The organism is Citrobacter sp. SX206 (genome assembly GCF_024181025.1).
In the GTDB taxonomy this organism is placed as follows: Bacteria; Pseudomonadota; Gammaproteobacteria; order Enterobacterales; family Enterobacteriaceae; genus Citrobacter; species Citrobacter youngae.
Window position 1 is genome coordinate 2,818,062 of record NZ_CP049738.1, and the last position, 57,671, is coordinate 2,875,732.

Genomic DNA, 57,671 nt, shown 5'->3' on the forward strand with positions numbered 1-57,671 from the left:
TTTCCTGAAAGAAGACATAAATACAATGAGACTCATTGGCTTGTCTCTTATTTGCGTCGGAATTGTATTTATCTCTAGGAGTGCATAATGCGTCATATAATCACTGGCGGAAGCGGTTTTACAGGAAGTGTTTTAACTAAACAGTTACTTGATAAAGGACAAGAAGTTGTCAATATCGATATCCGAGAACTGATCTCCTCCCTGTAAACAGTGCCAGGCTAAACTGAAGTCTCTGGTCTTTCTTCCATCTCAAAGAGAGGCACATCGCCATGAAAAAGACCCGTTATACCGAAGAACAGATCGCGTTTGCGCTGAAACAGGCCGAAACCGGCACCCACGTCGGGGAAGTCTGCCGAAAGATGGGCATTTCTGAGGCCGCTTTTTACAACTGGAAGAAGAAATTTGCCGGTCTGGGCGTAACGTAACTGCGGCGTCTGCGGCAACTGGAGGATGAAAATCAGCGGCTGAAGAAACTGGTGGCTGACCCGAGTCTGGACAAGGAGATGCTGCAGGAGGTACTGAAGCAAAAGTTCTGAGGTCGGCTCAGAAGCGTCAGGCGGTGCATTTTCTGCAGGAGGCTTACCGTATCAGTGTCTGACGGGGATGCGGGCTGCTGATGCAGAGCAGAACCGTTTACCACTGGCTGAGCCGGCGGGATGATCGGGCGATAACCCTGCGTATCAGGGAAATAGCGGTAACCCGGGTCCGCTACGGTTGCCCGCGTATTCATATTCAGTTACGACGGGGAGGCTGCGGCTTAACCACAAGAAAACACACAGGATCTATTGTCTGGAAGGACTGAACTTGCGGAGAAAACGCCCGCGCAGGCATGTCAGTGCAGCACATCGTCAGCAACGTCCTGTCCTGACCGGTGTCGATCAGTGCTGGAGTATGGATTTCGTGTAGGATAACCTGTTTAACGGACGACGTTTCCGGGCGCTGAGCAAGCGCCTGCCGGTACGTATTCAGACAGATAACGGCAGCGAGTTTATTTCGAAATGTCTGGATAAATGGGCGTATGAGCACGGTGTCACAATGGACTTCTCCCGCCCCGGAAAACCAAAGGATAACCCGTTTATTGCATCATTTAACGGCAGTCTGCGGGATGAATGCCTGAACATTTACTGGTTCCTCTCGCTGGAAGATGCGCAGGACAAACTCGACAACTGGCGCGGGGAATATAATCATGAGAGAACGCATTCATCATTAAATGACATGACTCCGGCTGAATTCATCCGAAGTCTCCGGAAAGACGAAGATCTCTGATTTAGCACTACACTGAATTTGGGCCAGGGCCAATTTGGCCAGGATCTCAAAAAATGCATGGAACTAAAATGGTTCTATTTACATTACCTTCAACCGACTCCATTGCATGGGACTCACTATTTATAGTTAAAACAATAGGTTCACATGCATTAGGCCCAAAGGAGATAAGCTCAGCATAGAAAGTAACTAGGCCTTACACTACTTTATCCTAAACAATTTGGGATAGCTAATAAAGATATTCTACTTGATACATCGCTGACATATGAAATTCTCGGTTGGTCAAAGACAAAATCAGACATCATAGCAATGATGTGAAGTATTTGACTCATTTATTCCCACCAGTAAATAAACAACCATCTAATACGAAAATATTTTGGTCATTTCAATAAATGAAATAACCAAAATAGTACTTACTGTTTTATCAATAAATCATTCCCAATGCATTTTTATTAATCCCAGACCAATCTCCCTTGTATCATTACTCAGACCTAGTTGGGCAGGTGATGCAGGTGAAGGTACTTTAATAGTGATCTCGGGGTTTTTCACTACCTCAGGAAATTCAAATTTTGCAACGTATTGATTCTCTTTCCCTTCTTGTGGAAGCAGAGTTCTGGAAACATTATTAACTGTCATTAGCAGTGGCTTATCCATATTTGGTCCAAAAGTAGTAAGTTCTACATAGAAGGTCACACTCTTATTTAGCTCTACGTCCAGGAAGAATTTAACATCATTTCCTTCACTCCAGCGGCCCCATCCCTCATATTGACCAATACCTGCAACACCTGCAACAAAACTTGGAAAACCAGCTTTTTTAAAATCAATTGTGTTGGGTTTAGATGCAGAGTATTTCAGTCCATCATAGGGGATAAATCCGTCACAATACATTTCCCCAGTAATGTAACGCCACCCATATCTTGGAAATGAAGAAGTACTGAGATCGATAGGTTTATGTGTTTTTAAATCCTTATACTCCCCATTACATGAATCACTAAATAGCTTATTGTCTGTCTCACGGTAAATTATTTTTGTAACAACACCATTGCTATTTTTATAAGCGTGGGAGTTTCTCCCTCCACCCAACCACTGGTCTACCGGAAAAGTTCTAACAATGAATATGTCTGGTTCTGGTTCATAGAGATGAGGATAATGTTCCAACAAGTATGAAGTCCACGGCTTATGAACTAGTGTGTTTTCTTCATTAATATACCCTCTACAGAAAAAAATATATGAAATTGCAACGAGTAATAAAATAATCTTTTTATTTGTACTATTAAGCACAGTTGAAGAATAGACGCAACACCATGCTACAATTGGCGCAATTGAATACAAAGCATATCTTTGAAAGATACTTTGGCCTGAATTAAAATTATTATTAGCCATCAGCGGAATACAAATCAGAATTGAAAATGACAATGAAAAAATCAGATCGTTGAAAATTTTATGGTTATTATTTTTCTTCAAAAACAAAATAAATAAAACTAACCATGGAGCACCAACCCAAAGTCCCTGGTCCAGATCAAAATAGTAAGATATAAAATGATGAAAGTTGATATTTGAAATATTACTAGCTTGGCTTCCAATTAGACTAAACTTTCCGAATTCTGCATAATAGAATATTATAGAACTTATTGAAATAATACCATATAACCATACCTGCCAACGCTTCAATAAATAAAAAGAGGTAGCTATAATGTTATTTTTTTCTAATCTTGCTATGTATATAGGAATGAGAACAAATAAAAGAGAAAGCGATACTACTTGAATTGATGCAAAAGATATAAAGGCCACAGCACGTAATGGTCTGTCAGTAATCAAATTATAAAACGCAAGAAAAACGAAGGTATAGATCATTACCTCCGGATGGCTCCATTTCAAATAAAATAGCACACCACCGGCCAAAAATAAGAATTGTGCAATACCATCCTTCTTATCTCTTATTGCCATTAGATATAATGCAAACACTAAAAAAAGCGCATTAACTAATTGAAAAGATTTAAGAGGATTTATATTAAAAATAGATAATACTTTCTCAGCAGCCGCGCTTAAAAGCGGGTAAAACCAAAAATGATACCCATAATAAGAGCCATTAATACTTTTAAAAATACCAGTATTAGCTGCATTTTCTTCATTAGCCAAAATACCATTTCTTATGTTTTCTAAATATTGTAAATTATAGCCTGATGACTTATTTACACTAACGTCATCCATTCTATCTACTATATCACTTACAGTGATATCAGGAGAAAAATGGTTAACAAATGACTTCGTAATAAGTGAATACTCATAACCATCACCATTTCTTTGTGGTTTACTTATTACGCTTGCAGCAAGAAGTGTAAGAGATAAAATAAAGAACACTATGTAATTAAATTTTATTGTCATTTTAAACCCTGTTAAAACATAACCACTCAATGTTTCATTTATACTAAATCGAAACAATAAGCGACCTATATAGTTCTGCGTAATCATGCGACATCTTTTCAGATGTGAATATCTCGTTGAAGCGGGAATACGCTTTTAGCCCACATCTATTTGCCAGTTGTTGATCATCATATAACGTCTCCATGGCTTCTCTGAGAGAACGTGAATCATCGGGTGGAATAACTAATCCAGTCTCACCATGTATATTGATGTAAGTTGTGCCAGTGCCAATTTCACAAGAAATTAAAGGCTTTCCAAACATAGCCCCTTCAAGCAAAGTGATACCAAACGCCTCTGAACGTAAATGAGATGGAAAAACAACCGAATAGCAAAGTTGTAGCAATGCAGTTTTGTCTTCGTCGTTTATTGCGCCAACGAAGTGAACATTTGATAAGTTAAGCTCTCTAGCTTTTAACTTTAACTCTTGTTCAATACCACCGCCACCGACAATAACAACTGGTAAGGTTGTAGAATGCACAGCATCTAATAAGGTATGTAACCCTTTATAGTAGCGAAACGCGCCAATAAATAGAAAGAATTTATCTCCGATTTTCTTACGCCAATAATTGATTTTGTCATCACTGACATTAGGATAAGAATTTTCATCTAATCCATAAGGGATGATCTTTACTTTAGATTCGAATTTCTGTAATACAGTACTAGTATTTGCATAATTTGGAGAAGCAGCAACAATGCAATCAACTGAGCTCAGAAAGCGATTCATTAGTGGTGAATATAACCGAGAAATAAACTTTTGCTTTACAATATCAGAATGATAGCTAACAACTGCTGGTTTTTTTATTCGACACAAAAAATGAAGCATATCCATAAAAGGAAATGGATAATGGTAATGAATAATATCTGCTTGATTTGCTAATTCTTTAAATTTCTTAATGCAAGATAGTGAAAATGGTGTTGAGGCCACCTCAAAATTAGTTTTTGCGTAGAAAACACGCTGTACACCAATTTTTTGATTATCAATATCCCCACGTTTACTTAAAGAAAGTACTGTTGATTCAACATCATATTCAGCCCCAGACTCACTTAACTGGTAGATAACTTGCTCTATGCCACCAAAAGTATCTGGATAGTATGTCTTATAAAAATGCAATACTTTCAACATTAGCCTTACTTCACCTGTTTGTACGCAGCAACCGTTTCGGTTGCACATCGTTTCCATGAAAATTGGTTAACATGTGATAATCCACTGTTAGTGGCACTACCCTGCCATTCCGTATCCGTAAGACTCTTCATAATTAAAGACGTTAGCGTCTCAACATCCATGGCATCGCACATTAACGCACTGCCACCCGCAACTTCAGGAAGTGAAGAGCTATTTGAACAAACAACAGGAGTACCAGAAGCCATCGCCTCTAATACAGGTAGCCCAAATCCTTCATAAATTGATGGAAATAAGAAGCTAACCGCGCCGGCATACAGTGCTGGCAAATCGCTTGAAGGCGTAAATCCTAAATAACGTAACCAGCCTTCTCGTTCACCTTGCTCAAATCGACGATGCAAAGTATCACTATTCCACCCTTTGAACCCGCTAATTACGAGTGGGGTTTGCTTTCTCAGTGAGAGTGGCAGACGCTCGTAGGCATCAAGCAATGTCGCAATATTCTTTCTCGGTTCAATCGAGCCAGTAAATAGGGAATATTTTTTAAAGGTAAGTTCGTATTTTCCGAGAACAGGAGTTATATCTTCTTCACGGCGGGGCTTAAATTCACCACTACATGCTAACTTTGCAGTAAACACCCTACTTTCAGAAATATTAAAATAATTAATCAGTTCCAATCTGGTAAAATCAGAGTCTGTAATAAATACTGATGCTCGCTTTACCGTTTGTAAAAGCTCTTTACGCATATACCTAACTCTCTCAGGAGGATGGCATTGCGGTAAAGTAAAAACAGAAAGATCATGAAACGTGACAACACAGCGCTCTACCTTCGGTGGCAGATAAAAATTCGGCCCATGATAAATCGTATCATTATGATTTCTCAAGACATTAGTCTTCAACCACGGAGCTGTGAGCCTATATACTTCCGAAGCCAGTCGACTCTTTTTTATTAAACTTTTAAGCCCCTCTGTTGAAGAGCTATTTTCTTTAGCCACGGGCATTTGCTGAGTAAGTCGATGCCCATTTAAAAAAAGTAATTCGGATATTTCTGGATCATCAGATAAACATTTAGCCAACTCAAATGCATAGCGACCGATACCTGTTAATGGGTATTTTATTGCATCAGTTCCAAATATGACTTTCATTACTCGTTTTCCAACATCCAGCGCAGAGTATCTTCGAGTGGTGGGACATTCCAATCTGGAATAAATGATTGTAATTTAGATGGATCCCCACTAAGTGTCTTAACTTCATTTGCCCGGACAAATTCTGGATTAATCTGGATGGTCAGATGGTGTCCGGTTATTTTTTCACAAAGTTCAATAACTTTTCTCAGTGAATATGTGCGGCCAGAGCAGATGTTAATAACTTCGCCAACTGGTTTCGCCTGTAATAACTTGACATAAGCATGGCTTAATGCACGAACATCTGTAAAATCACGCCAAACATCAATGTTTCCTAACTCGATCGTCGGTGATTTTGATTTAAAGTGTTTAACTATCTTTGGCAGAAGGAAGTTTTCCGCCTGACCAACACCTGTATAGTTAAATGGTCTCGTAATGAATACGGGTAGTTTATCCATCCACAATCGAGACATATATTCCATGGCCAACTTGCTGACGGCATAATCGTTCGCGGGATTTGCTGTCGCAAATTCATTCAGTTGCCCTGCGGTACCATTTCCATAAATGTTTGCACTACTGGCGAGAAGCACACCATCCAGGATGGTGCTGCAGGTACTCAGAGCCTGCAATAAATTACGCGTACCAAGTAAATTAACATTGTAGAAAGCATCTGCATCACCATGCCCGACATATGCGATAGCGGCCAAATGGACAACAACGTTTGGTTGTATGCGCTCCACAATATCCTGCAACTTCGCAGTATCCATTAGATCAACCTGATAATAATCAGGCCCATCAAAAGGCATTGCACCAATACCGAATACCCGATATCCGGCAGCGGATAACTCCGCTGCCACATAACGGCCGGTAAAACCATTAATCCCTGTTACCAGGGCATGTTTGCCGGCGCCGAACATCAGAAAGAAAACCCTTGCTGGTTACGACGTAAATCAGCTTCAACCATCATTTGGCATAACTGCTCTAACGAGGTTTTTGGCTCCCATCCCAGAATTTCTTTTGCACGGGCAGGGTTACCAATCAGCAAATCCACTTCAGCAGGACGGAAGAATTTAGGATTTACGCGAACTAATGTTTTCCCTGTCGCAACATCAATACCCACTTCTTGCTCGTCTTTACCCTCGAAGCGCAGCGTAAATCCTGCTGCTTTGAAAGCCATGCTGACAAAGTCACGCACGGTCTCTGTACGATTAGTTGCGAGCACAAAGGTATCGGGTTTTTCTGCCTGCAGAATACGCCACATACCTTCGACATATTCTTTTGCATAGCCCCAATCACGCTTGGCGTCCATATTACCAAGTTCAAGGACATCAAGTTTGCCGAGTTTGATTTTAGCAACAGAATCAGTGATTTTACGCGTTACAAATTCCTGGCCACGTAATGGTGATTCGTGGTTAAACAGAATCCCGCTTGATGCAAAAATATTATAGCTTTCACGGTAGTTCACGGTCATCCAGTGAGCATACAGTTTTGCAACGCCATACGGACTGCGCGGATAAAATGGAGTATCTTCTTTTTGCGGTACCGCCTGAACGAGACCGAACATTTCAGACGTTGATGCCTGATAATAACGAATCTCAGGGTTTACAATACGAATAGCTTCGAGCAAGTTGACCGGTCCAATACCTGTAATTTCAGCAGTGGTCACCGGCTGGTCAAATGATACGCCTACAAAACTTTGCGCCGCGAGGTTATAAACTTCTGTAGCACCAGTTGTTTGCATCAATCGGATACTTGCAGACAAGTCAGTGAGATCGTATTCAACTAAGTGGAGGTTCGCATTATCTTTGATACCTAATTCTTCAATACGCCAGAAGTTGACAGAACTTGTACGGCGGTAAGTTCCGTATACGACGTAGCCCTTTCCTAGTAACAACTCAGCAAGGTAGGCACCATCTTGACCAGTAATGCCAGTAATAATTGCAGTTTTTTTAGCCATGTTATTCTTACTCACCGTTTAACTGTTGAACATTTTTAAGTACAGCATTAATCAATTGCTTAGTACTTTGTGACCATGTTAGCCAATTGAGATTTTCAATCTTTGGTATTTTATGATTTTCTTTCAGCAAAATCCATTCTTTAATAGCCACTGCAATTTGAGATGAATTCCCTGAAAAATAATAAACTGCATCACCGCCGACCTCCCTGAACACAGGAATATCCCTGGCGATGACAGGTAAATTATGTTGTGCCGCTTCTATTATTGGCAACCCAAACCCTTCACCAGTGCTAGCACAAATTAGGCAAGAGGACATTTCATAAATCTCAGCTAAAAGATTATCATCAATACCTGAGAACCAGAAAAAAAGTTTATTAAGCTGAGGATGATTTTTAATCTTGTTCACAAGACCTTCTACCATCCACCCTTCTTTGCCAACAAACACTAAATTTACATCTAAATTATCGAGCCATAATTGCTCAAATGCTTTCAGAATTTCTGCATGTTGCTTGCGTGGTTCTATAGTGCTAACAACAAGGAATGTATTTTTATTTTTAAGACTGCTAATGGCGTTATAAAGATCATCATTGTTTTTATGAGCTGAAGGCTTAACAGCAGGATTAGCACCTAAGTGAAAGTAATCAATAGACAGATGTTTTAAGTTATCTGGTTCATTTTCTGCAACCCACTCTCTAAGTTCATTTGCAACTGTATTAGAAATGCAAATTGCAGAATCAAATGTTGTAATCCTTGAAAACCATTCGTTATATGCTTCTTTAGCGCCGGGGAAAAAATGTTGCGGTTGATTCACCGGCAATAAATCATATACTACATAGCTAATATGCACTCCACCATTCTGCATTTCCTTCAGCTTTTTATATTGTGACTTCACTATTTCTGGCTGCAAATCCAGACCTAAAAAAACATCACCTTCATAATAGTCAATTGGGTTGTCTTCAGCCCAGTTAGCTGGAATATTTAAAAGTTTGCATCCATATTTTCTAGCATTAAAGAAACCTTCTGATTCATTTGTTGCATAGACTAACTCAACATTATAATCACTAGGTGATTCAGTCAGCAAACTACTTATAACTTCTCTTACAACCCGCTGAATACCACTCTTTGCATCTCTTTGAATCAGTTCTGAGATATCTACAAATAATTTTTTCTTTCTTGGCGTCGGCACAAAGTTCTTGGCTATGCTCTCACAAACACTTAAACAATCATTATCGTTACTTCCTAACAACTTAGTAACAGCATGTATTATATGATGTGGTTGTGGTGAAGGCTTACGATAGAAATCTTCAATTGCAGACACATATTTTTCAGCACATACCCTTGGATGGTAATATTTTCGCAATTCAGCAAATGCAGAGTTAGATATTTTCGAACGATAAGAAGGATCAGTGTATAATTTGCTTAATGCTTGAACAAGCTCCTCGTTATCGAAAGAATCAGGTAGCATCTCAACGCAATCACGTTTCAGCTCGGCCATTGACCCATTCGCATTTACAATCGTTGCAAGCCCATAATTCATGCAATCCAATACTGCAGCAGAAGATTCACCACGGGAGTTTGATCTTAATTGAACCCCAATATCTGCTGCTGACAGCCAGTGGCTGTACTCTTCATTGCTTAGCCAGCCAGTTACTCTTATATTGCATTTGCAATTATTAATCAGCTTATCAATAATTGTACCATATCGATCACCCGGTTTCTCACCTGCAAAAACCAAACAACATTTACTGTCTTTTGATAGAGGGGAATCAATCCAAGCCTGAATTAGTTCTTTATTTAATTTCGTAGGTCCCATGAGTCCAAAGCTACAGACGATCAATGCTTCAGAATCAAGACCTAAGACTTTACGCGAATCTGCTTTGCTAAAATTTTTAGCTGGAATACGTAAGAGGGGTATCGTCTCCCATTTTGGTAACGAGCTGGCGCCATACTCTTTGATGGCTAATTGTCTAGAGTATTCCGAGTGAGTTATTACACCTAAACTATTTTGAAGGACTGATATATTGCATGGATATTTATAAATCACATCAGCAGTATCTTCGGATTTATAGCGCATAGAAACAGCTGGCCAGCCACTTGATTTGAATAACTCCTTCTCCCACCCATTAATTGTATGATGTAGATGCAGATCCATATGAGCAACTATTCCGGATAAGAAATAATCATGTAATACTACAACGCCAGGATAGTTTCTCAAGAGTTCAAACATATGCCAGTGAAAACTCGAATTGCCAAAATGATATACTATTCGATCATACGTTTCGGCATTCGCTTTAAACCATTCAATAGTCTGAATACCACAAACTGCATGAAGAAAAGGATCATTAATTTCTTCACCAGATATGGTGATCAAATCTATATGATAAAAGGCAGTCAGTTCTCTTAACAGTTCAGCACTATAATGTGCGATGCCACTTTTCATCGGTGGAAGCGGTGAAAAATATGCAAGTTTTTTTAATGTCCTATTGCTTTCGACAAAAGCAGTCGCATTCAGTTTAGTTGAGTTGATATTATTATTAATTGCAGCCCATGCTAAATTAGCAGTTTGTTCCCATGAAAAACATTCACATTGTTTACTGGAGTGTTTTTCAAGTTCTTCCCGAAAACAATTGTCATTAATTAAATTTGACATACTTGAGCAGATATCTGCAATGTCATAAGGGTCAAACAATGCTTGTTTATTATTTATTACTTCTGGAATGCTAGAGTATTTCCCACCGATTACAGCCTTTCCACACTGCATAGCTTCCAGAATAGGTAATCCAAATCCTTCGTGCCATGAAGGAAATACAAAAAACTCACATAAATTATAAAAGATTAGCAAATCCTCTTCACTAATATAACCAGTGAAGATAACCTCATCATGATTCAAACCGACCTTTTTGCAGAGCTTCTTCAATCTTGTAAGGTCTTGTTCTGTAATTGAGCAAACAATTGCCAATTGATAGTCTTTGCGTTGAACAAAACTTAACAATGCATAAGCTTCAATTAACCTTTCAATATTTTTTCTAAAATCAATACCGCCAGTGTAAAGTATATACTTCCGTGTTATATTAAACTTAATTTTCCAATCATTGATATCACCCTCTGAATAAACATGCTTTTCAAAAAATGATGAGGCTGCAGTAGAAATATTAAATACTTTATTAGCATCAAAATGTAGGTAATCTACAGCTTCCTTACCTGACGACTGCGATATAGAAAGAACAAAGTCTGCTCTTTTAAGATTTACTATTTTCTTAAGATACCAGTCTTTAACAACTGGATTCTCTAAATAGATATTTTCATGAATTAATGGAATGAGGTCATATAGAATAACGGCAGTTTTCACCGGCTTTTCATAGGTATTGATGCTTGTTACTGCATCATCAACTAAGCCTTCAAATAGTGAAGTTAAAATTACTAAATCGGGTTCGAGTCTGGATATATAGTTTTCACGAATTCTTTCAGCGATTTCAATCTTAGATTTATTCTCTATATTAATATATGAAACGCCTGGTGTTGAATACCATACACGAAATGATATGTCATCAACGTGTTCGAAAAACTCATCTTTAATAGCGCCAACAGACTCCTGTAGCATTCCATTGCATAGCAAAATTATATTATTATCTTTATTTTGCTGAACAAATGATTTCACAAAGTTTAAGATATATCGGCCAATCCCTCTTTTTGAGTTGCTTGCCTGCAATCCCTGCATGTCGATTACAATACGCATATATCACTACTCTTTATTATTTTTTAAAATTTCGAACATCCGCTGTGTTTGCTCAGACAAGTTATATTCAATTACAACATTTTTCCTCATGGCTAATGAAGGTTGAGACTCAGGGGTTTTATGAACATAGACTGACTTACTAATTTTGGCATGAATTCTCTTCAGCGAATCATATAAATTCGATTTTAACAAAAGCCTAATGATTCGTTCCCTTAACCTTTCATTCGAGTTAATAATTCTAAATAATCGCATAATGATTCTTGACAAAATTATTTTCATTGATCCGCACCTGATTTTGAAGTATTTCTAACGCCTAATCGACCTTATTTTTGACTTAATCCTATTAAAAATACTTCTACTTATTAAATGTCTAATCTCATTAATTTCAGAGCCTTGCCTGGAAATTTCTAAATTTTGTCTTGTAATTTCTGAAACTTGTCTCACAATCTGAGATTGCAATTCAGAGTTTGTTTCTCTAAGTATACTGCATGCTTCTGAAATTAAATTAAGTTCTCGTTTGAGCGCATCAATTTCGATTGAGAGCTTATGGAATTTATTATTTAAACCTGAGTCAAATTTATTGGCAAGAGCATTAAATGACAACCCATATTCTAAATTAAATGCCTCATCAAAATAAGCCATTACAGAATCATCAGATTTCTTTTGTGCAACGACACTATAATCGGGACTTACACCTGCAATGACATCGATTAGCTCAATATTTTCTTTGCTGTACAGTATTTTATTTTCCTGAAGTCTTAATACTTTTGTTCTTGCAAAACCTATATATTCAGTTAAAAATGACAATAGCTGGTTTGGAATTGGCTGTATATGAGTTGGGTCTAAATAAAAACTACTTGATGCAACTACAATATTCTCAGGGTTTGGTGTTTCCAGAATAAGAATCCCACCAGGCTTAAGTACGCGTAGTGACTCGTGGATAAGTAATTTAACATTATCAAACCCGATATGTTCTACAACATGGAACGAGGAGACAACATCGACAGAATTATCCTGAAATTGCTTTAGAAAGCTAATTGCATCATCTTGAACAACATCAAGGCCAAGGTCAGTACAGTATGACAGCATGCCCTCATCTAAATCAGCCCCTTTGGCAGTAAACCCCACGGCAGTGACAAGTTCCAACCATTCGCCTCTACCGCATCCAAGATCCAACAGCACAGGATCTCTTGATGTTACTGAGAAGGGCTTAATAAAGGGAAGATAAACGCGCAAGCGATTTTTAATATCTTCCCTATCACCTCGATGCATCCCTTCGAACGAACTATAGAAGCTATCTTTCATCTACCTGTACCTCGGGTGGTAACCACGCAACCCCAACAAATGGACTTTGACTAAAGTTAATTACATTAAATACTAATGCCAGATCCCTCCATTCGTAGTTATTACCTATATGTGTGTCTTTATCATGTAATGCTATCGCAACAGAATAACTGCCTTCCCCTATATTTAGATCAAAGTCAAAACGGTATTTAAATTTTTGTCCCGCCTGAAGATTTTTCAACTGCTTATTATTGTGATAAGTGTTAGTTCCATACACAGGTTGCCCTAATCTATCTTTAATCATATAACCCAGAACTAACTCTTTAATATCCTTATGTATGGTTACAGATATATCTAATGTTACTTTTTCACCCACACCTAAAATCTCAGCCTCTTTGCCTTCTTTATTCAACAAAGAAACACTTTCAATCTTAGCTTCGCCGGTTCCAGATATGGTTTTTGTTATTCCATTTTCGACTTCTTGTTTGATATTTTTTGCCGATGTTGACTTCTCCGATAACATGGCATTGTAGTAATCCATTACCGTTTCTGGATCTCCTTGAATTTCAATCTCACCAGCATTTAAGAGAATGGCTTTATCGCATATAGACTGTATTGCCAGTTTATCATGCGAAACAATTAACAACGTCGTCCCCTCAGTCCTGAACTGACGGATTCTATCGAAGCTCTTATGCTGAAAATAAGAATCCCCCACTGACAACGCTTCATCAATAATCAAAATATCTGGTCTAACAGCAGTTGCTACGCTAAATGCCAGCCTCATTTGCATACCACTAGAGTACACCCTTACTGGTTGATCGATATAATCACCAATCTCTGCAAATTCTTCGATTTCAGGCATCAAACGCTCGATATCTTCATTACTGAGTCCTAATAGTTGCCCTGACATGTAAACATTTTGTCGGCCGGTGAAATCAGGATGGAATCCCATCCCTAACTCAAGTAATGCAGCAACCCTACCAGTAAGTTCGATCTTACCAGTCGTCGGTTTTATCGTACCAGTAATGAGCTTGAGAAGTGTGCTTTTGCCTGCGCCATTGATGCCAATAATACCAACAGCCTCACCAGGCTGCACGACGAAGTTAATGCCTTTTAATATCCATTTTTTATCATGTCGAATAGCATTTGTTGGTGAAAACCATTCAAGCAAGCGACTAAATCTGGTGCGGTAAACCTTATAGGCTTTACTCACATTTTGCACTACAATCTTTGCCATTATAATTCATCCACCATATCAGATGCGTGTTTTCTAAACAATGAAAGTCCCAATACGCATAATACTCCACCTGATATCAAAACAGGTATAATACTCATCCAATCTATTGGCTGCTGGTGAATATAAATGCGTTGATAATTTTCAACAAGAATTGCTAATGGATTATAGCTTAATATTTCCCGTGCTTTTTCCGGTAGTGCATCAAGCACATATACTATCGGTGTGAACCAAAACCAAAATTGTAATAAGATGCCAACAAACTGACCGATATCCCTGAAGAATACATTAAGAATACCAAGAACCATACCAAGCCCTACTGAAAATATAATTTGAACCACTAAAAGAGGTATTATTTGAATTATATTCAGAGGATGAAGATTTCCTGTAAATAGTAAAAACAAAACAAATAATGTGTAAATAATAACAAAATTAATTATTGCTGAGAATGTTACTATTATTGGCAAGCAAATCCTTGGAAAATTAAGTTTCTTTAAAAGAGCTGCGCTTTCAATAAATATATTCGTACAACGAGTTACGATCTCAGCGAACAATCCCCATGTAATTATACCAATACATAAATATATACTATACATATATACTCCCCCAGTACCAGGCAACCTGGTTTTCATAACCTGGGAAAATACCAGTGTATATACCAATATCATAGCTAGTGGCTGCAATATCAGCCACATAGCACCTAGCATACTTGTTCTATACTTTACCTGGAATTCTCGCTTAACGCTTCCAAGTATAAACCAACGATATTTATATATAATCAGCAGCAAATCTTTCATTTATTTTTCTGCCATTAACGCTAAAATTTCATCTGTTTTCATTTGCATTAATGCAATATTATTTTTTGACTCTACATTTAATCTTACAACAGGCTCAGTATTTGACGAACGAAGGTTGAAACGCCAATCATCATATTCAATGCTAATGCCATCAGTATGGTCAATATTTAGTGCTTCTGACTTATATATATCGGAAATACGTTGAATCGCAGTATTAGCATTTTCAAGTTTACGGTTAATTTCACCGGAAGCAGGAAAAGCCTGCATGCGTTGTCTAACTAAATCGGTAAGAGATAGTTTCTTCACACACAGCATCTCAGAAACAAGTAACCACGGAATCATCCCACTATCGCAATATGCAAAATCACGGAAGTAGTGATGAGCACTCATCTCTCCGCCGTAGATCGCATCTTCCTTACGCATACGCTCTTTGATGAAGGCGTGGCCCGTTTTAGACATCACAGGAATGCCGCCAGCTTTAGTCACAATATCGATGGTATTCCAGGTCAGTCGCGGGTCATGGATGATCTTCGCGCCTGGTTCTTTTTGTAAGAATGCTTCGGCTAACAGACCTACAATGTAATAGCCTTCGATAAACTGCCCTTCCCCATCAAACAGGAAGCAACGGTCAAAATCGCCGTCAAATGCGATCCCCAAATCTGCGCCATGTTCTTTAACAGCGTCAGCAGTGTCTTTGCGGCATTCTGGTAACAGAGGATTAGGGATCCCGTTAGGGAAAGTGCCATCCGGCTGGTGATGAACTTTAATAAATGTAACAGGAACATTAGCAGCAACGAAACGTTCTTCAATTGCGTCAATGACATGGCCTGCAGCACCATTGCCAGAGTTAACCACAAGCTTCATTGGACGAGTGAAGTTCGCGAAATCAATGTAGCCCATTAAGTGATCGACATAAGCATCAAGGATAGAAATCTTCTTGTAGCTTCCGCGCAGTTGGGCATCAACAGGCGCGAAATTATTTTCTTCGGCTAAACGCTGCACATCGCGTAGTCCTGTGTCACCACTGATAGGTTTCGCATTTTCGCGAACCAGTTTCATTCCGTTATAATCCATCGGATTATGACTGGCGGTAACTTCGATGCCGCCATCTACACCAAGATGGAAGGTTGCAAAATAGATCTCTTCTGTCCCGCTTAAACCAATATCTAGGATATCGGTACCCGCATCCATTAGGCCATTCGCTAATGCCAGTTTCAGGCTCTCGCTGGTTAAGCGTACGTCACCACCCACCACGATTGTTTTAGGCTTGAGGAATTCACCGTATGCGCGACCAATGCGATACGCAATATCTTCATTTAATTCTTCGCCTAATTTTCCACGAATATCATAGGCTTTAAAACAAGTCAGCTTAGACATAGATCTTTATACCTTCAAAATTAGCAACGACCATACTGGTCTTTAATACGAATAATGTCATCATCCCCTAAATAGGAGCCGGATTGGATCTCAAGCAGTTCCAATGGAATCTTGCCTGGGTTTTCCAGTCGATGTTGTGCTCCGATGGGAATAAAGGTTGATTGGTTTTCAGTCAGCAGGAATTTTTGATCTTTAATCGTTACTTCACCCGTGCCTGAAAGCACAACCCAGTGTTCGGTCCGGTGATGATGCATCTGCATCGAAAATGCTGCCCCCGGTTTAACGGTGATCCGATTTACATTAAAACGCTCGGTCTGTACCACCACATCGCATCGCCCCCACGGACGGTATATTTCCCGGTGACGCTTATATTCACTGCGATGATTAGCTTTAAGATACTCAACAACTTTCTTAACATCCTGCACCTGATCTTTATCAACGACCAGTACGGCATCTTTTGTATTAATGATCACCAGATTATCGACACCGATAGCGGCAACCAATTTTTCATCAGTGTTGATATAGCAGTTATTTGCGTTGTGCATGAAGGTATCACCCGTCAGGACATTACCTTTTTTATCTTTAGGGCTCACTTCCCATAGTGCCGACCAGGAACCCACGTCACTCCAGTCTGCATCAAGCCCAACGACGACAGCATCTGTCGTTTTCTCCATGACCGCGTAGTCAACAGACTCATCCGGACAAGCGATAAACAGATCGCGATCAATCTTGATAAACTCATCGCTATCTTTACAACCGCGGATTGCCGCCTTGCAGGACTCAAGAATATCGGGTCTGAATTTTTCCAGTTCTTCAAGATATTTCTTGGCCCGGAACATAAACATTCCGCTGTTCCAGTAATATTCACCAGACGCTAAATAACTTTCCGCGGTTTCTTTGTTCGGTTTCTCCACGAAACGGCTAACCTGGTAAGCGATATTCTCACCAAGAACTTCTTCCTTACCGCGGTGAATATAGCCATAACCTGTTTCTGCACCGGTTGGTACAATCCCAAATGTGACAAGGCGCCCCTGCATGGCAAATTTAAATGCTGACTTTACCGCCTGGTGAAATGCCGGTTTATTGTTAATGATGTGATCTGCGGCTAATACCAGAAGAATTGGGTCATCGCCATTCTCTATTGCACTTAATGCTGCCAGCGCTATTGCTGGCGCAGTATTGCGGCCAACGGGTTCAAGAATGATATTATGCGAGAGCTTGTTAATTTGTCTTAGTTGCTCAGCAACAAGAAATCTGTGTTCCTGATTGCAAATGACTACCGGTTCCCGTGCATCGACATCATCCAGACGGAGCACTGTTTCTTGCAGCATTGAACGCTGTCCATACAAACGAAGAAACTGTTTTGGGTAGAGCTCGCGCGACATCGGCCATAAACGACTACCGGTACCACCGGCCATTATCACAGGAAGTAACATCTTGGGTCCTTAAATATCAATGCGTTATACTAAACCAACGAAAAAGTTTCATCGTCGCTCAATGACAAATGGGCACGCTACCGCACTGGCTCTACAGCTACCAGGGCACTGCTCATTTTATGTTGGGCAAACAAATTGCTGATAACCCTCAACGAATAAGGGATATCTCAACCGAATATTCTCTTATTTATTCACTGTGTAGACAAGAAAAATGTCCTACGGCGGACCGGTAATTTCTTACCGATCTACCTTTTTTAGTATTTGAAATTTATAAAAAAACATTTATAGCAGCATTCTGCGGGTATCAGACAAATCATGACTCTTTACATATACTGCTACGATACTCGGTTCAAATCGCAGGCAACGAGGGTAGCAATGGCACTAGCTCAGCAGTTTTAAAATTTGATCCCTGAACTTCGGCCCTTCTTTCAGGTTGCGCAGTCCGTACTTCACAAATGCCTGCATATAGCCCATTTTCTTACCACAATCGTAGCTATCGCCGGTCATCAACATGGCATCAACAGACTGTTTTTTCGCCAGTTCAGCGATAGCATCCGTAAGCTGAATACGCCCCCACGCACCAGGCTGCGTACGCTCAATTTCCGCCCAAACATCAGCAGAAAGCACATAGCGCCCTACGGCCATCAGGTCCGAATCAAGGGTTTGCGGCTGGTCGGGTTTTTCAATGAATTCAACGATGCGGCTGACCTTACCTTCGTTGTCCAAAGGCTCTTTGGTCTGAATAACGGAATACTCGGAAAGATCGCCAGCCATACGTTTTGCCAGCACCTGACTACGCCCGGTCGCATTAAAGCGGGCCACCATTGCGGCCAGGTTGTAGCGCAGCGGATCCGCACTCGCCGTATCCAGAACGACGTCAGGTAACACCACCACAAAAGGGTTGTCCCCTATTATCGGGCGTGCACAAAGAATAGAGTGGCCCAGGCCGAGTAATTGTGCCTGACGGACGTTCATGATAGTCACACCGGGAGGGCAGATGGACTGCACTTCGGCCAGTAACTGGCGTTTAACACGCTGTTCAAGCAGCGATTCAAGTTCATAAGAGGTGTCGAAGTGGTTCTCAACCGCGTTCTTAGACGCATGTGTTACCAGAACGATTTCTTTGATACCTGCAGCTACAATCTCGTCGACAATGTATTGAATCATCGGCTTATCAACGATCGGTAGCATTTCTTTTGGGATGGCCTTTGTGGCAGGCAACATGTGCATCCCGAGGCCCGCTACCGGAATAACTGCTTTCAAATTAATCATTAAGTCATTCACCTATTCAATAGTTGCTGAATTATAGCTTTTTAGCTTGTTTTAGCCAGTATGAATTACATTGCTCAGTCAGGACGCATGTTACGCCGCTTATCGGCAGAATGCAGTAATCATAATCTTAGCCGGGTAGGTTTTTAGCCAGGAATGGTCGTAAAATTACCGGCCCGGTAGTCGAAAATTCACTGCCGTGACATTCACAACCTGGTGGTTTACGTTGTCAATATCAACCGAGCTTTGCCCAGCTTCATTAACTGCATGAATGTTGTTCAGCGAGAGCAAGGTCTCCTGTTTGGCCATAAACTTACCGCGTACATCTTTGCGCAGATCAAAGTGCATTTTCAGCGCTGGCCCGATGGTAGATTGCTGCATCACCTTGATATTTCGCAAGAAAAGATGCTGAGGTTTGTTGTGCAGCTCCAGCGTCGCGCGCTTCATCTCCACGTTGGTAATGGCCACAAATGAAGTTGCATTACCTGAGGAAATCTGAATACCACGTAATTTATAATCGAGATGTGTGTTATCCAGTTGAATATTATTTAACTTAAAGTTTTGTGGGATGGACAAATATCGTCCTTTGATCACACCGTAACCAATCAACATCCCTGCGCTATTTTTCATATTGATATTATCGATAACGAAATTATCACATCCGTAAATAGCGACTGTAGCATTGTCGATACCCGCTTTCTTGCTGAAATTCGGGGTGATATTTCGCGCGGTAATATTACGAATGATAAAATGTTTGCCGTTCTCGACATGGACTAACTGCCGACAATCCGAGCCCGTTATATTGGCTACCACAAATCTTTTCACCGCCAGTTCGTCTGGATAGGTGTTGTCGTATGTACTACCTGCCAGCCCAATACCGATACCCCAGTTAACATTTCCGTTCGTACAATTGATGCGTTCTATAACATGGTCTGAAATCACGATGTCACTGTCGTTTATCGCGACATTCCACTCGATGGCGTCACCCTGTAAATCACTAAAGCGGCTGTTGGTTATCCGTACCCCATCCATCTGGTTATGAAACCCCTGTCGCAGGATCCCGTAATTCGCATCAGTGACGGTAATGTCGTCAATGGTGAGGTTACGCATCGCTCGCGGCGTTTTCCCCCCGATATAAATTTGTGCCACAGGGGCGAAACCGCTCATGGCTATGCCTTTTATCACACAGTCGGATCCCCGAACATCAAGGGTAATATTTCGCAAGCGCCCCCCCTGCTCCCCTGTCACGCGACAGCCATCCTGCAGAATAAAGCGCCCACGACTGCTGCTACTGACCCCGCCTTGCAGATGCAACGTTTTACCAGGCGGGATCCCGATCGCGGTATTGATATTCCTGCACTCCAGACCAGCAGGCACGACAACGGTTTGCGCCTCTGAAAACGCCTGCCTGAAGGAAGCCACCCAATCCTGTGGATTGTAATCCTGAATGTTGACGCTGCCCGGTGATTCAAGCGCCCGGGCAACGGGAGAATGCAGTACGACAAGCGCAGAGCCTGCCGTCAGAAAAGTACGTCGGGAGAGTTTTTTCTCTGGCATACAACCTCGATTTACATCGTTTGCAGCAGACTGGCTAGCTGTTTGTTGATCGCAAGCTGGTTAAATTCAGCGGCTATTTTTTCGCGGGCGCACGCCACCACCGGCTTCACTTGCTCACTGTCTAGCACGCTGACCGTCGCTAATCGCTCCGCCAGGGCCTGAGCATCATTCTCTGGTGCCAGCCAACCGGACCTTCCAGACTCCACCAGCTCAGGGATCCCACTGTGTACAGTAGAGACGACCGGTATCCCTACGGCCATGGCCTCCATCAACGCCACCGGGATCCCTTCCATGTCACCATCAATTCCCGTGACGGAGGGCAACAGGAAGACATCCGCCTGCTCAAGCATCTCTTTGACCTGATGGCTGGGTTTAAATCCTGACATTTCAATCACGTCATCCAGTTGGTATTGCTCGATAAGCGTACGTAATCGACGCTCCCAAGGGCCAATTCCCAGAATGCGATAACGAAATGAGATACCCCGCTCTTTCAACTGGCGACACGCTTCGATAGCGACATGCAGCCCTTTTTTCTCGGTTAACCGTGCAACGGAGAGAATTTCTAGCGGCGTGCCCGGCGCTTTCACCTCACGGGGTGTAAAACGCGTCATATCAATCCCCATACGCGATACCGCTATTTTATGCGGTGGGCATCCCATATTCCGCAAACGTCCGGCCCAGAGATTGCTGATGGGCAACATCAAATCACCGCGCTGAAACAGCTTCTGATATTCGGGGGTATAGCGGGAAAGGATGTCCCGATGTGAAACATCAATACCATGGAAGACAGTGGCTATTTTGCCGCGGAGCACGCCGAGTTCACGTAGTTTGGCCGCCGTTACGCCAGCGGGTCCAAAGTGCGCAATAAAGACATCGGCCTGGAATGCTCGTGGGGTTAGCGCACAGATGGACGCTAAAATCAGATTACGCGCCTCATCACCATAGCGTGGAACATTGAGCGCTTTCCAGGTCGCTGTCCGGGTGATGCCTTGTAAAATCGTCGTAGTGCGATATTTCAGCTTTGCCAACCTGCCAGCCGGTTCTTTCAATAACCATCGTGTTTTTTCGCCCAGGCGGTAGTCCATATAGGATGCATGGGTGTTATCAAGATCGCCCTGATATAACGCGATAATTTCAACATCATGCCCCATATCGATAAACGCGGTGATCTGATTCAGCACAAAGGTTTCAGAGGACAGCGGAAATTTAAGCAGGAAAAAGCTGACTTTCATTTCCCCTCCTGAATACGCGTTAATACCGATTGCACCATACGCCTACCGTGTTCACGTTCACGCTTAACCGCCTCCGCCACCCTGACGTTAAGTTCAGCGAGCCGTCCCAGGTTATCGGCAACCTTGCCTTCAAGACTACCATCCAGCAGATGGCGGATATCAACCGCCATTTCCGCTAACCCCAGTTGCTGCATAATTCCCGCCGATTTGTGCTCATAATTAATGGCTATCGCCGGCGTCATAAAGTTCATCGAGATAATGGCAGAGTGCAGGCGTGTGCCCACCGTCAGGTCACATGCGCCTAATATTTTTCCCATTTCGAGATCGTTTAGTTCATCCATGACCACGTGATAACGGGCCGGATCGTTAACGTACTGACGCAGGTTCAGTGCAACCATGCGATCATCTTTGTTGTAACTATCAATACCTGTACAGGTTGAGAGCGCCATCACCTGGTAACCTTCATCAAGGATCCGATTAACCACGCCGGCAAAGGCTTGCTCATAGGCCTGTTGTGTGGTTCCAAGACGCTTATCAAACGGCGCCAGTTCACGTAATGTAATGGCGACAGTCTTCTGCTTTGCAGCCGTTTGTAGCCAGTGCTGTACGGCATAACCCGGGTCAAAGTCATCGTGATGGTTATCTACCAGCCAGGCGGTATCCACACCCGACTCGACTTTCTCTGTCGTTATTTCACTGCGTTTCATCAGTTCCAGACTGACCGATTCGCGTAAAATTAACGCATTGCAGTGCCCAAAAACGTAGTTCGCCAACTGATTGAACTGTGCATCCTGAAATGGCCCTACGCTGTGACCAATCATGTACAGCGGTTTTTTAGCCATAAACGAACACAAGGCATGTTCAAACTGCGTCACGCCATACAGATCGACAAAAAACGATCCGCCGACCTGGATAATGGCGTCATAACGCGACAACAAGCGGACAAAGTCAGTAAACCCCTGAGCAATAGCGATATTGCGCAGATTCCCGGAATCGATGACGCGCGAGAGCAGCACCTGATGCTGATAGCGACGACGCAGCACTTTCTTTACGCGGCCCATAACGCCTGCAGCATTGTTATGCTGCTTCATCTGTGAATACAGTGGATCGCCCATCACCGGTCGGTTTAGTAACCAGGAGGAACTCACCGGGTAGCGGCTCATCACATCCACTTCAGTCTCTGGCTGGAGCGTATGAATGGCATCCAGCAAACCGCGCAAAATGGCGCTGTCCCCGCGATTACCGCAGGTGTGGTTGCCCAGAATCAGTAATTTCATCATGACCTCTTAAAATCAGTGCGGATGACGGTTTTCCCGTCTCCGGACGACAACAAACGCAATTCACCCTGCGCGGAACAAGGCTTTCATTTTTTCACCACGGCAGAACTGGCGTTTGATTTCCACCACCAGCGGATGACGCGACAGCACAATCATCACGACAAACACCAGCGCGCCAGCGGTTATCTGTAGGCTCAGCAACGCACTTAACGGCAATTTATTTTGCAATGTCATTCCCAGCGCATAGCTCACCACCAGCGTGGGTAAAGAGAGATAGAACGGTAGCCACAGGCTGAGCATGTACTGCCGATAGCTCGGTCCCAGTACCGGTTTGATCATCACGAAATAGCTCAGGATGGTGTTTATGACCTGTACCAGTAAAAAACCCAGCGTGACGCCAATCACACCCGCCATATTTCCGCCAACCAGGATGGCGGGGATAAACAAAAAGGTTTTGAAAATATTGAATTTGAAGCTGATATCAACCCGGGCTTTGGCCATCAGCAGTGAGCCTATCGGATTACCGACTGAGCGCAGCAGACCCACAATGCACAGCAGTTGCAGCACCGGAACAATACTGTTCCACTTTTCGCCAAACACCAGCGGTACGACGTTATTTGATACCACCATCAGTCCCAGTAGGGCCGGAAAATTGATAATGCCAACAACAGATAGCAGCTTGTAAAAATTGACCCGTAGTTTTTCGGTATCGTCCTGAATTTTGGCAAACGCAGGAAACAGTACTCGGGTAATTATCGGATTCAGTTTGATTGGCGGTACAACTGCCACGTTCCAGGCAAGATTGAAGCCTCCTGCCACGCCAGCACCCAGGGTTCTGGCCAGCACCAGCGTCGAAAGGTTGGTATTCACATAATTGATAATGCTGTCCGCCGTCAGCCACGCCCCAAAGCGCAGATTTTGCGACACGGATGAAAGTGAAAAACATAGCCCTGGTCGATATATTTTGCGACCAAAATAGCCAAACAGCAGTGTACGTAGCGTACTATTCACCAGATACCCAACAATGGCAGTCATAGCGATCGGCCAAAAATGCGCGCTAACCACGGTAAAAGTAAAACCGGCCAGTACTGAACTGGTTTCAATCATGCCAATTTTGTTGAAGGCCAGTTCTTTTTGCATCAGCGCACGGAACTGCTGCCCATGCGGGATCACCACAAACGCCAGCGCTAAGGTTTTAATCAGTGGCACCAGCTCAGGGTTATTAAGCGCATCGGCAATGGTTGCGCTGAGCGCAAACATAGCAATACATACGACTATCCCCAGCCCAACGTTTAACCAGTACAAGGTGGTTAGTTCAAGATAACCTATTTCTTTGCGCTGAATAATCGAGTTGGCGATGCCAAAATCAGACAGCGTATCGGCCAGCGCTATAATCACCAGCGACACGGTTAATAACCCGAACTGATGATTATCAATAATCCGTGCCATCACCGTCATCTGAATGAGCCCCAGACCGATGATGATTACCGTAGCAATGGCTGACCATTTGGCACCGTTGAGAGTTTTTTCTCGTAAACTCATATTAATATGCCGCTTTATTGACGAAGCCTTTAAACACCGTCAGAAAAACGATTTTAATATCGAACCACACGCTCCATTCGCGAATGTATTCGAGGTCAAACTCTACGCGTTTTTCCATTTTTTCCAGCGTATCGGTTTCACCACGCCAGCCGTTGATTTGCGCCCAGCCGGTAATGCCTGGCTTCACCTTATGGCGCAACATGTACCCTTCTATCAGCTGACGATACTGTTCGTTATGCGCCACCGCATGTGGACGCGGCCCGACAATAGACATCCCGCCTGTCAGCACATTTATAAACTGTGGTAATTCATCCAGAGACGTCCGCCGCAGGAAGTTACCCACGCGGGTCACTCGCGGATCGTTCTGCGTGGCCTGGGTAACCACCGTATCGTTTTCCATTACCTTCATGGAACGAAACTTCCAGACTTTGATCGGTTTCCCGTCCATCCCATAACGGGTCTGACGAAAAATTACCGGCCCCTTTGAGGTCAGCTTCACCACCAGCGCAATGGCGCATAGCACAGGAGAAATAAGCAGCAGGATTAGCGATGCCAGCACAATATCCTCCGTGCGCTTCAGCAGACGATTAATGCCTGAAAGCGGTGTGTCATACAGCGGTACCACAGGAACACCGTTCATTTCTTCAATCCGCGAGTGCAGAATATTGAAGGTAAAGACATCAGGAATCAGGAGCACTGAACAGGTAGTATCAGCCAGTTCGCGTACCAGTTTTTTTACCCGCGCCCCATCGCTCATCGACATAGCGATATAGACGTTATGAATGCGTGAAGCTTTGGCATCATCCACAAGTTGCTGCAGATTTCCCGCCCAATCCCGGGCGTTTTTCCCCGGTATGGGGTCGTGATAAACACCCGCGACCTCAAACCCCAACCACGGCTCATGGCGAAAGCTGTCCAGCAGCACCTGTCCGGCAGGAAGGTCCCCTGCTACCGCTACCCGACGCGTGTTATAACCACGATTTCGCAACCATCCCGCCCCGTAGCGAATAAACGCACGGCATAGCACCAGGCCAATACTTGAAAGCAGATACCATGCCAGCCATAGAGCAAACCGGTTATCAAAATCGTTATTAAAGGTAATCAGACCCGCGCAAAAAATCAGACTCAGCGTCCAGTTTTGCAGCAGCAGCACCAACTCAGTTGAAATTTTTACCCCGCGCCAGGAGCGGTAAAAATCCGTTATCCCGCCCAGCATCTGAAAAACGACCAGCGTGATTAACGCGACCAGCAGGTGCATATACAGGAAAGGCAAACCGCTCAGTTCGCAGACTATCCATAATCCACCAAACATGATGGTGATATCTGAAAAGCGTTGCACCATCGATATTAACGACGCATTGGTTTTGGCTCGTTCGCGCTTTTTTAGATGTGTCATCGTGGTTCCTGTTAGTCACCACTTGCCCTTATCGGGCAAGGGAAATACCAGCATTACTGATTTAGCAATGCCAGGAGAGTGCGCGTTCGCACGTTCAGGCGTACATCACCAACTGACCCGTAACAAATATCACAAGTAGTAACGCGGATTATTTGGCTCATGTTATCTCCTTCTTCAGGCAACAGTTAGCCCGGGCCTGATTGCCTAAATAAATAAGTAACAAAGTCCAGACTCTGTTATTTTTATTTCATAAAAGTTCGCAGAGAGTCAGTTAACAGAAATGAATAATAGATTTCTATATATGCTCATGATGTGTGCCAAATCTTACAATATCATCTTCTTCAAGGTAGACTCCGGAACGAACTTCAATCATCTCCAGCGGAACCTTTCCTGGGTTTTCAAGACAATGAATAGTACCCTGAGGAATATACACTGATTGATTTTCACTTAATAATTGGACCTCATCACAGATCGTGACCTTTGCCGTTCCCGCAACAATAATCCAGTGTTCAGCGCGATGATGGTGCATACGTAATGCAAAGCCCTGCCCGGGTTTCACGGTTATCCTTTTAACCTGATAACGATCACCTTCATCAATAGAATCATATTTTCCCCAGGGTCTAAAAACCTCACGGTGAATATGATGTTCCGAGCGACCATCCGCCTGAATTTGCGCAACGATTTTTTTTACATCTTGTACATCCGTTTTATTTGCGATTAATACTGCATCTTTAGTTTGGACGACAATCAGATCTTTTACGCCGACGGTTGCTACCAATCCCGACTCGGCGTAGACATAACTGTTCTCTGTATTATGGTCAATGACATCGCCATGATAAACATTGCCCTCGTCGTTACGATCGCTGATTTCCCAAAGTGATGACCATGACCCTACATCGCTCCAGCCAACGTTCATCGGCAGGACTACGGCATCCGTGGTTTTCTCCATCACGGCATAGTCGATCGATTCCTCTGGGCAAGCCTGGAAATCGTCCCGACTGACACGGATAAAATCATTGTCCAGTTCAGCGTTATCCATCGCTAACAAGCAGGCCTGTAGAATATCCGGGCGATATTTTTCAAGCTCTTCAAGATAGCGTCGGGCCTGGAATAAAAACATACCGCTATTCCAGTAATATTCACCAGCAGAAATATATTTTTCGGCTGTTTCAAGGTCAGGTTTTTCCACAAAAGCATCAACATTGAAAGCAACAGAATCAACTTGAATCTGGGTACTACTGACTTCACCGCGTCGAATATAACCGTACCCTGTTTCCGGTGCATCCGGGACGATACCAAATGTTACCAGCTTGCCATTTTCGGCTAACGGAATGGCTGAGGTCACTGCATCGTGGAAGAATTTATTTTCTTCGATAATATGATCAGCTGCCAGGACCAGCAACAACGGGTTATGATCGGAATTATTGTTACATGCTGCGATTGCTGCCAGCGCGATTGCTGGTGCGGTATTCCTGGCTTGTGGCTCAAGAATAATATTCCCCGTTAGCTTATCGATTTCTTGCAATTGTTCAGCAACAATAAATCGATGCTTTTCATTACATATTACCAGCGGTGGTGAACAATCCAATCCATCAAGGCGACAAATTGTCGATTGCAACATTGTATTTTTCCCATCCAGACACAAGAACTGCTTTGGATATAATGTTCTGGATAATGGCCACAAACGGCTACCGGACCCACCTGCAATAATTACCGGATGAATGTTATTCTGACTCATAAGTCAACCCTTCAAATGATTAATAAATTGATTTAAGACATTATCTTTTTCAAGTGCAGACTCTGCATAGGAACGTGCAATCATATTGTATTCAGGCATAGTGATTGCATCTGTAATTCCGGCCACAAGCATCTCAACTGATTCTGGCTCAATACAGATAGCAATACCGGGATGTTTCTGGCAAAGCTGCCCCAGTTCGGTGTGGATCTCTGCTGTAATCACGGAATTTCCCCCGACCGCCAATATGTTCGTTAACTTAGAAGGAAGAACCGCATCTGCAGCGCCACGTCTTTGGATGACTAAATGGCAATCTGCCAACCTTAATAACGCTGGCAACATTTCGTATGGTTGCAAGGGATAGAACTTAACATTCGTTAGGGCTCGTTCCTTGACCATTTGTTCCATCCTGGATTTCCCCCCTCCCTGACCCACAATAACGTATATCCATGGTTTATCCTGAGTCTGGCTTGCAGCCTCAACGATATTTTCAACGCCTTGTTTCTCACCAATATTGCCGGAATACAGAATAATTTTTTTATCGGTTGGCAAATCAAACTGCTGACGAATTTGCTCTATATCAGCACTATCCACCTTGCTAAATCTTTCCACTTCGGACCAGTTCGGGAAAAAGATAAGTTTTTCTGCAGCAACGCCTTTCTCCTGCGCTTTTTGCATCATAGAGCGGGAGATCGTGGAAACATTATCCACATTCAACAAACTGCTACGCTCAAATGCTTTGGCTATTCGCGCAATCATTGTGGAATTTCCGGTTGCCGCCAATCCCAGCCCCAACATCGCATCAACTTCATAATCCTGAATATGCAGCACGGTGCGAGAGCCAGACAGTTTTGCCAGCAAACGCATCCCTGGTGTACAGAATAGCGTGGGTACCACGCCGATAATGTATTCAGGCTTCCACCGATACTGAGCCAATAGGGGAAAAAGACTGCTCAGGGCAAAACTGCCCAAATGTAACAACCGCTTTAACGTTGAAGGTTGAGTTGGTACATATAATGGACAGCGCCAGACAGTGGTGATACCAACTTCCCGACGATAGCGCCAGGAAGAATAAGGTTCGCCGACTTGCCACTGCGGATAATAAGGGGGTGCCGTGACCACCCGAACCTCATGCCCCTGGCTCGCCATCCACTCCACCATCTCTCCCGTGTATTTACCAATTCCGGTCAATTCGGGAGAGTAATTGATGCCATAAACCAGAATTCTCATATCCCGGGCACCCGATCTTTCATCGCCGGGTAGAAATATGCCTGCGTATTCTTATGCACATTCCCATCGGCAATCAGCTCATCTGTTTTAGCCCAACGCCAGGTATCATGCTGTTTTGACGGCAACATTGATGTACTGGTATTAATCTTCAGTCGAAAACCCAGCACCACATAATGCGTTGAAAATGAAGAACCAGAAAAATTGTCCTCATAAAAGTGCTGCCAGACACCAAAAAACTGACCGTGTGTTATGGGAAACTGCTGACCTAATTCTTCTTCCGTTAAACGCATAAATGCTTGTTCCAGCGTTTCATCTTTTAATACTCTGCCGCCGGGCACAAACCAATATCCTTGAGCAGGCCTGTTAGTTCTTTTCCCAACTAAAAACTCCCCAAACTCATTCTCAATGATAAAATCCAGAGAGATCAGCGGCGTCGTGCGCACCGCATTAGCGAAGTCTTCATTATTGAGAAACATTACTCACCCCGATACCGCTGCTGATTATCAAGGAACCAGCGATAAGTATTAACCAACCCCTGTTCAAGTCCTATTTCATGATGCCAACCGAGTCTTCTCAGGCAACTGACATCGAGCAGTTTTCGTGGTGTCCCATCAGGTTTAGAAGCATCAAAAATAATATCACCGCGAAAACCAACAACTTTTGCAATGGCGTCGGATAGTTCACGAATAGTGCAATCTTCACCCGTGCCTACATTGACATGAGAAAGCATTGGCTCTGTATTTTCCTGCCAAACCTCATTGTCTAACTCCATCACATGGATGCTTGCTGCCGCCATATCATCGACATGCAAAAATTCACGCATGGGTTTTCCACTACCCCAAACCTCAACATACTTGTCATCCCGTTGGGTGGCTTCATGAAAACGACGCAATAGCGCAGGGATCACATGGGAATTATCTTTATGGAAATTGTCGTTAGGTCCATACAGGTTCGTCGGCATCACTGAACGGTAATCCCGGCGATGCTGCCGGTTATAGGACTCACACAGTTTTATTCCTGCAATTTTAGCGATGGCATAGGGCTCATTTGTCGGCTCCAGTGATCCCTGCAACAACTCGCTCTCTTTGATTGGTTGCTGCGCAAACTTAGGATAAATACATGATGAGCCTAAAAATAATAACTTCCCGACATTTGAATTATGAGCCGCATGAAGGATATTACTTTCCATCATCATGTTTTCATAAATGAAATCAGATGGATAATTATTATTAGCCATAATCCCGCCAACTTTTGCCGCGGCAAGATAAACCTGGTCAATATTTTCACTGGTAAAAAAATCATTAACCGCCGTTGTGTCTAATAAATTGAGCTGTTCACGGTTACGGATGATTAACTCGACATCTTCACGTTGTGCAAGTTGTCGGTAAATAGCAGAGCCCACCATTCCCCGATGTCCCGCAATATAAACACGTTTCTTCTTCATCATCATTAGCTCTCCAGTGCAATAACAACATCGTAACCATGGGACTTCAGCAGTGAATGTTTCTTCGCTGCTTCCAGATCGTGAGCAACCATTTCAGAAACCATCTGGCGCAATGTGATCTCCGGTTTCCAGCCCAGTTTTTCGTGTGCCTTTGTCGGATCGCCCAACAGCGTTTCAACCTCTGCAGGACGGAAATAGCGCGGGTCGACGGCGATCATCACATCCCCCGGTTTCACCCCTGGCGCATCATGCCCAGTCACCGAAACCACAATGCCTTTTTCATTCACGCCCTCACCTTCAAAGCGCAGCTTAATACCGAGTTGGGCAGCAGCCATTTCCACAAACTGACGGACGGAATACTGCACGCCAGTGGCGATCACGAAATCTTCCGGCTGTTCCTGCTGCAGCATCATCCACTGCATCCTGACGTAGTCTTTGGCATGTCCCCAGTCACGCAACGAATCCATATTGCCGAGGTACAGACAGGACTCCAGCCCCTGGGCGATGTTGGCAATTGCACGGGTAATTTTGCGTGTGACGAAGGTTTCGCCACGACGCGGAGATTCATGGTTAAACAGAATGCCGTTACAGGCATATATGCCATAAGATTCACGGTAATTGACGGTGATCCAGTAGGCATACAGTTTGGCGACAGCATAGGGCGATCGCGGATAGAACGGCGTCGTTTCTTTCTGTGGGATCTCCTGAACCAGACCGTACAGTTCAGAGGTGGAGGCCTGATAGAAACGGGTTTTCTTTTCCAGACCCAGGAAGCGAATCGCTTCCAGCAAACGCAGCGTGCCGATCCCATCAACATCAGCAGTATATTCTGGCGAATCAAACGACACCGCCACGTGGCTCATTGCGCCCAGGTTATAGACTTCATCCGGCTGAATCTCTTTCAAAATGCGGGTCAGATTAGAGGAGTCCGTCAAATCACCATAATGCAGATGGAATTTGGGATTACCCGCATGTGGATCCTGGTAAATATGGTCTACCCGTTCGGTATTAAATGACGAGGCCCGGCGCTTAATACCATGAACTTCATAACCTTTTTCCAGCAGAAACTCTGCCAGGTAAGAACCATCCTGCCCGGTTACGCCAGTAATGAGAGCAACTTTTGACATGTTATTACCTCTTAAAATTTCCCTTCAGGGAGTAACGTTCTCGACGCGTTTACGCGTAACTACTGCGGGGTTACCCCGACATATGGCATTGGCCGGCAACGATTTAAAAACGCTGCTACGTGCACCCACGACGGTGCCGTCGCCTATCGTCACGCCAGGCGCGACAAAAACATCTGTCGCCAGCCAGCATTTCTCGCCAATCACAATTGGCGTGGCACTAATATCAAAGTGTTGGCTGGCATAATCATGACTTCCGGTGCATAAATAGCTTTTCTGCGAAATAACCGTATGAGCCCCAATCGTAATATTACCCAGCGTATATAAAACCGCGTCATCCCCTACCCAGGCGTAATCACCCAGTGTTAATTTCCACGGATAAGTAATTTTTACTGAAGGCCGAATAACTACGTTTTTTCCTATTTTTGCGCCAAATATCCTTAATAAAAAAACACGCCAGCGGTACATCACCTGTGGTGACCAGTGAAATAATGTTGCTTGTACCGCCCACCATAATTGCACTTTAATTGCACCACCGCCGCGAAAACCTTTCGGCACCGCGAAGCCGTTTAAATCCTGCATAGTGTGACCTTACGTTTTACCATATAAGTGTTTTGTCTTACCGGTTGTACGCAGACGTATGTATTCAGAAAATTCAGCCCAAAAACCGGGCATACGCAATATTTGACGTTGGACTCTTTTGGCATCCCGACACAATTCCAGATTATTCGTAGTCGATACGCCGCCCATGGAAAACTCCGACACTAAACCAGTCAGTTTTTTAAACGCGAACCCGGACTTGTATAATTTTGCTGCCAGCGCATAATCCGATGATATTTTATATTGCAAATCATAATGCCAGGTTTGCAGCCCCGTCAGCGGAAAAAATATTGCCTGATGACTGGCTGGCAAACTGTGGTAGATATACCAACCCGGTTTAGCCCGGCGCGTCATTTTTTTACCATTACCAAAATCCAGGAAAGCATCGCCAATCACCATCGCTTTATCACTCTGCGTTTTTAACTGGCGGATAAAATGTGCAGAATCGGCATGCAGAATATCTCCAGAGTTGAGAAAGAGTGCAAAGCGCCCGCGCGCCATAGCGATACCTTTGTTCATTGCATCGTAGAGACCGTTATCAGGCTCGCTGACAAAACGTAACTGGTGCTCTCCATTGAGATTTTCCAGGAACGCCGGAGTACCGTCTGTTGACCCCCCATCGATAACAATCCACTCAAAGTTGATATCGCTCGCCTGCGCAAGATGCGCCAGTGACGCATGGGTTTTGACGATCCCGTCCAGATTGCGAAAAGCGACGGTGATAATACTCAGCAGCATGTAAATTACCTCGCGATATTCAGCGCCTTGCGCAAAATAAACGGACATACAATTAAAAACGCATATTCCGGACTAAATACTGAACCGGTGAAAAACAGCGACAACGGTGTAAAAAGATAAAGCTGCACCCGATAATTCTGATTATCACCAAACGCATTCATCATCATTTTCGTTACTTTTCCCATGTACCACAGGGATAATATTACGGCGAACCACGAAAAATAGATAATTAACAAATACAAACCATTGTCTATCGTTTTACCTACATCTGCACCGTTAAAGATTCCGAATGATGCAACATATTCATAAAGTGAGCCAAATCTCACTACACCATCGACATTCAGTAATGAATAGCCAACCATGACCAACGGTCCTACTATGCGATAATAAGATGAAGAGCCTTCAGTACCTAAATCACCAAGACGCGTCGTGATGTAGGGGAAGGCAAATATCACGCCCACCATAAACACACTCAGCGAAATAATTGCCAAGGGTAACTTCTTTTTTATCGCATCCTTATTCAGATACTGAAACGCCCACTCCAGCAGGTAAAACAAAATAAATGTCATCACCCCTGAAAACGATCCTGACAATATCACCCCTGCCAGAATCATAGCATCGGTCTTGGGCGTTTTGATACCAAACTGTTTGATGCTGAGCCAAATTGAGATTAACGCCAGAGCGAAAAATGCAGGCTCAAAATAGAGTGCGGTGGTACGCTTCCCACCAAATTTAATAAAGTTCAGCACATAGCTATTGCTGTAAATAAGATATTTCGAAATAGCTTCCATTATACTGCTGCCACCGCTGAGAATGATCTGTGCCATTTCAATGGCAGCCACACCGACCACTAACCCCACCACCAGCCAGAATAAACGCAAAATTTTAGGATAGTTATGTGGCGAAATGGTTTTAAAGCGAATACTCCACACCATGCCAATAATGATCACGGTATAGATAAACAACATGGCAGATGTTACATACTTGCTGGCATCCAGCGATTGGCCAAACAGGTAGTTAAACACCGCCAGCCCCCCACCCACTCCCAACGCAATCAACAGCTTTTTAATATTGATACGGTCAACAAACAGCAGTAGCAACAGTGGTAAGAAAGTGACAACGGTGACAGGGAAACTTTCACCCAGTTGCGCAAGCTTGACGTTAACCAGCAGATAAAGCAGCGGCAACACCAGATAGCTACAGACCCTGATAGTACGAGACATATTCCTCCAGCATCTGTTGTCCGCTGTATGCTGTCCGGCTCTGCTGGCTAAAGGTAGCCAGCGAGGTGTCAAATACCGCCTGTGCAATTTCTGATTTTTTCAGTTGTACCAGATGCAGAACATCCGCTTCACTGAATGTTTTGCCGCCTGATTTTGCCAGCACTTCCTGTGCCGCCTCACTGTGCGTGGCGATAACCGGTACACCGATAGAAAGCGCTTCGCACAAGATTAGCGGATAGTTATCAACCCGCGAACTGAACACCAGCCCATCCATCTGATTTAGCGCCCCCATCAAGGTTCGTTTGTCACTTTCAAACCCATGGTTGATGACGTTTGCTCCGGCAAACGGGGAAAACTTACCGAAGGTATGCAGCTCTATTTTGTCACCGAGCGCGATAAGCGCCTGGACCAGTTGCTGGCTTGTTTTGCCGTCATAGCGCAAATCATGGGCCACCACGGCAATTTTCGGTCTGCCCAGCGGCTCATGCTGAACCGGCAAGTCAGCAAGAATCGCTTCCGTCGCCACATCGATACCGTTATTGATGATGTGACAACACCCGGCACCGTACAGGCTGTTAAATGCTTCCGCCACATGTTGACTGGGCGAGATAAACTGGCAGCCAAGCGCCAGCATCGTACGAAACATTTGACGTTTCCCGGGCAGCTGCTGATGCGCTTTATCAACGTTAACCGGGGGATAGTTGCTTAACGTTGGACATTTCTGGCAGCCCGTTTTCCAGCCTTCGCAGCCATCGGTAAAGGCGCAGCGTCCGGTAACACTCCAGTGATCGTGCAGCGTCCACACAAAGGTGATATCGGGCTTATGTGCCTTCACCTTTTGGCAAAACGCCACTACCTCTTCGAGGTTCAGCCAGTAACTGTGCAGCACATGGAAATGCAGAACCAGCGGGCCCGCGGTGCGGATGATTGTGCGATACATACTGTCGAGGTTGCCAAACAGATCGCGATTTGCGAGGCGAAACAGGGCAATATTCGCCGCCGACGTCAAACGCGGCGCATGTTTAATCACGTGCGGATAATTTCCGTGACTGGCGCTTCTCTTGCCTCCTTTGCCATAACCGTATACAAACCGCGACACCCACCCTTTTTCCAGCGCGCGCAGGTGTAAATCCAGCGCGACCCCGGCCGCCCCGCCTTCGGCAAGCCGAACATTAAATTGCAGAATATTCATTGCATTACCTTTGCTCTCACATGTTGACTCAGCATACTTAACGTCCTCGCAGACCGTCAGCCAGGCGTTTGCCGTTACGGATGGAAAGCAACGTCAGCAATGTGCGCCAGTTCATCCGCTTGTTACGGATCTGATAAAGAGTAAACAGCTGATATTTTTTACTCGCCCGGTCAAATTTACCTTTGTGTTTGCGATAGAACTGGAAGTAACCGGAGAACTTATGTGGGGATGAGGTAATACGCATCTCGCCGTGATTCACATGCAGGATCTGCGTCGCCTCTTTCACCTTCCAGGGTTTACCGTAGGCCACGACCATGCGCAGAAAAATGTCGTAATCCTGCGCGGCTTTTAACGTCGTATCAAACAGGCATGCTTTGAAACGCCAGGCCCAGCTAAAGACCTGATTACCAATGATATTGCGTTTATAAAATCGGCGACGTGAGTACATCGATTTTGGATACAGCGGCAGACTGGCTGGCTGTGAATAAACCTCACCTTCACAGACATAATCATCAGCGTATAGAAAAGCATGCGTTACCAGTTGATGACGAGACTGAAGGAATGAGCTCAGGCGATTCGGCGTCCACTCATCGTCATCATCAATCCCCGTAATGTACTGCCCACTGGCCTGCATGATGGCCTGATTGCGTACTGCGCACGCGCCGGAGTTCATCTCGTTATGCGTATAGCTCACGCGTGGATCGTTTAACGCCTCAACAAACTGTTGCAGCTGCTCATACTCGGCAGAGCAATCATCGACAATGATCATTTCCCAGTGACTATAGTCCTGGCGCAGCACCGATTTAATCGCCCGGATAGCCAACTGCTGGCGGTTCCAGGTGGGCATATAAATAGAAATTAGCGGGTTGTCTGTCGTCATTTTTTGTCCCAGATAAAGTTGCCAGATGGCGCTACGCTTATCAGGCCTACATTCGATATGCGTTGCTGTTAGTTATCTATTTCGAATCCGACGTGTATTCGTATTCGTAGTAACCGTAATCCTGATACCCGCTGGCGCGCCGGAAAATGGAGTTGAGGATCACCCCTTTCACCTGAATTCCGTTTTGCCCGAAACGACTCAGACTGGTTTCCACCTCTTTCAGCGTATTGACCGCGTAACGCGCCACCATCAGCGTGGTTCCGACGTGGCGACCAACGATAGCCGCATCGGTCACGGCCAGTATTGGCGGCGTATCGATCAGCACCAGGTCATAGTTCGCACTGGCCCAGGTCATCAACTCGCCAAAGCGCTCGCTCATCAGCAGTTCTGAAGGATTAGGGGGAACCTGCCCGCGAGGGACCAGGTCAAAATGTGCAATTGAAGTTGGTTTTGCGCAGGAGGGAATGTCACCCTTGCCGCTAAGGATCTCAGACAGACCGTTGACGTTATTGGTCCCGAGCAGCTCATGGGTATAGCCTTTACGCATATCACAGTCGATCAGCAGTACGCGCTTGTCGGTCTGACTGATAACCGCAGCCAGGTTGGCACAGACAAATGTTTTGCCGATCGACGGGCTGACCCCGGTAAGCATCAGCACATTATTACGTGATTGCATCATGGCGAAGTGCAGGCTGGTACGCAGGCTGCGCACCGCTTCTATCGCGAGATCGGTCGGATTCCCCACAGCCAGTAACTGACTTTGCTTGTAGCGTTTCACACCTTTGATGGTCTGAACGTTATCACGCGCTTTTTGCCATTCTGACAGGGGAATGCTGGCATACACGCTGATGCCGTGCTCTTCAAGCACCTGCGGGCTTTCAATACCGCGATTGAACAGCGACCGTAGCAGCACGCCAACCACTGAAAGCATCAAACCAAGTAGGATACTGCCGAGAATAATCAGCGCCGTTTTCGGTTTCAGGACACCCGGCTGGGCAATGGCAGGATCGACAATGCGCACATCGCCAACCGTACTGGCTTCCGTGATCTTCAGTTCCTGCTGTTTATTCAACAGTTGCATATAGACCTGCTGGCCGGACTCCACGTCACGCGTCAGGCGGACAATTTCCTGCTGCGTTTTCGGCATCGCCGTCACGCGCCCGTTAAGCTTGTTTTTTTCATCTTCCAGCGCCTGGCGTTTTTCCAGCAACGTGCGATACGCCGGGTGCGCTTTGGTGAACAGTTTGGAGATTTCAGCTTCTTTAAAGGTCAGTTCATTTAACTGAGCATCAATATTTACCATCGAATCCAGCACCGCTTTGGCCTCCAGCGGTAAATCGACGGAGTCTTTATCCTGACGAAATGCATTCAGTTTGTTTTCAGCAACGTCCAGACGGTTGCGCACCTCCGGTAATTGTTTTGCCAGAAACGCCAGGCTTTTAGCGGCCTCTTCAGATTTACGCTCCACGTTTTGTTGCAGATAGTTGCGGGTAATACTGTCAAGGATCTGGCGGATTTGTTCACGATCTTCCCCCGTGAAGGTCAGACTCAACACCCCGGTATCTTTACCTGTTTCCGTCACCATCAGGTTATTTTGCAGATTGTTGATCGTGCCAAGCGTGGAGAACTTACTGACGGTAAATTCGCTACCCGGACTGGCATGAATCGCCTCAACCAGCATCGTTACACCGTCATGGTTCAGTAACTGCCCAACCTGGCCACGAGCGCTAAAGCCGCCGTCACTCACCAGTTGATAACTTTTGTCGTTCAGTACGATCAACGTGAAGGTCTGTTCATTCATTGACGTTGGCAAGGCGAAAGTCGTTACATTGACCGTTTCATTCTGGCGGCCCATCAGACGGTCCCAGCCGGCACCAAAAAGAGGAAATGAATCTTTAGTGACGGAAATATCCAGATTAAGATCGTCTACCGTTTTGCCCAATACCCGCCGTGACTGAATAAGCTGAATTTCCGCTTCAGAAGCAGGTGGCTTGTTGGATAACGCCGAGCCAATATCCTGAACTAACGAGCTGCCGGTGTTTTGCTCTATTTGTACCAGCGCATCGGCACTGTAGATCGGCGTGGCAAACAGGGTGTAGAGCGCCGCACATAGCGCAAATGCAGCGGTTATGCCCAGTACCCACCAGCGTGCTTCGACTACGGTCCCCACCAGACGTCCGATATCGATTTCATCGCTGCCTGTTGCCGACGTGGCAGACTGTTTTTCTTTTTCTGTCATTGTTTTCCCTGCTCCGCATTCAGTGCCTGGGCCCATTGCTGGGCAGACCGCTCAAGTAGTGCATACACCGCATCAAACGCATCACGGCTTTTACGATACGGGTCAGGTATTTCGCGTTCGCTGTCCCAATGGCCAAACAGCATTACTTTGCCGCGCATCTCCGGCACCATTTCACACAACGCCGTAATATGGCGTTTTTCCATGGTCAGGATCAGGTCATACTCCCGACACATCCGTCCCGAGATTTGCCGTGCACAATGATTTTCCAGCGACAAGTTATGTGCCTGCGCCACACTGATAGCGCACGGATCGGCGCCCTTGCCTACCAGCGCGCCGAGACCAGCGGAAGACACCGTCAACGCCGGATGAAATTGCCTTAACAAGCGCTCTGCCGTCGGAGAACGGCAAATGTTCCCCACACAGACAACTAAGATTTTGTTAAACATGGCGATTACCAGTTGTGAAGGTCGCTGGCCGTATCCGTCATATAACGAACACCGCTAATGGTCGGCAGCAACTGATTGATCAAACGGTTCCAGCGAGCAACCGGCGCGGTCGTGACATACACCACATCGTAAGGCTGGAGTCGGAAAGAGGTCGCCATCACCAACGATGTCGCGTCAGACATATCAAGCTGGTAGATATTGGCTATCTTGCCGTTATGTCCACCCTCGCCTTTTAATGGACGAATAACAAAGATGCCACTGGCATTGGAGGTGGTCAGGTCGATGCCCTCCGCATTACCCAGCGCTTCGGTGAGTGTCATACCGCTGAAGTCCATCTTGAGGGTGCTCTGTTTTTTCACCTCACCCATCACGAATACTTTCAGGTCGTCATTTCGTGGGACAAACAGAATATCGCCAGGATAGAGCAGACGGTTCTGGCTCAGATCGCCATTTTGCATTAGCGCTTGCAGTGAAATGCGTTGCTCCTGCCCTTTGTGAGTCAGCACAACGTTGCGCCAGTCGGCCGCTTCTGTGAGGCCGCCTGCGGCATTAATAGCATCAAGGATAGTAAGAGGTACGTTGGTGATGGCCTGCTGACCGGATTTATTCACCTGCCCGGAGACATATGCCTTTTGCGAGCGGAATGCGGCGATATTAACGTCCACCTGCGGGTCTGCGATGTACTTCGCTAAGCGCCCGGTAATATCACTACGAATTTCTGCCAACGTTTTTCCCACCACGCTAACTTTGCCAATGTAGGGATAAAACATGGTGCCATCAGGTTGCACCCAGTTGCCGGTGTCGCTGGAGCTACGATACTGTCCCGCAGGCGTGGTGAGTTCGGGATGATCCCAGACGGTGACATTCAGGACATCGCCGGGTCCGACCCGGTACTGATACCCGGAGATCTCCTGATCCAGCGACATATTAGGTTGAGCAACATTCGGTCGCGGACGCAATTGTTCAACCAGTCGAGGGGTAAGCGGATAAACATTCACCATCCGGTTGATATCAAAATCGGCATCCTGCTGCTTAATCACATCTTTGCCCATGGTAGACATATTGCTGCCCGGAAACACGGTACAACCGTTGATCAATATTACCGACACCAATACTGGCATCAATTTAAGTTTGGATTTCATCATTGATTATTTATCACTTTGGCAGAGTCATTATCACGTGCGTTTTAAATAGCGATTACGCCTGTTTGCATTCACCTTGCCGTTAATTGAATAGAAATTTAACTGGCATCAGTCCTAAAAAAAATGAATCCATCTGCAGTCTCTTGACAGAATAATTTAGGTTTATCATCAGGCGACCAGGCACGCTACCGCCCCTGGCTTTATTGGCTACCAATGCACTGATTAATTTATATTTTTACCATCCTCGCTGTTGTCATCATATTCATAGCGCCTGCCCATCAGTAATAGCATGGTGCGATACTGGCAACATATTTCTCTTTTGATTATTACGGGAAGAATTGTTGCAGCTAACCGAATAGCAGGCAAGATAACAAGCCCTGAAACGTAGCCTTTTAAGATTAATATTAAGCATAAGGCATGTATATTTTTAGGATTTTATTGATGTTGACAATGTTAATATATAAATATCCAGTCTGCGATATTTCCTAAATATAACTGCATAAATAAAGCCATTTCTTGCAGTTACCTTCCGACTATTCTCTCGCCTCTGTCCTGATATAAAGGGCAGAGAAATCCCTTCTCGCCATTGCATTTTTCGTCGGTTTTACCCATGATCGAATTGTGACAATTGTCATATAACTATGGGTATAGCATTTACTATGGAATGGATTGCCGATCCGTCAATCTGGGCCGGACTCGTCACGCTAATCGTGATAGAACTCGTTCTTGGCATTGATAATCTTGTTTTTATTGCCATCCTCGCGGAGAAACTCCCGCCATCTCAGCGGGATAAGGCGCGTATTACCGGGCTACTATTGGCAATGGTTATGCGCCTGCTGCTGCTGGCGTCAATATCATGGCTGGTGACGCTGACCACACCTCTGTTCAGCATTCGGGACTTCAGCTTCAGTGCCCGTGACCTGATCATGCTATTTGGCGGTTTCTTCCTGCTATTCAAAGCGACGATGGAGCTTAACGAAAGGCTGGAAGGGAAAGACAGCGACAATCCCACCCAACGTCGGGGTGCGAAATTTTGGGGCGTGGTCGCGCAAATTGTGGTACTTGATGCCATTTTCTCACTGGACTCGGTGATCACCGCTGTTGGTATGGTTGATCATCTGGCGGTCATGATGGCGGCGGTGATCATTGCCATCAGCCTGATGATGCTGGCCAGTAAATCGTTGACCCGCTTTGTTAACAGCCACCCAACTATTGTTATTCTGTGCCTGAGCTTCCTGTTGATGATTGGTTTCAGCCTGGTCGCGGAAGGCTTTGGTTTTCGCATACCGAAAGGCTATCTGTACGCGGCTATCGGCTTCTCGGTCATGATAGAAGCCCTGAACCAGTTGGCTATTTTTAACCGTCGTCGCTTCCTGTCGGCTAACCACACGTTACGCCAGCGTACCGCCGAGGCGGTGATGCGTCTGATAAGCGGTCAAAAAGAAGATGCCGAGCTGGATGCCGAAACTGCCGCTATGTTGGCGGATCATCATGAAGGCCAGATTTTTGCACCACAAGAACGGCGGATGATTGAGCGCGTACTGAACCTTAATCAGCGAACCGTCAGCAGTATCATGACGTCACGCCATGATATCGAGCATATTGATCTCAATGCTCCGGAAGCAGAAATTCGCACACTACTGGAGAAAAACCAGCATACGCGCCTGGTCGTAACCGGAGAAGATGAACAGGAAGAACTGCTCGGTGTGGTGCATGTAATTGACCTTCTGCAACAGTCGCTGCGTGGCGAACCGCTCGATTTGCGCGTCTTACTTCGCCAGCCGTTGGTATTCCCGGAAACCCTGCCGCTTCTTCCTGCGCTGGAGCAGTTCCGTAATGCCCGTACACACTTCGCTTTTGTGGCTGATGAGTTTGGTTCGGTGGAAGGAATTGTGACGCTCAGCGACGTGATGGAAACCATCGCGGGTAACTTGCCAAATGAAGTCGAAGAGATCGACGCTCGTCATGATATTCAGAAAAATGCCGATGGGTCGTGGACGGCAAACGGCCATATGCCGCTTGAAGACCTGGTGCAGTATGTCCCGATCCCATTAGATGAGAAACGTGAGTACCACACCATTGCCGGGCTGTTAATGGAGTATCTGCAGCGCATCCCGAAAACCGGAGAGGAAGTACAGGTTGGCGACTATTTGCTGAAAACCTTGCAAGTAGAAAACCATCGAGTGCAGAAAGTCCAGTTGATACCACTGCGCAGTGAAGAAGAGATGGATTACGAGGTATAAGCGACATGCCGGATGGGGCTGAAGCCGCCATCCGGCACCAGGGTTCAAAGTTTATCCAGCAGCTTTTTAACGTCTTTGCCGTTGCGAGAGTCTTTGTTGCGATCGGCCCAGTCGTTCAATCGGCGTTTCGCTTCATCCTGCATATGCTTACGCAAGAGTTGGTCCACCTGCAGGTTATAGTTCAACGACTGCCACTTACCATAGACCCTGAGCGGAACTGGGGTCGCTTTGAGGAAATCGATCAATTTACTTTCCCCATTCCATCCGCCCAGCACGCGCACGTTAAACTGAGTATCACAATTTTGCTCAACCAGATCTAACGTGCCCTTACCCGAAAGCGCCAACATGGCAGACTGCCCTTCCATGTTATCCAGCGTAACCTTGCCGTTATCCAGCGTCAGATCGGTCACAAAGCGATCCAGCCGCGTCGCATTATCCAAATCCTGTTGTGAGCCTGCATTACCGCCGCTACGTTCAACCGCCTGTTGCACTAGTTGCTGGAAGTTCATGCCTTCCATACGCGTGCCGCTCATCTCAACATTGGCCTGTCCTTGCCAGCTGTGGCGAAATGCCTGCGCATCAATGTCAGAGCCCGAAAAATCGCCAGCCAGTGACAGCTTACCAGTAAGGGCTATCGGATAGTCAAAAGCTTTCAGGATAGTGCCGATTTCTACGCCTTCCAGCCGTGGGTGAAAGACTGCCCGTGGTGGGCCTTTTCTGGCATCCAGCGAACCTGGAAGTGAGATCAATCCACCGTCACTTTTCCCCTGCAACTCATTGATATTCAACAAGCCAGCCTGGTTGACGATTTTTGCAGAAACATGATCAAATGCCATTTTCCGCCAGAGAACTTTATCCGCCTGTAGTGCAATGTTGGCGGAAAATCCTTGCAGCCCCTGATAAGAGACGGCATCAACCTGCGAGGAAATGACTGGTCGCGCCAGCGTCGACTGGCTCTGACTCTGCTGTGCCCCGGTATCTGTCGCCGCCAGAGCATCATGCTGTACAATCAGATTATCCAGATTGAGCTGGCCGAATTTCAGATTGACGTCCCATGCGGGTTTCTCCGCCAGCGTCACCTGAGCTTGCCCGGCGAGTGAACTGTCATTAGCAGTTAAGTTAATCTGCGTAAAGTTGAGCTGTTTTTTCTCTTCCTGCCACCGAGCCTGAAGCTGACCCTGGCCGCGGATCCCCTGCGGCGGCAAGTCAGCGCCCTGTAACTGCCAGCTCAGCTGCTCAATATTGGCGACTAAATCATGTGGATAGTCAGACGCATCGACAGCGCCACTGATGGACAACGTCAGGTCGCGCTGGTCACGGTTAACGCGGCCGGTGAAATCGAACGTTCCACGATGCTGGGCATCCTGTTCCATATTCAGGTGAATATCACGAACCGTTATCTGTTCATCGTCTTCATGCTGGAATACCAGAACGCTGTCAGCCACGCGCAGGCGAGCGATATCAAACGACCATCCACGATCCTCTGCCAGATCCGGCAGTGTATTATCTTTTGGCGCAACAGGGGCATCGACTCCGCGCACAGCCTCGGTTTCAGGTATGAGTTGAATCACCGCGCCTTTGAGCATGACTTGCTTTACGCTGAGTTGGTGACTCAACAACGGCCACAAGGCGACGTCCAGACGCATATTGTCGGCACGAACCAGCGGTTCGCTGGCACCTTCGGCCGTTAGCATCATGCGCCCGGAGAGAATGCTCAACTGGGGCCATACGTGCCAGCGCAGAGGACCATCCAACTGCAGTTGATATCCGCTACGCGCCGCAACTTGCTTCACCATGTATGCGCGGAAATCATTCGGATTAACCAACAATACTAACGCAGAGAAACCGGCCACCAGCACGACCAGAATAATCATCAGCGTCGTCAGAAATCGTCTCATGCTATCCCCAATGGACTGAAAACACTCAGTCTTTATCGATCCGGCTGGCTACCGCGCCCTGCTGATCGCGATACTTCGCATCCTGGCGACGGTTGTAAGGTCGCGCTGCCGGGCCGGAAAGCGGTTCGAAGCTCAGTGCCCCTATCGGCATACCGGGGCGCAGAGCCAACGGTAATTTTCCTGAGTTGTAAAATTCCAGGACGATGCACCCCGACCAGCCCGGATCAATACGGTGTGCCGTAACGTGTACCATCAGGCCCAGACGTGCCAGCGAAGAACGGCCGTCTAACCAGCCAACAAGGTCGGAAGGCAGCGTAACGGATTCGAAAGTTACCGCCAGCGCTAATTCACCCGGATGCAGGAAAAACGCCTCACCGTCTTTGAGGACAATTTCATCACTCATTACGCGGTCAAGCGCAGCACTGACCTCATCCTTCGGTCCGCTCAAATCGATATACGCCGCCGTATGACCGCGGAACGTACGAAATTTGTTACCAAGACGCACATCTACCGTTGCGCCATTGATACGCTCGACAGGAGGACGTGGATTGATCGACAGACGACCTTCATCCAACCAGGCTTCAATATCTCGGTCACATAAACGCATGGCACTTTCTCCTTTCGTGCTTCAAACCCTTAATGCCAGGCGCGTTAAGGGTGAACCAGGTTATCACTGAACGGTACACAATTCGCTGAACTTATTCAAAGAACTGACTGATTTTCGCCTTCAGAATATCGATAGCAATGCGGTTTTTACCCCCGCGAGGCACGATGATATCGGCGTATTGTTTTGAAGGCTCAATAAATTGCAGGAACATCGGACGTACGGTTTTTTGGTATTGCGCCATCACCGAATCCATTGAACGACCACGTTCATTCACATCCCGCTTGATACGGCGCATCAGGCAAATATCCAACGGCGTATCAACAAAAATAGAGAAGTTCATTTCATCACGCAAACGCGCATCCGTCAGCAACAAAATGCCTTCCAGAATAATGACTTTCTTGGGTTCAATATGAATAGTTTCTTGTGTGCGCGTGTGTTCAACATAGCTATAAACGGGCAATTCAATGGCGGAACCACGTTTAAGTGTTTGCAGATGCTGAAACAGCAAACTGTGATCCATCGCGTTCGGATGGTCGTAGTTCGTTTTTACGCGTTCTTCCATCGACAGATGGCTTTGATCCTTGTAATAGCTGTCTTCGGGAATAACGCCAATATGTTCGTCACCGACTTGTTCACGCAATTCGCGATAAAGGGTACTGGCAATAAGACTCTTGCCGGAAGCCGATGCGCCGGCAATGCCGATAATGACGCACTGATGGGACTGATCAGTCATAAATTTAGCGACCTGATTAACCTGGATGTAAGGAAGGGCGGCGTCGAAACGCCAAACGCGGCAATTATAGGGATTTCAGCAGCGCGATGCCAGCCCAGGCTGCACCAATGCTTTCCCTGTCGCAAATTAAAACGGTTAATTTTAAAGCAGGCTCAAATTTTATTCACCCGCCTTAGGAATTAATGGCTTGGGCGTGTTAATTTATGAGCAACTGGCGTATAAATTGTAAATTATTTGTACTAGCATAAACGAAGATTAAACGTGATGCGGCCGGTAACTCTGCTGGCCGACATCGGCTATTTGGGTAAAGTGGTAATGAGTAAACAATTCCAACATGTTTTAGTTACCCTACCCCATCCTCTGCTGCGCCTGGCCAGTTTAGGTCTGGTAGCATTTATCTTTACGCTATTTTCGCTGGAGCTGTCGCGCTTCGGTACCCAACTGGCACCGCTTTGGTTTCCAACCTCAATCATGATGGTGGCGTTTTACCGCCATGCAGGAAAAATGTGGCCCGGGATAGCGCTGGCTTGCTCATTCGGCAGCATCGGCGCGTCTTTGCTGTTTTTTCCTGGAGGTTCGCTTAACTATACTTATACGACCATCAATATTATTGAAGCGGTCGCCGGCGCGATGTTATTGCGCAAACTGCTCCCATGGTATAACCCTTTACAGAATCTGAATGACTGGGCGCGTTTGGCCTTGGGTAGCGCCGTCATCCCTCCGCTGTTAGGTGGTGTGCTGATGTGGCTACTGCTCCCGGAGGGAACCTCGTTAAATACGTTTCTCATTTGGGTGCTTTCCGAATCCATCGGCGCGCTGGCGCTGGTGCCATTAGGTCTGTTATTCAAGCCTCATTATCTGCTGCGCCACCGCGATCCACGTTTACTGCTTGAGACCCTCATCACGCTGCTCGTCACCTTAACGTTCAGTTGGCTCTCCATGATGTACGTGCCGTGGCCGTTTACCTGCGTCATTGTGTTGCTGATGTGGAGCGCCGTCCGTTTGCCGCGTATGGAAGCATTTTTAATTTTCCTCAGCACCGTCCTGATGGTCTCTCTGATGCTGGCGGCCAACCCATCGCTGCTCTACACCCCGAAAGCGAATGTGATGACAAGTATTCCGTGGCTGCCGTTTTTGATGATTCTGTTGCCAGCCAACATGATGACTATGGTGATGTACGCATTTCGGGCCGAGCGAAAACACATCTCGGAAAGCGAATCGCGTTTTCGTAATGCTATGGAATATTCCGCGATTGGCATGGCGCTGGTCGGTACCGAAGGGCAGTGGTTACAGGCAAACAAGGCGTTGTGCCAGTTTCTTGGCTACAGCCAGGAAGAGCTGAGAGCGCTGACCTTCCAGCAGCTCACCTGGCCGGAAGATCTGAATAACGACCTCGAACAACTCGGCATGTTGGTCCGTGGTGAAATCAACAGTTACTCCATGGAAAAGCGCTATTACACGCGCGCGGGCGACGTTGTCTGGGCATTGCTGGCCGTTTCGCTGGTACGCCACAGCGACAACACCCCGCTCTACTTTATTGCACAGGTTGAAGACATAAACGACCTGAAGCACACCGAGTGGATGAATAAGCGGCTGATGGAACGCATTACCCTCGCCAACGAAGCGGGCGGTATCGGTATCTGGGAGTGGGAACTACAACCCGACGTGATCAGTTGGGATAAGCGCATGTTCGATCTCTATGAAGTCCCGCTACATATCAAACCCAGTTGGCAAGTCTGGTACGAGTGCGTCGTACCGGAAGATCGCGAGCATGCTGAAAATGTGATTCGCGACTCTCTGGCCGCACGAATTCCCTTTAAGCTCGAATTTCGTATTGCAGTACGTGACGGCGTACGCCATATCCGCTCGTTGGCTAACCGGGTACTGAATAAAGACGGAGAAGTTGAACGCTTACTCGGTATCAATTTGGATATGACCGAAGTGAAGCAGCTTAACGAAGCGCTGTACCAGGAAAAAGAGCGCCTGCACATCACGCTGGACTCAATCGGCGAAGCGGTGATTTGCATTGATGTCGACATGAACGTGACCTTCATGAACCCGGTTGCCGAGAAGATGAGCGGCTGGCAGCAGGGCGACGCGATAGGTATTCCGTTACTGACAGTGCTGCGAATTACCTTTGGCGATAACGGCCCATTGATGGAAAACATCTACAGTGCCGATATGTCGCGTACTGCCATAGAGCAGGAGGTGGTTCTGCATTGCCGTAACGGCAGCAGTTACGACATTCAGTACAGCATTACGCCACTCAGTACCCTTGACGGTGGTAGCATTGGCTCCGTACTGGTCATTCAGGATGTCACCGAGTCGCGTAAGATGTTACGCCAACTGAGCTACAGCGCGTCGCATGATGACCTCACCCATCTTGCTAACCGGGTCAGCTTCGAGAACCATCTGAAACAATTGCTACAAGCCGTACACAATACGCATCAGCGCCATGTTCTGGTCTTTATCGATCTGGATAGGTTTAAAGCCGTGAACGATAGCGCGGGCCATGCTGCAGGCGATGCCCTGCTGCGCGAACTGGCTTCTCTGATGCTCAGCATGCTGCGTACCAGCGATGTACTGGCTCGTCTCGGTGGCGATGAATTCGGCCTGTTGCTGCCGGATTGCAACATCGAAAGCGCTCGCTTTATCTCAGGCCGTATTATCAGCGCCATCAACGAGTATCAGTTCAGGTGGGAAGGCCGTCTGCACCGCATAGGCGCCAGTGCGGGTATTACGCTGATCGATGAGAAAAATCATGTCGCGACTGAGGTCATGTCTCAGGCAGATATCGCCTGTTATGCCGCCAAAAATAGTGGGCGTGGCCGGGTCTGCGTGTATGAACCCCAGCAAAGTAAGACGCACGCCTCACGGGAACTGCTGTCGTTTGATGAACAGAAGCACATTATTGCGCACAACCCGATGCTCATGATCGCCCGGGGAGTGGCCTCTCCACGCATTCCTGAGACATTCAGCTTCTGGCTACTCTCACTGCGCCTGGGAACAGAGGACGGTGATGTTATCGAAGAGCATATTTTCCGTACCGGACTCGTTGACCCCACGCTTAATCATGCGCTTGACCGCCGGGTTTTTAACGAATTTTTCCAGCATGCAGCGACGGCGATTGCCAGTAAGGGGCTCAGTATTGCCCTGCCCCTTTCTGCCGCCGGACTGTTGAGTACCGAACTTGTGGATGAACTTCTGGCGCAGTTGCAGCATAGTCCGCTACCACCACGCTTATTACACCTGACCATTCCAGCCGGAGTGATGAAATCGCATCCAGCTCAGAGCCTATCGGCCATTCAGCGACTTCGTCACGCGGGTTGTCGGATTATTTTAAGCCAGGTCGGACGCGACTTAGAGATTGTTGAAAACCTGAAGTTTCACACCGTCGATTACCTGTTACTCGACAGCGAGATCAGCGCCAGTGTTCACGGCAACCTGATGGATGAAATGTGGGTTTCTATTATCCAGGGTCATGCACAGCGACTGGATATCAAAACGATCGCCGGCCCTGTGCAAATGCCGCTTATTATGGACGCACTTTCTGGTATCGGTATTGATATGATCTACGGCGACATCATTGCTGATGCTCAGCCGTTGGATCTGCTACTCAATACCAGCAACTTCGCTATCAACTGACGGCTGCCACCCTTCCGTATACCAGATATGTAATAACGCATAGGAGCGCCACGGCTTCCAGCGCTCGGCATAGCGCCGGATCTGGGCTGGTGTCATGCCCGGAAAGCGTTGTTTGATCAAATAATCGTCAGGAAGAAAAACATCTTTCGCCTGCCAACCGCGTAGCGCGAAATAATTGGCAGTCCAGCGCCCTATACCGGGAAACGTTTGTAAGTGCTTTACGCCTTGCTCAATATCAACTGGTGCAACCGATGCAAGCCTTCCGGTAAGCATTGCTCGTGCCAGATGAATGAGCGCTTCGGCGCGTTTGAGCGGCATCCCTAAGGCTTTCAGATGCAAAGGCTCAGCTGCAGCCAGCGCTTGTGGTGTGGGAAAACAAACATACTCAGGCGCGTCATCAAGCCGGTCACCGTAGGCGCGTACAACTTTCGCGGTCAGTTTTGCCGCCATTGCAACGCTAACTAACTGGCCTAATATCGCCCTCACACCTTGTTCAAAGGCATCGACAGAGCCAGGCAGCCGCAGTCCAGGACGCGCTGCGCCCAGGCTGCCCAGCGCGTTAGCAATATGCTGTGGGCAACAGCGAAGATCGAACAACCGCTCAATTTTGGCGAGGCATTCTGGCGCAACGGGCTGTAACCCCGGACTTAGCCTGACCTGCAGCTGGTGTGTCTTCAGGTCAGGCACTACGCTCACCAGTCCACGATATTCACCGATAACCAGGCTTCTGGTGTAATACAGCTCCCCGACGGTTTCGACGCCATCCACCGCACGGGCGGCAAGAAACCCTAGCATCCAGGACCAGTCATAAGGCGGCTGCCAGCTCAGTGTTAACATTCAGGTGTCCTTTTTAGTTAAACCTACAGCATAAACAGTATTCAATCGATACGCCTTGCTTTCATATTCCAGTTGTCGGGGCGGCGACATTTCGCTAAAGTCACGCCCCTTCTTCACTGGCATGGGGATTTCTACGGTGTTTATTGGTTTTGACTACGGTACGGCAAACTGTTCAGTAGCCGTAATGCGTGACGGGCAGCCACACTTGCTCAAAATGGAAAACAACAGCACGTTACTGCCCTCAATGCTTTGTGCGCCTACGCGCGAAGCGGTGAGCGAATGGTTGTATCGCCATCATGATGTCCCCACGACGGATGCCGAAACACAGGCGCTACTGAGTCGTGCAATGCGCTATAACCGCGATGAAGACATCGATGTTAGCGCCAATAGCGTGCAGTTTGGTCTGGCGTCACTGGCGCAATACATTGACGACCCGGAAGAGGTGTACTTTGTTAAATCGCCAAAATCATTCCTGGGTGCTAGCGGTCTGAAGCCGCAGCAGGTTGCGCTGTTTGAGGATCTGGTCTGCGCGATGATGCTGCATATTCGCAATCAGGCGCAAAACCAGCTGCCGGAAGCGATCACCCAGGCCGTTATCGGTCGCCCGATCAACTTCCAGGGGTTAGGCGGTGATGACGCCAACGCCCAGGCGCAGGGTATTCTTGAACGTGCGGCCAAACGCGCCGGTTTTCAGGATGTCGTCTTCCAGTACGAGCCGGTAGCCGCGGGTCTGGATTTTGAAGCAACCTTGCAGGAAGAAAAACGCGTACTGGTGGTGGACATCGGCGGTGGCACCACTGACTGTTCGCTACTGCTGATGGGGCCGCAATGGCATCAGCGCGCCGATCGCGAAAACAGCCTGCTGGGACACAGTGGCTGCCGCGTGGGCGGTAACGATCTGGATATTGCGTTAGCCTTTAAACATCTGATGCCACTGCTGGGCATGGGCGGCGAAACGGAAAAAGGCATCGCATTGCCGATTTTACCCTGGTGGAATGCGGTCGCGATCAACGATGTTCCCGCGCAAAGTGATTTCTACAGTACCGCCAATGGACGTTTACTCAACGATCTTGTCCGCGACGCGAAAGAAGCCGATAAAGTAGCCTTGCTGCTCAAAGTCTGGCGCGAGCGTCTGAGCTATCGCCTGGTGCGCAGCGCAGAAGAGAGCAAGATCGCGCTTTCCGACCAGACTATTGTAACGGCGGCGATACCGTTTATCAGCGACATGCTGGCAACCGATATTAGCCAACATGGACTGGAAGCCGCGCTCAATCAGCCCCTGGCGCGCATTCTGGAGCAGGTCCAACTGGCGCTGGACAACGCGCAGGAAAAACCGGACGTGATTTATCTGACCGGCGGCAGCGCGCGTTCACCGCTGATTAAAAAAGCCCTCGCCCAGCAGCTTCCGGGGATCCCTATCGCGGGTGGCGATGACTTCGGTTCTGTCACCGCCGGTCTGGCCCGCTGGGCTGACGTTGTTTTCCGCTAAGCCGCTCGCAAGCTGAAAGGTGTGCGTATTGACATCACCGTTGCTGTGGCTTATTTTCAGGAGTGAGGGTTAGGGAGGGTTTCCCCTCCCCCTGGTGTCTTAGTAAGCCGCGAAGCTAATGACTAAGAGTATCACCAGTATGATGACGTACTTCATCATAACCCTTTCCTTATTTTGGCCCCTTCCTCGGGAGGGGCTTTCCCGTTCCAGCGTCCCGCTGAAATCTCTGGCTTACCTCCTTTTGCCTTAAACGCACTCTAGCGCACTATTTCTTCTTCGCCGTTTTCAGCGCTTAATGTTGCGTCACGCCTCGCAAAGCCGCGTCAGCATTCAGACGAATCCAGACAGTGTTTCATAATTCCTCCATTTTTCTCCCTTGTTCGCTGGCTAAACTAGTATCATTCCGCGAATCGTTTCAGGATGAGAAACTCATAACAATGAAAGGCAGTAAGAAATCCCGCTGGGTGATAGCAATCGTGATCGTCGTGGCCGCCGTCGCCGCCATCTGGTTCTGGCAAAGCCGTAGCGCTTCCCAGGAAACCGCACCGGGCGCGACCAAACCAGCGCAGCACACGCCTGGGTCGGCACGCCGTGGAATGCGCTCCGGACCGTTGGCTCCCGTGCAGGCTGCCACCGCCACCGAGGAAGCCGTTCCACGTTACCTGACAGGGCTGGGTACCATTACTGCCGCCAATACCGCCACGGTACGCAGTCGCGTGGACGGTCAGCTCATTGCCTTACACTTTGAGGAAGGACAACAGGTAAAAGCCGGCGACCTGCTGGCAGAGATAGATCCCAGTCAGTTCAAAGTCGCACTGGCGCAGGCGCAGGGGCAACTGGCAAAAGATAAAGCCACGCTGGCCAATGCCCGTCGCGACCTCGCCCGCTATCAGCAGTTGGTTAAAACCAATCTGGTCTCTCGTCAGGAACTGGATGCGCAACAGGCGCTGGTCAATGAGACGTTAGGCACAATCAAAGCGGATGAAGCCAGCGTCGCCAGCGCTCAGTTGCAGCTCGACTGGAGTCGGATAACCGCACCTGTCGATGGTCGTGTCGGCCTGAAGCTGGTCGATGTCGGTAACCAAATTTCCAGCGGCGATACCACCGGGATCGTCGTCATTACGCAAACTCATCCCATCGACCTGATATTTACTTTGCCTGAAAACGACATTGCTACCGTGTTGCAGGCACAAAAATCGGGGAGCCAGCTGAAGGTCGAAGCCTGGGACCGAACCAATTCACAAAAACTGAGTGAAGGCGTCCTGCTCAGTCTCGACAATCAGATTGATGCCACTACAGGAACCATCAAAGTTAAAGCCCGTTTTAACAATCAGGATGATGCGTTATTCCCTAACCAGTTCGTCAACGCCCGCATGCTGGTCGACACGCAGCAAAATGCCGTTGTGATCCCAACAGCAGCCCTGCAGATGGGCAACGAAGGCCACTTTGTCTGGGTACTGAATAGCGACAACAAAGTGAGCAAGCATCTGGTTAAACCGGGTATTCAGGACAGCCAAAAAGTGGTGATCGCCGCAGGGTTGTCCGCTGGCGATCGGGTCGTGACTGACGGTATTGACCGTCTGACGGAAGGCGCAAAAGTCGAAGTCGTTGAGGCGCACGACGCCTCTGTTTCCGATGAGAAAACAGCGCCACGCGGATACGGCAAAAAAGGAGCCAACTCCTGATGCAGGTGTTACCTCCGGACAACACAGGCGGGCCATCGCGCCTGTTCATTCTGCGCCCCGTAGCCACTACGCTGCTGATGGTCGCGATTTTGCTTGCCGGTATTATCGGTTATCGCTTCCTGCCAATCGCCGCCTTACCTGAAGTGGATTACCCCACGATTCAGGTCGTTACGCTCTACCCCGGCGCCAGCCCGGACGTCATGACCTCGGCGGTAACCGCGCCGCTTGAACGTCAGTTTGGCCAGATGTCTGGCTTAAAACAGATGTCATCACAAAGCTCCGGTGGCGCATCGGTCGTCACGTTGCAGTTTCAACTGACGCTCCCGCTGGATGTTGCCGAGCAGGAAGTTCAGGCCGCGATTAACGCCGCCACCAATTTATTACCCAGCGATCTACCTAACCCTCCGGTCTACAGCAAGGTAAACCCGGCAGATCCGCCGATCATGACGCTGGCGGTCACTTCCAGCGCCATGCCGATGACGCAGGTGGAAGATATGGTCGAAACCCGCGTCGCGCAGAAAATCTCTCAGGTATCCGGCGTGGGTCTGGTAACACTTTCCGGTGGGCAACGTCCGGCGGTCCGCGTGAAACTTAACGCTCAGGCCATTGCCGCACTGGGTCTGACCAGCGAAACCATCCGTACGGCCATTACCGGTGCCAACGTCAATTCAGCAAAAGGGAGTCTTGATGGCCCAACGCGCGCCGTTACCCTTTCAGCTAACGACCAGATGCAGTCCGCAGATGAATATCGTCAGCTCATTATTGCCTATAAAAACGGTGCGCCGGTTCGTCTGGGCGATGTCGCTACCGTCGAACAAGGAGCAGAAAACAGCTGGCTGGGTGCATGGGCAAATAAGCAACAAGCTATAGTGATGAATGTGCAGCGCCAGCCTGGGGCGAACATTATCTCCACGGCAGACAGTATCCGCCAGATGCTGCCACAACTCACCGAAAGCCTGCCCAAATCGGTTAAGGTCAGCGTACTTTCCGATCGTACCACCAATATTCGTGCCTCTGTTGCAGACACCCAGTTCGAGTTGATGCTGGCGATAGCGCTGGTGGTGATGATTATCTACCTGTTTCTGCGCAATGTTCCGGCGACGATTATTCCTGCAGTCGCCGTACCGTTGTCGTTAATCGGCACCTTCGCGGTGATGGTATTTCTTGATTTCTCCATCAACAATCTGACCTTAATGGCGCTAACCATCGCGACAGGCTTTGTTGTGGATGACGCTATCGTGGTTATCGAGAATATTTCACGCTATATCGAAAAAGGCGAAAAACCGCTGACTGCTGCCCTGAAGGGCGCGGGCGAGATTGGTTTTACCATCATCTCCCTGACGTTTTCATTGATTGCGGTATTGATCCCACTGCTATTCATGGGCGATATCGTCGGGCGCTTGTTCCGTGAATTCGCCGTTACGCTGGCGGTGGCGATTCTGATTTCCGCCGTTGTCTCGCTCACTCTTACGCCGATGATGTGCGCGCGTATGCTGAATCAGGCCTCATTGCGTAAGCAGAATCGCTTCTCCCGCGCCTCAGAGCGAATGTTTGATCGCGTCATAGCCGGGTACGGTCATTGGCTGGCAAAAGTACTTAACCACCCGTGGCTGACGCTGAGCGTAGCGCTCGGCACGCTGGCATTGAGCGTCATGCTATGGGTTTTCATCCCCAAAGGTTTCTTCCCAATCCAGGACAACAGTATTATCCAGGGTACGCTACAGGTGCCGCAGTCCAGCTCATTCGCCAGCATGGCCGAGCGCCAGCGTCAGGTTTCAGATGTCATCCTTAAAGATCCGGCGGTAGAGAGCCTGACCGCTTTTGTCGGTGTGGATGGTACTAATACGGCATTGAACAGCGCGCGTTTGCAAATCAACCTTAAACCGCTGGACGAACGTGACGATCGGGTGCAGAAAGTGATTGCGCGCTTACAGGACGCGGTTGACAGGGTTCCCGGAGTTGACCTTTATCTTCAGCCCACTCAGGATCTGACGATTGATACTCAGGTCAGCCGGACGCAATATCAGTTCACGCTGCAAGCGACATCCCTTGATGCCCTCAGCACCTGGGTTCCACAGCTGTTAGCAAAACTACAGCAGCTACCGCAACTGTCCGATGTCAGCAGCGACTGGCAGGACAAAGGGCTGGTAGCGTATGTGAACGTCAATCGCGACAGCGCCAGCCGTTTGGGCATCAGCATGGCGGATGTCGACAACGCCCTGTACAACGCCTTCGGTCAGCGGCTGATTTCAACCATCTACACCCAGGCCAACCAGTATCGCGTGGTGTTAGAACATGACACCAACAATACGCTGGGGCTTGCGGCACTGGATACAATACGTCTGACCAGTAGCGACGGTGGCATAGTACCGCTCAGCGCGATCGCCAGTATTGAACAGCGTTTTGCCCCGCTGTCGATTAACCACCTCGATCAGTTCCCGGTCACCACCATCTCGTTCAACGTGCCAGACGAACATTCGCTGGGTGATGCGGTACAGGCGATTCTGGATGCTGAAAAAACGCTTAACCTGCCTGCTAACATTACCACTCAGTTCCAGGGCAGTACGCTGGCCTTCCAGGCTGCCCTGGGCAATACCATCTGGTTGATTGTGGCGGCGGTTGTGGCGATGTATATCGTCCTCGGCGTGCTGTATGAGAGCTTTATTCACCCAATTACTATTCTCTCCACGCTGCCGACGGCGGGCGTCGGGGCACTGCTGGCGTTAATGATTGCCGGCAGCGAACTGGACGTCATCGCGATTATTGGCATTATTTTGCTCATCGGTATCGTCAAGAAAAACGCCATCATGATGATCGACTTTGCCCTTGCCGCTGAGCGCGAACAAGGCATGGCACCGTGCGATGCTATTTTCCAGGCCTGTCTGCTGCGTTTCCGCCCAATTCTGATGACTACGCTGGCGGCACTGCTCGGCGCGTTGCCGCTGATGTTAAGTACCGGCGTGGGCGCAGAGTTACGCCGTCCATTAGGCATTGGCATGGTCGGTGGACTGCTGGTGAGTCAGGTATTAACCCTGTTTACCACCCCGGTAATTTATCTGCTGTTTGACCGTCTGTCGCTGTATGTGAAAAGCCGCTTCCCGCGTCAGGAAGAGGAAGCGTAAATGAAATTTTTCGCGCTTTTCATTCATCGGCCGGTGGCGACCATTCTCATTTCGGTGGCTATCACCCTGTGCGGTATTCTGGGCTTTCGTCTGCTGCCGGTCGCTCCGCTGCCGCAGGTGGATTTTCCGGTGATAATGGTCAGCGCATCATTACCCGGTGCCTCCCCTGAAACGATGGCGTCTTCGGTCGCAACTCCGCTGGAGCGATCGCTGGGCCGCATCGCGGGCGTAAACGAAATGACTTCGAGTAGTTCGCTTGGCAGTACGCGTATTATTCTCGAATTCAAATTCGACCGTGACATCAATGGCGCGGCGCGGGACGTTCAGGCCGCGATTAACGCCGCGCAAAGCCTGCTGCCCAGCGGGATGCCGAGCCGACCAACGTATCGCAAAGCTAACCCTTCAGATGCGCCAATCATGATCCTGACGCTGACGTCGGACACTTACTCGCAGGGTGAACTGTACGATTTCGCATCAACACAACTGGCGCAGACCATCGCGCAAATCGACGGTGTGGGCGACGTGGACGTTGGAGGCAGTTCTCTGCCTGCCGTGCGGGTAGGACTCAACCCGCAGGCGCTGTTTAACCAGGGCGTGTCGCTGGACGACGTGCGTAGCGCGATCGACAACGCTAACGTGCGTAAGCCGCAGGGCGCTATCGAGAATGATACCCATCGCTGGCAGGTACAAACTAACGATGAACTGAAAACCGCAGCTGAGTACCAACCGATTATCATTCACTACAACAACGGCGCAGCGGTACGGCTGGGTGACGTTGCATCGGTGAGCGACTCGGTGCAGGACGTACGCAATGCCGGGATGACCAACGCCAAACCGGCCATTCTGTTGATGATCCGCAAGCTGCCGGAAGCCAATATTATTCAGACGGTAGACAGCATTCGCGCCAAATTACCTGAGTTACAAACGCTGGTCCCGGCCGCCATCGACCTGCAAATCGCCCAGGACCGTTCACCGACCATTCGCGCTTCACTAGAGGAAGTCGAACAGACGCTGATTATCTCCGTGGCGCTGGTTATCCTGGTGGTCTTTGTTTTCCTGCGCTCCGGGCGCGCGACCTTAATCCCCGCAGTAGCGGTTCCGGTCTCGCTGATTGGTACCTTTGCCGCCATGTATCTGTGCGGATTCAGCCTGAATAACCTGTCGTTGATGGCGTTAACCATTGCGACGGGATTTGTCGTCGATGATGCCATTGTGGTACTGGAAAATATTGCCCGCCACCTGGAAGCGGGAATGAAGCCACTCCAGGCGGCATTACAGGGTACGCGCGAAGTGGGATTCACGGTGCTCTCCATGAGCCTGTCGCTGGTGGCGGTTTTCCTGCCTCTGCTGTTAATGGGGGGATTGCCTGGGCGCCTGTTGCGCGAATTTGCCGT

Annotated in this window: 43 protein-coding genes and 1 pseudogene (2 of these 44 cut by a window edge); 9 read left to right on the top strand and 35 right to left on the bottom strand. The window is 47.2% G+C overall.

What is annotated here, in order from left to right:
• From G8S19_RS13950 to G8S19_RS13960, 3 genes and pseudogenes are all read left to right on the top strand, one after another.
• Positions 1-88 carry the 3' portion of an SMR family transporter gene (locus G8S19_RS13950; protein WP_253685398.1) on the top strand. The gene continues 287 nt to the left of window position 1, outside the view, so the window shows 88 of its 375 coding nt (coding positions 288-375); the start codon falls outside the window, past its left edge; it ends in the stop codon at positions 86-88.
• Positions 88-207, top strand: a complete 120-nt coding sequence (locus tag G8S19_RS13955; protein ID WP_124021628.1) for a GDP-mannose 4,6-dehydratase — start codon at positions 88-90, stop codon at positions 205-207. Before G8S19_RS13950 ends, G8S19_RS13955 begins: the two co-directional genes overlap by 1 nt.
• A 62-nt stretch (positions 208-269) precedes the next feature.
• Positions 270-1,266, top strand: a pseudogene (locus tag G8S19_RS13960) (integrase core domain-containing protein).
• A gap of 429 nt (positions 1,267-1,695) precedes the next feature.
• Here the strand turns inward: G8S19_RS13960 and G8S19_RS13965 are convergent.
• The 30 genes from G8S19_RS13965 to G8S19_RS14110 all read right to left on the bottom strand — a co-directional run bounded on the left by G8S19_RS13965 (position 1,696) and on the right by G8S19_RS14110 (position 40,021).
• Positions 1,696-3,648, bottom strand: a complete 1,953-nt coding sequence (locus G8S19_RS13965) for a hypothetical protein (RefSeq protein WP_253685400.1) — start codon at positions 3,646-3,648, stop codon at positions 1,696-1,698.
• 43 nt (positions 3,649-3,691) lie between these two features.
• Positions 3,692-4,810: a glycosyltransferase family 4 protein gene (locus tag G8S19_RS13970; RefSeq protein WP_305883493.1), complete on the bottom strand. Its 1,119-nt coding sequence runs from the start codon at positions 4,808-4,810 to the stop codon at positions 3,692-3,694.
• 5 nt (positions 4,811-4,815) lie between these two features.
• Positions 4,816-5,952, bottom strand: coding sequence for a glycosyltransferase family 1 protein (locus G8S19_RS13975; protein WP_253685402.1), 1,137 nt, complete (start codon positions 5,950-5,952; stop codon positions 4,816-4,818).
• Positions 5,952-6,848 (bottom strand): GDP-mannose 4,6-dehydratase, encoded by an 897-nt coding sequence (locus tag G8S19_RS13980; protein WP_101741463.1) that lies wholly within the window; start codon positions 6,846-6,848, stop codon positions 5,952-5,954. The genes G8S19_RS13975 and G8S19_RS13980 overlap by 1 nt, the downstream gene beginning before the upstream one ends.
• On the bottom strand, positions 6,848-7,888 hold the full coding sequence (gene gmd, locus G8S19_RS13985; protein ID WP_101741464.1) for a GDP-mannose 4,6-dehydratase: 1,041 nt from the start codon (positions 7,886-7,888) through the stop codon (positions 6,848-6,850). Before gmd (G8S19_RS13985) ends, G8S19_RS13980 begins: the two co-directional genes overlap by 1 nt.
• Positions 7,889-7,895: 7 nt before the next feature.
• Positions 7,896-11,624, bottom strand: a complete 3,729-nt coding sequence (locus tag G8S19_RS13990) for a glycosyltransferase (protein WP_253685404.1) — start codon at positions 11,622-11,624, stop codon at positions 7,896-7,898.
• Between the two features lie 306 nt (positions 11,625-11,930).
• On the bottom strand, positions 11,931-12,929 hold the full coding sequence (locus G8S19_RS13995) for a class I SAM-dependent methyltransferase (RefSeq protein ID WP_101741467.1): 999 nt from the start codon (positions 12,927-12,929) through the stop codon (positions 11,931-11,933).
• Positions 12,919-14,145 (bottom strand): ABC transporter ATP-binding protein, encoded by a 1,227-nt coding sequence (locus G8S19_RS14000; protein WP_101741468.1) that lies wholly within the window; start codon positions 14,143-14,145, stop codon positions 12,919-12,921. The genes G8S19_RS13995 and G8S19_RS14000 overlap by 11 nt, the downstream gene beginning before the upstream one ends.
• On the bottom strand, positions 14,145-14,939 hold the full coding sequence (locus G8S19_RS14005) for an ABC transporter permease (RefSeq protein WP_253685406.1): 795 nt from the start codon (positions 14,937-14,939) through the stop codon (positions 14,145-14,147). Before G8S19_RS14005 ends, G8S19_RS14000 begins: the two co-directional genes overlap by 1 nt.
• A complete protein-coding gene (cpsG, locus tag G8S19_RS14010) occupies positions 14,940-16,316 on the bottom strand; it encodes a phosphomannomutase CpsG (RefSeq protein WP_253685408.1) in 1,377 nt (458 codons plus the stop codon). It abuts the gene before it with no gap.
• Between the two features lie 20 nt (positions 16,317-16,336).
• The gene (locus G8S19_RS14015) at positions 16,337-17,752 is read right to left on the bottom strand and encodes a mannose-1-phosphate guanylyltransferase/mannose-6-phosphate isomerase (RefSeq protein WP_061067686.1); all 1,416 of its coding nucleotides are present in this window, start codon (positions 17,750-17,752) and stop codon (positions 16,337-16,339) included.
• 381 nt (positions 17,753-18,133) lie between these two features.
• Positions 18,134-19,024, bottom strand: a complete 891-nt coding sequence (galF, locus tag G8S19_RS14020) for a GalU regulator GalF (RefSeq protein ID WP_253685410.1) — start codon at positions 19,022-19,024, stop codon at positions 18,134-18,136.
• Between the two features lie 165 nt (positions 19,025-19,189).
• Complete coding sequence (gene wcaM / locus G8S19_RS14025; protein ID WP_061067684.1) at positions 19,190-20,578, bottom strand: colanic acid biosynthesis protein WcaM; 1,389 nt, start codon at positions 20,576-20,578, stop codon at positions 19,190-19,192.
• An 11-nt stretch (positions 20,579-20,589) separates the two neighbouring features.
• Positions 20,590-21,810 (bottom strand): colanic acid biosynthesis glycosyltransferase WcaL, encoded by a 1,221-nt coding sequence (wcaL, locus tag G8S19_RS14030; RefSeq protein WP_061067683.1) that lies wholly within the window; start codon positions 21,808-21,810, stop codon positions 20,590-20,592.
• On the bottom strand, positions 21,807-23,087 hold the full coding sequence (gene wcaK, locus G8S19_RS14035; protein ID WP_172741520.1) for a colanic acid biosynthesis pyruvyl transferase WcaK: 1,281 nt from the start codon (positions 23,085-23,087) through the stop codon (positions 21,807-21,809). Before wcaK ends, wcaL begins: the two co-directional genes overlap by 4 nt.
• A gap of 63 nt (positions 23,088-23,150) precedes the next feature.
• Positions 23,151-24,629, bottom strand: a complete 1,479-nt coding sequence (locus G8S19_RS14040; RefSeq protein ID WP_253685412.1) for an MOP flippase family protein — start codon at positions 24,627-24,629, stop codon at positions 23,151-23,153.
• 1 nt (position 24,630) lies between these two features.
• Positions 24,631-26,025, bottom strand: a complete 1,395-nt coding sequence (gene wcaJ / locus G8S19_RS14045; protein WP_253685414.1) for an undecaprenyl-phosphate glucose phosphotransferase — start codon at positions 26,023-26,025, stop codon at positions 24,631-24,633.
• 295 nt (positions 26,026-26,320) lie between these two features.
• Positions 26,321-27,763, bottom strand: a complete 1,443-nt coding sequence (gene cpsB, locus G8S19_RS14050) for a mannose-1-phosphate guanyltransferase (protein ID WP_124021618.1) — start codon at positions 27,761-27,763, stop codon at positions 26,321-26,323.
• A 3-nt stretch (positions 27,764-27,766) separates the two neighbouring features.
• On the bottom strand, positions 27,767-28,990 hold the full coding sequence (locus G8S19_RS14055) for a WcaI family glycosyltransferase (protein ID WP_253685416.1): 1,224 nt from the start codon (positions 28,988-28,990) through the stop codon (positions 27,767-27,769).
• On the bottom strand, positions 28,987-29,466 hold the full coding sequence (locus G8S19_RS14060) for a GDP-mannose mannosyl hydrolase (RefSeq protein ID WP_124021616.1): 480 nt from the start codon (positions 29,464-29,466) through the stop codon (positions 28,987-28,989). The genes G8S19_RS14055 and G8S19_RS14060 overlap by 4 nt, the downstream gene beginning before the upstream one ends.
• On the bottom strand, positions 29,466-30,434 hold the full coding sequence (locus G8S19_RS14065; RefSeq protein ID WP_253686638.1) for a GDP-L-fucose synthase: 969 nt from the start codon (positions 30,432-30,434) through the stop codon (positions 29,466-29,468). Before G8S19_RS14065 ends, G8S19_RS14060 begins: the two co-directional genes overlap by 1 nt.
• A 5-nt stretch (positions 30,435-30,439) precedes the next feature.
• Positions 30,440-31,561: a GDP-mannose 4,6-dehydratase gene (gene gmd, locus G8S19_RS14070; RefSeq protein WP_124021615.1), complete on the bottom strand. Its 1,122-nt coding sequence runs from the start codon at positions 31,559-31,561 to the stop codon at positions 30,440-30,442.
• A 24-nt stretch (positions 31,562-31,585) separates the two neighbouring features.
• Positions 31,586-32,140, bottom strand: a complete 555-nt coding sequence (gene wcaF, locus G8S19_RS14075) for a colanic acid biosynthesis acetyltransferase WcaF (RefSeq protein ID WP_061067676.1) — start codon at positions 32,138-32,140, stop codon at positions 31,586-31,588.
• Between the two features lie 9 nt (positions 32,141-32,149).
• Positions 32,150-32,896, bottom strand: a complete 747-nt coding sequence (gene wcaE, locus G8S19_RS14080) for a colanic acid biosynthesis glycosyltransferase WcaE (RefSeq protein WP_253685418.1) — start codon at positions 32,894-32,896, stop codon at positions 32,150-32,152.
• A 5-nt stretch (positions 32,897-32,901) separates the two neighbouring features.
• On the bottom strand, positions 32,902-34,119 hold the full coding sequence (gene wcaD / locus G8S19_RS14085; RefSeq protein WP_061067675.1) for a colanic acid polymerase WcaD: 1,218 nt from the start codon (positions 34,117-34,119) through the stop codon (positions 32,902-32,904).
• The gene (gene wcaC, locus G8S19_RS14090) at positions 34,094-35,311 is read right to left on the bottom strand and encodes a colanic acid biosynthesis glycosyltransferase WcaC (RefSeq protein WP_048212042.1); all 1,218 of its coding nucleotides are present in this window, start codon (positions 35,309-35,311) and stop codon (positions 34,094-34,096) included. Before wcaC ends, wcaD begins: the two co-directional genes overlap by 26 nt.
• Positions 35,312-35,348: 37 nt before the next feature.
• A complete protein-coding gene (wcaA, locus tag G8S19_RS14095) occupies positions 35,349-36,191 on the bottom strand; it encodes a colanic acid biosynthesis glycosyltransferase WcaA (RefSeq protein ID WP_005128312.1) in 843 nt (280 codons plus the stop codon).
• A gap of 76 nt (positions 36,192-36,267) precedes the next feature.
• Positions 36,268-38,430, bottom strand: a complete 2,163-nt coding sequence (gene wzc / locus G8S19_RS14100; protein WP_253685420.1) for a tyrosine-protein kinase Wzc — start codon at positions 38,428-38,430, stop codon at positions 36,268-36,270.
• Positions 38,427-38,876, bottom strand: a complete 450-nt coding sequence (gene wzb / locus G8S19_RS14105; RefSeq protein WP_101741482.1) for a low molecular weight protein-tyrosine-phosphatase Wzb — start codon at positions 38,874-38,876, stop codon at positions 38,427-38,429. Before wzb ends, wzc begins: the two co-directional genes overlap by 4 nt.
• A gap of 5 nt (positions 38,877-38,881) precedes the next feature.
• Positions 38,882-40,021 (bottom strand): polysaccharide export protein, encoded by a 1,140-nt coding sequence (locus G8S19_RS14110; protein WP_048212045.1) that lies wholly within the window; start codon positions 40,019-40,021, stop codon positions 38,882-38,884.
• Positions 40,022-40,677: 656 nt separating this feature from the next.
• On the opposite strand from G8S19_RS14110, the gene G8S19_RS14115 reads away from it, so the two are divergent.
• Positions 40,678-42,261, top strand: a complete 1,584-nt coding sequence (locus G8S19_RS14115) for a TerC family protein (RefSeq protein ID WP_048212046.1) — start codon at positions 40,678-40,680, stop codon at positions 42,259-42,261.
• Between the two features lie 44 nt (positions 42,262-42,305).
• On the opposite strand, the gene asmA is transcribed toward G8S19_RS14115, so the two are convergent.
• The 3 genes from asmA to udk all read right to left on the bottom strand — a co-directional run bounded on the left by asmA (position 42,306) and on the right by udk (position 45,499).
• A complete protein-coding gene (gene asmA / locus G8S19_RS14120) occupies positions 42,306-44,159 on the bottom strand; it encodes an outer membrane assembly protein AsmA (RefSeq protein ID WP_101741483.1) in 1,854 nt (617 codons plus the stop codon).
• A gap of 25 nt (positions 44,160-44,184) precedes the next feature.
• Positions 44,185-44,766: a dCTP deaminase gene (dcd, locus tag G8S19_RS14125; RefSeq protein ID WP_003036774.1), complete on the bottom strand. Its 582-nt coding sequence runs from the start codon at positions 44,764-44,766 to the stop codon at positions 44,185-44,187.
• 91 nt (positions 44,767-44,857) lie between these two features.
• Positions 44,858-45,499, bottom strand: coding sequence for a uridine kinase (gene udk, locus G8S19_RS14130; RefSeq protein ID WP_005128328.1), 642 nt, complete (start codon positions 45,497-45,499; stop codon positions 44,858-44,860).
• A gap of 315 nt (positions 45,500-45,814) precedes the next feature.
• Between udk and G8S19_RS14135 the strand changes: the two genes are divergently transcribed.
• A complete protein-coding gene (locus G8S19_RS14135) occupies positions 45,815-49,144 on the top strand; it encodes a diguanylate cyclase (RefSeq protein WP_253686640.1) in 3,330 nt (1,109 codons plus the stop codon).
• On the opposite strand, the gene alkA is transcribed toward G8S19_RS14135, so the two are convergent.
• Positions 49,112-49,981, bottom strand: coding sequence for a DNA-3-methyladenine glycosylase 2 (alkA, locus tag G8S19_RS14140; protein WP_115602256.1), 870 nt, complete (start codon positions 49,979-49,981; stop codon positions 49,112-49,114). The two genes, G8S19_RS14135 and alkA, sit on opposite strands and share 33 nt — an antisense overlap.
• Positions 49,982-50,117: 136 nt before the next feature.
• Between alkA and yegD the strand changes: the two genes are divergently transcribed.
• Entirely contained in the window at positions 50,118-51,470 is a 1,353-nt protein-coding gene (gene yegD, locus G8S19_RS14145; protein ID WP_124021610.1) for a molecular chaperone, read from the top strand.
• A 99-nt stretch (positions 51,471-51,569) separates the two neighbouring features.
• Here the strand turns inward: yegD and G8S19_RS14150 are convergent, their stop codons facing one another.
• Positions 51,570-51,629 (bottom strand): type I toxin-antitoxin system Ibs family toxin, encoded by a 60-nt coding sequence (locus G8S19_RS14150; RefSeq protein ID WP_101741518.1) that lies wholly within the window; start codon positions 51,627-51,629, stop codon positions 51,570-51,572.
• 278 nt (positions 51,630-51,907) lie between these two features.
• Here G8S19_RS14150 and G8S19_RS14155 point away from each other — a divergent pair, with 278 nt between their 5' ends.
• The 3 genes in view from G8S19_RS14155 to mdtC are tightly spaced (each overlapping or abutting the next) and all read left to right on the top strand, a layout consistent with a single transcriptional unit that may run on beyond the window.
• Positions 51,908-53,155, top strand: coding sequence for an MdtA/MuxA family multidrug efflux RND transporter periplasmic adaptor subunit (locus G8S19_RS14155; RefSeq protein WP_124021609.1), 1,248 nt, complete (start codon positions 51,908-51,910; stop codon positions 53,153-53,155).
• The gene (locus G8S19_RS14160; protein ID WP_124021608.1) at positions 53,155-56,277 is read left to right on the top strand and encodes an MdtB/MuxB family multidrug efflux RND transporter permease subunit; all 3,123 of its coding nucleotides are present in this window, start codon (positions 53,155-53,157) and stop codon (positions 56,275-56,277) included. Before G8S19_RS14155 ends, G8S19_RS14160 begins: the two co-directional genes overlap by 1 nt.
• Positions 56,278-57,671: the beginning of a multidrug efflux RND transporter permease subunit MdtC gene (gene mdtC, locus G8S19_RS14165; protein ID WP_199969250.1), read on the top strand. It continues 1,687 nt past the right edge of the window; 1,394 of the gene's 3,081 nt are visible here — the first part of the coding sequence; it begins with the start codon at positions 56,278-56,280; the stop codon falls past the right edge of the window. It abuts the gene before it with no gap.

Excerpts from the sequence above, each read along its gene's own strand:
- wcaJ (WP_253685414.1), bottom strand. The coding sequence starts at position 26,025 with ATGACACATCTAAAAAAGCGCGAACGAGCCAAAACCAATGCGTCGTTA.
- wcaM (WP_061067684.1), bottom strand. The coding sequence starts at position 20,578 with ATGCCAGAGAAAAAACTCTCCCGACGTACTTTTCTGACGGCAGGCTCT.
- asmA (WP_101741483.1), bottom strand. The coding sequence starts at position 44,159 with ATGAGACGATTTCTGACGACGCTGATGATTATTCTGGTCGTGCTGGTG.
- G8S19_RS14135 (WP_253686640.1), top strand. The coding sequence starts at position 45,815 with ATGAGTAAACAATTCCAACATGTTTTAGTTACCCTACCCCATCCTCTG.
- wcaF (WP_061067676.1), bottom strand. The coding sequence starts at position 32,140 with ATGCAGGATTTAAACGGCTTCGCGGTGCCGAAAGGTTTTCGCGGCGGT.
- gmd (WP_101741464.1), bottom strand. The coding sequence starts at position 7,888 with ATGGCTAAAAAAACTGCAATTATTACTGGCATTACTGGTCAAGATGGT.
- G8S19_RS13990 (WP_253685404.1), bottom strand. The coding sequence starts at position 11,624 with ATGCGTATTGTAATCGACATGCAGGGATTGCAGGCAAGCAACTCAAAA.
- G8S19_RS13980 (WP_101741463.1), bottom strand. The coding sequence starts at position 6,848 with ATGTTCGGCGCCGGCAAACATGCCCTGGTAACAGGGATTAATGGTTTT.
- G8S19_RS14005 (WP_253685406.1), bottom strand. The coding sequence starts at position 14,939 with ATGAAAGATTTGCTGCTGATTATATATAAATATCGTTGGTTTATACTT.
- wcaL (WP_061067683.1), bottom strand. The coding sequence starts at position 21,810 with ATGAAAGTCAGCTTTTTCCTGCTTAAATTTCCGCTGTCCTCTGAAACC.
- wcaC (WP_048212042.1), bottom strand. The coding sequence starts at position 35,311 with ATGAATATTCTGCAATTTAATGTTCGGCTTGCCGAAGGCGGGGCGGCC.
- wcaA (WP_005128312.1), bottom strand. The coding sequence starts at position 36,191 with ATGACGACAGACAACCCGCTAATTTCTATTTATATGCCCACCTGGAAC.
- G8S19_RS14160 (WP_124021608.1), top strand. The coding sequence starts at position 53,155 with ATGCAGGTGTTACCTCCGGACAACACAGGCGGGCCATCGCGCCTGTTC.
- cpsG (WP_253685408.1), bottom strand. The coding sequence starts at position 16,316 with ATGTCTAAGCTGACTTGTTTTAAAGCCTATGATATTCGTGGAAAATTA.
- G8S19_RS13965 (WP_253685400.1), bottom strand. The coding sequence starts at position 3,648 with ATGACAATAAAATTTAATTACATAGTGTTCTTTATTTTATCTCTTACA.
- wzb (WP_101741482.1), bottom strand. The coding sequence starts at position 38,876 with ATGTTTAACAAAATCTTAGTTGTCTGTGTGGGGAACATTTGCCGTTCT.
- galF (WP_253685410.1), bottom strand. The coding sequence starts at position 19,024 with ATGATTAATTTGAAAGCAGTTATTCCGGTAGCGGGCCTCGGGATGCAC.
- G8S19_RS14040 (WP_253685412.1), bottom strand. The coding sequence starts at position 24,629 with ATGAGTTTACGAGAAAAAACTCTCAACGGTGCCAAATGGTCAGCCATT.
- wcaD (WP_061067675.1), bottom strand. The coding sequence starts at position 34,119 with ATGTCTCGTACTATCAGGGTCTGTAGCTATCTGGTGTTGCCGCTGCTT.
- alkA (WP_115602256.1), bottom strand. The coding sequence starts at position 49,981 with ATGTTAACACTGAGCTGGCAGCCGCCTTATGACTGGTCCTGGATGCTA.
- G8S19_RS14055 (WP_253685416.1), bottom strand. The coding sequence starts at position 28,990 with ATGAGAATTCTGGTTTATGGCATCAATTACTCTCCCGAATTGACCGGA.
- G8S19_RS14110 (WP_048212045.1), bottom strand. The coding sequence starts at position 40,021 with ATGATGAAATCCAAACTTAAATTGATGCCAGTATTGGTGTCGGTAATA.
- G8S19_RS14060 (WP_124021616.1), bottom strand. The coding sequence starts at position 29,466 with ATGTTTCTCAATAATGAAGACTTCGCTAATGCGGTGCGCACGACGCCG.
- dcd (WP_003036774.1), bottom strand. The coding sequence starts at position 44,766 with ATGCGTTTATGTGACCGAGATATTGAAGCCTGGTTGGATGAAGGTCGT.
- G8S19_RS14015 (WP_061067686.1), bottom strand. The coding sequence starts at position 17,752 with ATGTTACTTCCTGTGATAATGGCCGGTGGTACCGGTAGTCGTTTATGG.
- G8S19_RS13995 (WP_101741467.1), bottom strand. The coding sequence starts at position 12,929 with ATGAAAGATAGCTTCTATAGTTCGTTCGAAGGGATGCATCGAGGTGAT.
- G8S19_RS14115 (WP_048212046.1), top strand. The coding sequence starts at position 40,678 with ATGGAATGGATTGCCGATCCGTCAATCTGGGCCGGACTCGTCACGCTA.
- wcaE (WP_253685418.1), bottom strand. The coding sequence starts at position 32,896 with ATGCTGCTGAGTATTATCACCGTCGCTTTTCGCAATCTGGACGGGATC.
- wzc (WP_253685420.1), bottom strand. The coding sequence starts at position 38,430 with ATGACAGAAAAAGAAAAACAGTCTGCCACGTCGGCAACAGGCAGCGAT.
- G8S19_RS13975 (WP_253685402.1), bottom strand. The coding sequence starts at position 5,952 with ATGAAAGTCATATTTGGAACTGATGCAATAAAATACCCATTAACAGGT.
- gmd (WP_124021615.1), bottom strand. The coding sequence starts at position 31,561 with ATGTCAAAAGTTGCTCTCATTACTGGCGTAACCGGGCAGGATGGTTCT.
- G8S19_RS14155 (WP_124021609.1), top strand. The coding sequence starts at position 51,908 with ATGAAAGGCAGTAAGAAATCCCGCTGGGTGATAGCAATCGTGATCGTC.
- udk (WP_005128328.1), bottom strand. The coding sequence starts at position 45,499 with ATGACTGATCAGTCCCATCAGTGCGTCATTATCGGCATTGCCGGCGCA.
- G8S19_RS14065 (WP_253686638.1), bottom strand. The coding sequence starts at position 30,434 with ATGAAGAAGAAACGTGTTTATATTGCGGGACATCGGGGAATGGTGGGC.
- wcaK (WP_172741520.1), bottom strand. The coding sequence starts at position 23,087 with ATGAAATTACTGATTCTGGGCAACCACACCTGCGGTAATCGCGGGGAC.
- G8S19_RS13970 (WP_305883493.1), bottom strand. The coding sequence starts at position 4,810 with ATGTTGAAAGTATTGCATTTTTATAAGACATACTATCCAGATACTTTT.
- G8S19_RS13955 (WP_124021628.1), top strand. The coding sequence starts at position 88 with ATGCGTCATATAATCACTGGCGGAAGCGGTTTTACAGGAAGTGTTTTA.
- cpsB (WP_124021618.1), bottom strand. The coding sequence starts at position 27,763 with ATGAGTCAGAATAACATTCATCCGGTAATTATTGCAGGTGGGTCCGGT.
- G8S19_RS14000 (WP_101741468.1), bottom strand. The coding sequence starts at position 14,145 with ATGGCAAAGATTGTAGTGCAAAATGTGAGTAAAGCCTATAAGGTTTAC.